Below are 57,671 nucleotides of genomic sequence, written 5' to 3' on the forward strand. Positions count from 1 at the left end.
CCAATCCGAGTGTGTGTCAGAATGGTCCCGTGCTTTCTCAATGTACCAAAAACAAAGACCATAAGAAGCTGGTCTTGCGCCACATTTGGCAGGATGCGTTGGACGAAGCAGAGCACTTGAGACACACCGACATAAATAGAGAGATCTATGCAAGACGGAAAGAAACGATTGAACGAGTCTTTGCCGATCTTAAACAAAAGCATGGACTGCGTTGGACGAACCTGAAGGGGCTCGAAAAAAATTCAATGCAGGCGATGCTTGTTTTTGCTGCTATGAACCTGAAAAAACTGGCGACATGGCACTGGAGGAACACCAAACCGACAGTGCCATCGCCGAAAAACCATACGAAAAATACAAAAACGGCTTTGAGAGTCATATCTCAAAGCCGTTTTGTCTACGGTCTGAGACGACTAATCTTTTATCAGTCGTCTTTTTTACTCTATCTTATTGTTCAGGATTACCGTAAATTTCTTCTAATGGTTCTGTAATAATTTTATTAACGTCTCCAATGATAGTACTTAAGTTTTGTTCTGCTTCCATTAATTTTGAAATTAATTCATGCTGCTGAACAAGTTCAAATTGCTTCTGTGCTTGCTCCGCTTCTTCTTGTGTAATTTGAACACCTTGCATTTGCTTTTGTTGTAGCTCAAGTTGCAATTTACGGAAATTGTCTAACATTCTTTTTGCCACTTCATCCGCATTAATTTGCCCATGTAATGAACGTAAAGTTGCAAACTCTTCACTATCAGCTAATGTTTGCTTTAATTCTTGAGCTTTTTCAATAATTGTAGACATGTTACGTCCTCCTAATAAAAGTATCTCTACGACTATAACAGTCCGTCGAAGAAGCGTCAAATATGATTCCTATCATTTTATCGTACAAAAAATAAAAGGAACCCTTGCAACAAACCGATAAATCCTCCAAGAAATGCACCTAAATATGTAATCATCTTAAATTCACGGCGTGATATTGATAAAACAAGATCTTCGAGACGCTCAACAGAAAAGGCCTCTACCTGTTCCTTCACGATGTCGTCTAAATGAACCTGCTCTAATAATATTTCTAAGCGAGAAGCAATTAAACCAATTAATACAGTGACTGCTCTTGGAATAACTACATCCATAACAGTGGATTCATATTGATTAGACCATTCCTTTATTGGTGATTTCATCCAATGAAAAATCGGAAGATTTTTTTCGATTGCTTGCTGTACATACGAAACAATTTCTTCTTCATTTAAATAAGACTCAAGCTCGTGTAATTCTTTTTGCTTCCACTTATTCCATTCTTGATGAAGTAATCGTTGTATAACTTTTTTGGTCTCATCATCTTGTAAGCCTTTTACAAGCGCAGGTTGGATTTTATCAACTAATCGATCATTGCCAAGAAACATCGAAATCATATTTCCAATTTTTCCTTTTTGTACAAGGAAACGGTCGATCATCACACTAAGCTGATCCTTCCCTTCTGAGCTTTGTAAATACATTTCACCACGTTCAAGTAAATAGTCAGTGACAGTAGGTATGTTCGTTTCAATCTTTTCCATCATTGAGAGCGGCAAAAGCTCGTCCAATTTCTGATATCTATTATTAGCAAAATAACTACGATAACTACCCTCAACTAACTTTCCAACTTGCGTATTGAGCCTTTGAGAAGCTGAGGCTAGTCCCAATTGGTGCTTGAGAAAATGTTCACCTGTTTGTTCACTATTCATGAACTTCTTCGCTTCTTTTTGCAACCAGTTCGTCAATCCATCTGTAAACGTCGTGCTCATGAGACGTTTTGATATACCTTCCGCTGTAATTAAATAATGAACAACCATCTTACCGAGCTGTGAGGCTAACTCATGTCGCCTTTTTGGAATGACTCCAGGAGTAAACGGAACACGAAACCGTCCAATCCATTTCTCTGTATATGGTCGAAACAGCATTTTGATTGCTAATGAATTCGTTAAACCTCCAATAATAGCTCCTATTATCACCATGAATACGATTAATCCAAAAACACCCAAACTAATACTCCACTCCTTCTCTTCAATTCACCAAGTAGGCATGTAACACATAGTATACGATACGTACACTCTCCTATCTAGTACTTGTTTACACTCACCATTAAGACAATTATAGATGTAGGAGGATCATAATGAAACTAATTACTATAACCTCTAACTTATGGGAACAATACCGTTGGCCTTTATTGCTATTTGTTCGTCGTTATGAGAACTGTCACAACTATTCACTTTACCGCCGGTTATTCCATCTTAAAAAGAATGATTTACAAAAGCCTGGAACATGTATTTTAGTTGCGTTTTGGGAAGGACAATTAATAGCTACTGCCGTCATTAATCATTATGGCACCAAACATTCAGAAATTGTTATTTCACCTACATTCGATCGACCCAAAATCCATAAACGACTCATTCATTCTATCATCGACCAGCTTGGTGTCTTTTACACAAAAGTAAAGTACGATGATGAAAGAAAATTTAAAACCGCTCTCGAATCTGGGCTTGTTTGCTTCTCCTACAGTCAAGAACAAGAGACTAATTACCTTTGGCTAGGTGGAGGTCATTGGAATACAAATGACGTCGTCTCATGAATAAGTTTAGGCCTCCTTTCAAAAACTAAAGAGTATCCTATATCATTGAATATTAGAAGGACGTGACATCAATGAAGAAAAAACAAAAGCATTCGTTCATCCCAGATCAAAATGCAAGGGAGCAGGCCTTTCTCGATGTTGACCGCATGATCAATGAAGGTTTAGGTGGTGGCACTGTACACGGTCATGATTCCGGCTTAATTGAAGAAACAAGAGGAAGTCTTGAACAGGAAGACCCTCCAAACTCCACAGATCATTAAGAAAAACCGTAATGCGCTCTTTTCTTAATTGCGTAAAGCGGAACGTGTAACGAGAGAAGTTCTCGCCTCACGTGAATCAACTACGTCCTCCTTGATTAAACTTCTGAAAAAAGAACGTATCATTAGGTTTTACCTAACAGATACGTTCTTTTTTGTTATACTTATAGTAATTAGACAAGCAATAAGGAGACGGCAACATTGAATGAAAAACTAATCAAACAATTCAAGCATGCTATTGTAACAAATAAGACTGAAGAACATGAATCGATTATATGGCTTGAGGATGAAACAAGACAACCTGTTGGCTTTTTAACAGACCAGTTAACAGAAAGTGAACTGCTGCTACTAACGATGCTCTTTCAACCAGTTGTTTCTACTCCAAAACCTCAAGGTTCAAATGAAGAACATTGGGCTCATTTTTTATTGGCAAAAGGTGATCAACCTCGCGATCCTAAAATAATAAGAATGATTCATTTTACACTCGACAAGCGTATAGATGACCTCGATTCATTTCGTGATGTTTGGAATAATATTTTAGATGGACCAGTCATTATCGTATGGACATCATCCACACGTGGACTGATTATCCTTGATACGACAATGGAAGAGGAGCTTCCCGACTTCATTAGTATCAATCAAGCTATCGCTTCTGACTTTTACATCGATATGACATTACTAGTTGGTTCTAGCCACGAAATTGAACACGCTAAAGAGCAATTTCGTTGGGAGTCAGCTTGCTTAGATGCACTTATTAAAGCAAAAGTCATACATCGAGTGTTTTATGAGTATGAAGCGATTCCTTATTTATTACTAGAACCAATCACATTTGAGTTACGTGAACAATTTATTAATCGACTTTTAGATGAAGAACTGCGGTCCGACAAAGACTTCCTAAAGAGCATGAAAGTTTACTTTGAACATAATTTAAACATTTCAGCAGCAGCAAAGGCTCTGCATCTTCATCGCAATAGCTTACAATACCGCATTGATAAATTTACTGAACGAACGAATTTCGACCTTAGGCAATTTACTCACGCCTCCCTACTCTATCTAGCGTTATTACTTTTAGATACTCGTTCATAATCGGCAACATGCACAAAAACGCTTACATTTTTTTGTGCAAGCTTGCTATAGTGTTTTAAAAAGAAAAGGGTTACAATTTCATTAGTTCATTAATAGGAGGCGTTATACATGGCAGATATCGCATTAAAAAATGTATATAAAATTTATGATGGTGATGTAACAGCGGTTACAGATTTCAACCTTGATATTGAAGACAAGGAATTTATCGTATTCGTTGGTCCATCTGGTTGTGGTAAATCAACAACATTACGTATGATTGCAGGACTTGAGGATATTTCTAAAGGGGATTTATACATTGGCGACAAGCGTATGAACGAAGTAGCGCCAAAAGATCGTGATATCGCGATGGTATTCCAAAACTATGCCCTATATCCACATATGAATGTATATGATAACATGGCGTTTGGTCTTAAGCTTCGTAAGTTTAAGAAGGATGAAATTAAACGTCGTGTAACAGATGCAGCTAAAATTCTAGGTCTAGAAGAAATGCTTGATCGTAAGCCTAAAGCAATGTCTGGTGGTCAGCGTCAACGTGTTGCACTTGGACGTGCGATCGTTCGTGACCCACAAGTATTCTTAATGGATGAACCACTTTCTAACTTAGATGCGAAGCTTCGTGTACAAATGCGTGCAGAAATCATCAAGCTTCACAAACGTTTACAAGCAACGACAATCTACGTAACACATGACCAAACGGAAGCTATGACGATGGCAACACGAATCGTTATAATGAAATTAGGGGTTATCCAGCAAGTTGGTACTCCGAAAGATGTATATGATAACCCATCAAACGTATTCGTCGGTGGTTTCATCGGTTCACCATCTATGAACTTCTTACACGGTACATTAGAAGGTGAGTACTTCAAAGTGAATGACATTAACTTAAAAGTACCTGCCGGAAAGCTTTCATTCCTTAAAGAAAAAGGCTATGACGGTAAAGAGTTAATCCTCGGAATTCGTCCAGAAGCTGTACATGATGAGCTCGTATTCTTAGAAGGCTCTCCTGATACAAAGATTCAAGCAAAAATTGATGTTGCAGAGTTAATGGGTGCTGAAACGATCCTTTACTCAACAGTCGGTGGCCAAGACTTAGTAGCTCGTATTGATTCTCGTACAGATATTGCAAGTGGTCAAACGGTAGAGCTTGCATTAGACATGAACAAAGCTCACTTCTTTGATAAAGATTCAGAGGAAGTTATTAAAAAATAATAAAAACAAAAGAAGGTGTGTATCCTCCAAAAGGATCGCACCTTTTTCTACTATAATAATCACCACTCTTGAATGAGTACCAATGAAGCCTTATTACATGTTGGACAAGCCACGATATGGGCACATTTTTCCTCCTTTTGGTCATCCTTAATTCCATTATCTAATTTCTTCATTTCAATCGGTAAATAAGCATCGTATTTCTCACCAAAATCCATCATTCTACCATGATCAACAAGGATGGTATGACAATGCTTACACGTTTCATTTAATTCATTTAAGCCATTACAAACCGGACACATACTCATTTACATCCACATCCCTCACTTTATAACAATCAGCCAGAAAGGGTGCCCTTCTAAAATAAGGACACCCATGCCATTTTGTATTCATTTCATTATTAAGATTGACCACCCATTTGCTGTTCAGCCATTTGTACTAAACGCTTTGTAATCTCTCCCCCAACTGATCCGTTTGAACGAGAAGTTGCATCAGGTCCAAGCTGTACACCAAATTCTGAAGCAATTTCAAATTTCATTTGATCTAATGCTTGTTGTACTCCAGGTACGACAAGTTGGTTTGAACTATTATTATTTGCCATGTTGTCTCACCTCCTTGTGTACCTATAGTTTGATTCTTTTCTTCTCGATTATGTAAATGAATTTCTGATAATTTATGGCAGAATCTTATAGAAAGTATGATTTAATAATCATGATTTTTTATCTATATTTTCCTTTTTTAGAATTGTAAGAAAAATATAAAAATTGTACTATTCACGAATACATTTGTGTGATATATTATATCCTGATATTAATTATATTTATAAAGGAGGACAAACAATATGGCCTTAAATCAAGAACCTGGTCGCGAGCAATGGGCAACAAGATTAGGGTTTATCTTAGCAGCAATGGGGTCAGCCGTTGGATTAGGAAACATTTGGCGTTTTTCATATGTTGCAGGGGAAAATGGAGGAGCTGCCTTTCTTCTCATTTACTTAGTCATGATCCTTCTAATCGGCTTGCCTATTGTTATGGCAGAATTTACAATTGGACGAAAAGCACAAAGTGATGCGGTCGGTTCATTTGAGAAGCTTTCACCAGGAGGAGAACGATTAGCCGCCGGTGAACCTTGGAAAATAGCAGGTATTATGGGAGTCTCCGCTGCTTTTATGATTCTATCGTTTTACGGAGTCATTGCAGGATGGTTATTCTATTACTTGCTTAATTACTTGACAGGTAACCTTTGGACAGCTCCTGAAGGTGGCTATGGTGATTTCTTTGGTACTTTTATTGCAAGCTCAAGTCAACCAATTATATGGCAATTCATTTTTATGATTGTAACAGTCGGAATTGTGTATGTCGGTGTTAAAAAAGGAATTGAACGTGCAAATAAGATCTTAATGCCATTATTAGGTGTTTTATTAATTGTCTTATCAATTTACGGTCTTTCACTCGGTGGTGCTAAAGAAGGATTAGCATTCTTATTTTCACCAGATTGGTCAGCACTTTCTGATCCTTCCATTTACTTAGCTGCTTTAGGGCAGGCTTTCTTCTCACTAAGCTTAGGGATGGGAGCATTAATTACGTATGGTGGTTATCTTTCTAAGAAGGAAAGATTACCTGGTGCAGCAGCAAGCGTTGTTTCGCTCGATACATTGTTTGCTATTATTGCTGGTTTAATGATTTTCCCTGCTGTATTCGCTTTTAATATTAATCCTGCAGAAGGACCAGGTCTTGTCTTTGTTGTCATGCCAGATGTTTTTAATAGCTTTACGTTAGGTGGGGTGTTTGGAATCCTCTTCTTCTTCCTCCTTTCTGCTGCTGCATTGACATCTGGAGTTTCATTATTAGAGGTAGCCGTTGCTTATTTCATTCGTAAGTTTAGCTGGAACCGTAAGAAGGCAACGTTAATCGTTGGATTTATTATTTTCTTAGTTGGTATTCCATCGGCACTTTCACAAGGTGTATTAGCTGGATACGGTTTAGGTGGCCTCGATATTATCGATTCTGTAGACTTTATCGCTTCCAATATCTTTCTACCACTTGGTGGTTTAACTATTGCCATCTTTATGGGCTGGGGATGGAAGAAATCAGATGCATTACGCGACTCTGATTTTGGGGATACTCGACTCGGTCGAACATGGATCTTCTTATTACGATATATTGCACCTATTGCCATCTTGCTTGTATTCCTTGGTTCAGTCGGTGCTTTTAACTAATACCATTTCAAAAAAAATCACCAGATGTGAAAGGAACACGTCTGGTGATTTTTTATATTTTAAGGGATAATTGACAAAGCGCTCGCTCAGTTTATAGGTGCGGCTTGCACTTCCATTTCCTCTTTTATTAATTCTAATAAGAGCGTTAATCCTTTTTCAATCTTTTCCGGAGTCGCATGAGTGAAATTTAACCTCATCGTATTTTTCTTTGGTTCACCAGCATAGAACGGTTCCCCTGGAACATAAGCTACTCCTCTATCAACTGCTTTACTTAATAAATCCGTCATATTCAAACAAGGATCAACCTCAATCCAAATAAACATTCCACCCTTAGGCTTAACAAAGCTCAATCCAGGTACATTCGCTTGCTTTAAAAAGGCGACCATTGCCTCCATACGCGCTTGATACGTATCACTAATCTTCTGAATATGAGCATCCAAATCAAAGTGGCAGCATAATTGATATAGTGCATGCTGAGAAAGTGAATTCGAATGGAGATCATTCGCTTGCTTCGCTTGGGCCATCATCCGAATCACTTGATATGGACCAACAATCCAGCCTGTTCTTAGTGCAGGTACTGCTGTTTTTGAAAAAGTACTCGTATATAATACATGTGTACCATCATCCAATGCCGCAAGAGGTGTATACGTTTCACTTCGATCAAACTGAATTTCACCATACGGATCATCTTCAAACACAACAACTTTATGTTTATGGACAAGATTGACGAGTTGCTTTCGACGTTCAAGTGACCATACACGACCTGCTGGATTTGAAAATGTTGGGACGACATAGACACATTTAGGACGATACTCCTTTAATTTTCTCTCAAGATCTTCTGGAATCATTCCATCATCATCAGAATCAACTGCGACCACGTTCGCTTCATAGGAATGAAATACTTGTAAAGCTGCTAAATAGGTAGGATCTTCTGTTAATACAATATCTCCTGCACTTAACATTATTCTTGCAAATAAATCAATCGCTTGCTGAGAACCAGTCGTAACGAGAACATTATCTGGTGAATAGTTGACAATATCTTTCTTCGCCATCCGATCAATAATCACTTCACGTAACGGACGTAACCCCTCTGTTTCCGCATATTGCATCGACTGCTTTCCTGACTTAAACGTCCGATCAAACGCATCTTTAATACCTTCAATTGGAAACAAATCATCATCAGGTAATCCACCTGCAAACGAGATAATGTCTCCCTTACCAACAACCTTTAAAATATCACGAACAGCTGATGATTGGAGGTGTTTCACTCGATCTGAAAATGCATACTTCATCTAACGCACCTCTATTGTAATAAAATTTTGAATATTATATATATATACTACCTTATTCCGATAGAATGTCAACGTGAGATAAAAGAAGAGAATAGCTCAGAAACTACTCTCTTCAACAAACTCCTTATTTTTTCATCATCGCCGCATATTGCGATTTTACTAATTGGTAATATGCGCCATGATTATTCATTAATTGCTCATGTGTTCCCTCTTCCAAAATTTGACCATGCTCTAATACAACTATTTTATCTGCATCGCGAATCGTCGATAAACGATGAGCAATCATAATCGCCGTTCGACCTGCTAAGAGCTTCTTTAACCCTTCTTGTATTTTCAATTCTGTTTCGGTATCGATACTAGCTGTTGCTTCATCGAGAATAAGAATACGCGGATCTGCAAGTAATGCACGAGCAAAGGATAACAGTTGACGTTCACCAACCGACAGAACACTTCCTTTCTCTTCTACTTCCGTATTATAGCCATCCTCAAGCTTCAGAATAAACTCATGTGCTCCAATTGCACGTGCGGCATTTTTAACTTCCTCATCCGTTGCATTAGGACGCCCAAATCGAATGTTATCCATAATTGTTCCAGCAAAAATAAATGTATCTTGTAAAACGTAGCTAACATGCTTTCGCAAATCATCTAGCTTCAAGTCTCGTAAATCAACTCCATCTAGCAAAACCTTTCCGTTAGTCGGGTCATAGAAACGGCTGATTAAATTGACAATCGTTGATTTACCAGAGCCAGTATGTCCGACAAGTGCAATCGTTTCACCAGCTTCAAATGTTAAGTCTATGCAATGCAATGCTTTTCTCTTCTCATCATATGAGAACTCAACGCCTTCAAACGTAACCTCACCTTTTACATCTGCTAACACTTTTGCTTCTTCTTTTTCAGGTACAGATGGCTTCTCATCTAAAAATTCAAAGATTCGCTCCGATGAGGCCATACCTACTAATAATTGATTGTACACTTGACCTAGGCGGGAGATCGGCTCCCAAAACATTCCTAAATAGAAGGCAAAGGAAACAAATACACCGAGTGTTAATGTACTCGTATCTGATTGAAGCAAATACGCCCCATACCAAATTAAAACAACTGTACCGATAGCACCAGACATCTCTACAATTGGACGGAAAATCGCATTTTTCTTTGTTGCATCTCTCCAGCTTTCATAGTTATCTGTATTCACGCCATCGAAGAATTCCATATTTTCATGTTCTTGTGCATACGCTTGAGTGACACGAATGCCTTGAATACTTTCGTTCAAATGCGAATTTAATTTCGATTGTCGAATCCTAACTTTCTGCCATGAACGTCGTATGTTCTTTCTTAGCTTTGTTGAGATAAAGAACATGATCGGTACGACGATTAAAACCAAAATAGCTAATTCAGGACTTAATGTGAATAAAATAATGACAATCCCTAGTAACATCGCAATGTCCATTATTAAATTGACGACACCATTAGTAAATAAATCTTGCATCGAATTCACATCATTAATAACCCTTACCAAAATAGACCCAGCCGATCGTTGGTCGAAAAAACGGTGTGATAAACGTTGAATGTGATTAAATAATGCTGTACGTATGTCATAGATCATATGTTGCCCAAGCTCATTCATCCAGCGAATACGCAAAATATTAGCAAGCCACGATGCTAAATACATAAATAGGACTGTCAAAGCAATTGTCGTCATAAGCGACATATCACCAGGAGCAATCGCATAATCAATTGACCACCCAATAAAAATCGGAGCAGCTAATCGTACTGCACTTACAACGAGCATCGCTAAGATCGTTTTAGGTAAATAGCTTTTTGCATACGGCTTCATAAAGCCTAGTAAACGGCTCATTTGTTTCCAGTTAAAAGGCTTATCAATAATTTGTTCCACTGTATAATGAAATCGAGACCTTTTCTGCTCTTGTGTACGTTGTACGTCTGTATGTGTTTGACTCATTTTCACTCCTCCTTTCTCTATACTTGCTGCAGGACATATTCCTGATCCTGGTTTTGAATGTCATAAATACGGCGGTATTGGCCTTTTGAGTTTCTCAATAGTTCTTCATGTGTCCCACGTTCAATAACTTCACCTTGATCCAATACGAGTATTTCATCGGCATGCTTTACAGATGAAATACGATGAGCAATCACAAACGTTGTTCTTCCTTTCATCACTTCTTGAAACGCACGTTGTATTTTCGTTTCCGTTTGCATATCAACGGCGCTTGTAGCATCATCAAGAATTAAAATACGTGGATCCATAATAATCGATCGTGCAATAGCAATACGTTGCTTCTGACCACCAGATAATCCTAGACCACGTTCACCTAACACCGTGTCATAGCCATCAGGTAATTCTGCAATAAACTCATGCGCATCAGCACGCTTGGCTGCATCAATGATGTCCGCAATCGACGCATCAGGTCGACCATAGGCAATATTATCACGAATCGTTGATGAGAAAAGAAAGGTTTCTTGTAATACAGCACCAATCTGTTCGCGTAGTTCCTTCAACGTGTAATCATCAATCGAACGACCATCTATCAAAATATCGCCAGATGAACGTTCATAGAAGCGAGTAATCAATTGAATAATACTTGATTTTCCTGAACCCGTTGCACCAACTAATCCAATTGTCTTACCCTTCGTTGCTTCAAAGGAGATGTTCCTTAATGCTTGTTGCTGCTTGGACCCATACGTTAATGAAACGTTGTTAAAAATCACTTCTCCAACAAAATCATCTTTCTTTTGCAAGACAGGTTCCTTCGCATCATCACGACGTACAGACTCATCTAATACCTCGATTAATCGCTCTCCTGACGCTTTTGATTGTGAAAACATATTCACAATAAACCCTAGTTGCATAATCGGACCTATAATAAACCATACTAAGCTAAAGAAGGCGATAAGTTGGCCAACTTGCAAACTACCTTGAATCGTTAAATAACCACCATAAGCTAATAAAATAACAGCAGATACATGTCCTAGAAACTCCATTAAAGGAAAATATCTTCCCCATATTTTAGCAAGGTCAATATGTTTCTTACGGTAATCTTCATTCGATTGAGAAAATCGCGTAATTTCCTCATCTTCCTGTGATAACGCTTTAACCGTATTCATACCACTAACGTTTTCCTGGACTTTTGTGTTTAAACGAGCTAATGATTTTCGAATACCACGAAATCCTGGATGTACTCGCTTATCAAATTTTGCTACACTAATGGCTAAAAATGGGATCGTTATCATTGAGACGAGAGTAAGTGGTACGGAGTAATAGAACATTACTGACATACTAAAACCAATGAGTAATATAATATTTAAGAGTTGAGCACAGCCGAACGATAGGAAGAAGCGAAAGGCTTCGACATCTGCGGTTAATCGAGACATTAAATCGCCTGTCTTGGCATTATCATAATAGCGGAATGGTAAAAACTGAAGCTTTTCATATAACGTATCTCGTAATTTACGTACCGCCTTTATCCCGAATAAATCTCCTAAATATTGATGAACGTATACTGCACCACCTTTTATAATCATCGTTCCCATTATCGTTAAAGCTAAATAAGGAATTAATTCAAATCGACCATTTTCAATTGCTTCATCAATTGTAAATGCTAGAATCATTGGATAAAGAACCGTCATACCCGTTACGACAACGAGTGCAAGTAACGACCAAACGAACAATGATTTAAATGGCCAATAAAACTCTTTCAAACGTTTAAATGTATCCATCTCCATCACCTCATAATATGTACACTCTTAAACTCTATAAATTTATTTAGAGTCTCGAATGATTTTATGAAACTAAACACTATATTAAACCTAATACAAACTAGAAGTCAATAACGTTTTAAAACGTTTTCAAAATTTTATTAAAAAAGCTGTACAGCAATCTTTTCTTAGTTGAGTCGTGCGTGTAGCCGTTACAAAGAAATTATCGTTTGTAAGTAGGTTTCTCCTGTAGCGTATGGAGCCGACGTCACCTGCGAAGCCACGTTACACCTTCCACCATTAGACTTTCAAACGATTTATATAGTATGGATTATCTTAAAAAGATATCCCACTGCTTTACTTATTAGCAGTGGGATTTGGTTCATAAATATTTACGATGTACTTTATGACCATCGAACACAAAGGTGATCGCTTTATCATTTACCTTCGTTTCAATATGAACGGTTCTTCCCCATAATTGGTATATATAAGGAAGCACTTTTTCTAAATACCCAACGTCAAGCTCTGTTCCTTCATAGGAGTGAGTAATATATAATTCACCGTTTTTCATATAATCACCGTTTGTCACAAGTAAATACGGAAAACCACCATTCACTCGAGACAAAACGAGCTGATCGCGAATATGCTCCCACTCTTTATCAACAATTTTATACTCACTTCCTTGCTTTTGGAACAAATACATGTCTTCGTTCATAACGAGATCTTTCGTTAGATAGTTACGAATAAATGAAATATCTGATTCAATCTCACGAACTTCAAAGATCTTATCTCTTCCACTACCCTCTTTAATACCTTGCCTTTCCTTCATATCATCAGTTGGGTGATTAAAACGTTCTTCAATATCCTCAAATATTTTCAACCCTAAATAGTAAGGGTTAATCGTCGTCTTTGATGGCTGAACAACTCCAGCATTTAATTTAGCAAATTCAATCGTTTCTTCGCTCGTTAAATCCATTTCCCTCAAAATACGTGCATGCCAAAATGATGCCCAGCCTTCATTCATAATTTTCGTCTCAAGCTGAGGCCAAAAGTATAGCATTTCTTCACGCATCATCGTTAAGACATCGCGCTGCCAAGGATCTAACTCTCGACTATACTCCTCTATAAATAACAATAAATCCTTTTCAGGCTTAGGTGGAAACTTCTTCTTCTTTTTTTGCTTTTCCTTGTCACCCTTCTGGTCCATATTCCATAAATCATCATACTCTGATTTTTTTCGTTTTACATTGGTGTCATCATCTTCATCTGTCATAGACCAATTTAATTTAGGTCTTACTAGACTAGGATCTATATGTTCTTGAATCGCCAAAACAGCATCTAAGAAACTTTCTACCTCTTCCTTCCCATATTGATGTTCATAATGCGCAATTCGTTCGGCAGTCGCACTCATACTCTCAACCATGTCACGGCGTGTATTCGAAAATCGAACATTGTTTTTAAAGAAGTCACAATGCGCAAGGACATGAGCAACAATGAGCTTATTTTGTATTAATGAATTACTATCTAACAAAAAGGCATAGCATGGGTCAGAATTAATAACAAGCTCATAAATTTTACTTAAGCCAAAATCATATTGTAGCTTCATTTTATGATATTGCTTTCCAAACGACCAATGGCTATACCTTGTTGGCATTCCATATGCACCAAACGTATAAATAATATCAGCCGGACATATTTCATATCTCATTTCATAAAAATCAAGTCCAAATCCATCGGCAATTTCAGTGATTTCTGAAATGGCATATTCCAGCTCTTTCTCTATTAGAGACATTGTATTTCCCTCCCTCGTTTCAACCTCTCTTATTTGTATATGATTGAAGAAGGAAAATCATGTATCCGTATCTAGTTATGAACTCTCTTCGTTCCAAGTGTAGATACAAAGCGAACAAATGCTGAACGACCACTATCATCACGCTTAAACACTCCAGCATGGTGCAATATTTCTAAAAAGACTTGTCCAAGCTCTTGACGTAATAGTTGCTCAAAAGAAGCCTCATTGTCAAAGCCAAATTGATGTTTTATTTTATCTACCCATTTTAAATGCTTTGTAATCTCACCAGTTGCATTAACTGTTTCACCACGTTCTTTAGCACCTATATATGTGACAACTTGTTGCAGTTCATCCTTCAATCGTCCCGGTAATACCGCTAACCCCATCACTTCAATGAGCCCGATATTTTCTTTCTTAATATGATGAACATGCTGGTGAGGATGGAATAAGCCATCAGGATGTTCATCTGTTGTTCGATTGTTTCTTAAAACTAGATCTAATTCAAACTTTCCCCCTCGCATCCGGGAGATTGGAGTAATCGTATTATGTGGTGTACCATCTGTTTGTGCAACTATGTTAGCCTTACGATCCTCATATACACGCCAAGCTTCTAAAATATCATAGGCAACGTTTGCTAACTCTTCCTTATTCGTTGCCTGTAACCGTAGCACAGACATCGGCCATTTCACGATCCCTGCTTGTACTGATGGGAAACGTTCAAAAGAAAACATTTCTTCCATTTCCGCCTTAGCCATTGGAAAATCATGAGCTCCCCCTTGGAAATGATCATGGCTTAATATCGAGCCTCCGACAATAGGCAAATCTGCATTAGAGCCTAAGAAATAATGTGGAAACTGATCAACAAAATCAAGAAGACGTTTAAACGTTAAATGAGTAATTTTCATTGGCTCATGCTTTTCCTTTAAGACAATAGCATGCTCATTATAATAAACATACGGCGAGAATTGAATGTGCCATCTCTCGTCATTTAGCGTAACAGGGATTGTTCGTAAATTTTGCCTTGCCGGATGGTTGATACGACCTTTATAGCCTACGTTTTCTACACAAAGTAAACATTTAGGATAGTTAACACTTTCCAACCCTTTCGCAGCAGCAATCGCCTTAGGGTCCTTTTCCGGTTTGGATAAATTAATTGTAATTTCAAGCTGTCCATAGTCCGTATCAGCATACCAATGCTCATTCTTTGCAATGCGGTCCGTTCGAATATAATGGACATCCTTAGATAACTGATATAAATAACGCGTTGCCGCTTCAGAACTTTCCTTCTTATATTTCCCCAAAAACGTATCAATCACTTCAGAAGGTCGCTTCGTTAACATACCCATTAGTTGTGTATCGAGTAAATCACGATATACAACTGAATTAGATTCGAGTACACCCTCTTTTGCAGACCAATCTAATATACTTGTGAGAATGGTCACTGGTGTATCTAGCTCCTCTTCATCAACCTTTACTTCTTCAACCGTATCTAAAGACAAAACCGCTAACAGTTGGTTACGTGTCCAAATGACGTCCTCTTTCTCTATTAATTTTTTTTTCAATCCGTATTGAACTAATCGTTCAATATCATGATAAATACTCATCGCTCACGCATCCTTTCATAGTCTTAGTATCGGATACTCACCCTCAGTTTACACTAAACGAGAAAGTTAGTAAATTTATTTAATAAAGTTTTTATAAATTCATATCATATTATCTTCATCGATGATTTATGATCCATACAAGCAAACATAAAGTATAGATTCATGACACAACTGTATGAGCTTTCCACTAAGTAAAAAAAGCCTGCAAAGAAACACTCTCTGCAAGCACGCCATGTTAAACAAGTGATTGGACTTTAGCCATCACATCTGCTTTTAACGTTTTTAACGCCTGTTGACTTTCATCCAACGAACTCTTGTTTACACCAAAATAAAATTTCACTTTTGGCTCCGTACCAGAAGGACGAATACAGAACCATGATCCATCCGCAAGTTTATATTTTAATACATTTGACTTAGGCAACGTAATAGCCGCCTTTTCATTTGTCTCTAGTTCCATCACAATACTCGCTTCGTAATCTTCAACTGATACTACCGCATGACCGCCCATCATCTTTGGTGGTTCATGACGGAACTTCGCTAATATATGTTGAATCTTTTCAACTCCGGCTTTCCCTTTAAGTGTTAAAGACTCTAACCCTTCCTGATAGAATCCATATTTAGAGAAAATTTCTAACAACCCATCATATAATGTCATTTGACGTGTTTTATAATAGGTAGCTAACTCTGCTGCAAATAAACAAGCCTGAACAGCATCTTTGTCACGTACAAAATCTCCAATTAGATACCCGTAACTTTCTTCATAACCAAACAAAAATTGATGTTGCCCCGTTTCTTGATACTGTTTAATTTTTTCACCAATAAACTTAAAGCCTGTTAACGTATCAATCGTTGTTAAATTAAAACGATCTGCAATGGCTCGACCAATTTCAGAAGTTACAATGGTTTTTAACACCGCACCATTTTCAGGAAGTATATGCTGATGTTCCTTTTGTGTTAGCAAATAATCAAGCATTAGAGCGCCTGTTTGATTTCCAGTTAAAACAACATATTGATCTTCACTGTTTTTAACAGCCACACCAACACGATCTCCGTCTGGGTCTGTCGCTAATAGTACATCAGCCTGTTCTTTTTCACCTAACTCCATTGCTAGCTTAAATGCCGCATGCTCCTCAGGATTAGGCGAGCTCACCGTTGAAAAGTCAGGATCAGGGAGTTCTTGCTCAGGAACAACTGTAAGGTTCGTAAATCCGTTACTTTCCAACGCACGGCGAACTGGGATGTTGGCAGCCCCATGTAATGGTGTGAAAATAATTTTCACATTTTGGCCTTCTTCTTCAACCATTTCTTTTTGGACTAGAATCGACGCTAACGCTTCGTTGTAAGCTTCATCAATTTCCTCAGAAACTATTTTCAACAGCTGATTACCCTTTAGTTCCATTTCGTCAGCAACAGGAATCTCTAATTCATTTTCAACAGAATTTACGTATTGTACAAGCTCTTCAGCTGGTCCAGGAGGAAGCTGTCCTCCATCGTCTCCATACACTTTAAAGCCATTATATTCAGGAGGGTTATGACTTGCTGTTATCACAACACCACCAGCTGCCTTTAAATATCTCACAGCAAATGAGAGCTCCGGGGTCGGGCGTAATTCATGAAATAAATAGGATTGAATTCCATGGTTTCCTAACGTCAATGCCGTTTCTAATGCAAATTCCTTCGATTTATGTCTAGAATCAAATGCAATCGCTACACCACGTTCTTTTGCTTCCTGTCCTTGATTTTCTATGTAACGAGCCAGTCCCTCTGCCGCTCGACGAATCGTATAAGTATTCATGCGGTTAGTACCTGGGCCAATTTCTCCACGCATGCCGCCTGTTCCAAACTCTAAATTCTTATAAAAGCTGTCTTCAAGAACTTCTTCATTGCCGCTTAACTGTTCAAGTAATTGTTTAAGTTCTTCCTCTAATGCTGAATGCTTTGCCCATTTCTCATATTGTGTTCGCCAATTCATCTTCATTCCCCCTCAACAATTTCATTTCCGTTATCCATCGCTTATTATACCATTATCTTACTGACTACAAATACTTGCACTTAAAAAACTATCTATGTTTTTTATTAGTGTAAGGTACCTCCTAAAATGTCGCAATATACTCACTCATTATATAGAAAAGAGTTACCTCAGTAATACTTCTTTCTGAGGCAACTCTTACAATCATTATGATTTAAATCCATTTGGATGGGCTTGATGCCAGCTCCACGCATGTGAAATGATTTCCTTTAATGCAGGGTACGTTGGCCGCCACCCTAATTCTTCCTTCGCCAATTCAGATGAAGCAATTAAGGTCGCTGGATCACCAGCGCGTCTCGGAGCTACTTGTGCCGGAATGTCATGACCTGTTACATCTCGGCAAGTGTCAATGACTTCTTTCACGGTAAAGCCTGCACCGTTCCCTAAATTATAAATCGCACTTTCATCCTTTTTACGTAATGATTGTACAGCCAAATAATGAGCTTGAGCAAGGTCGAGCACATGAATATAATCACGTACACAGCTTCCATCCTTCGTGTCATAATCCTCACCAAAGATTTGTACATGCTCCCGCTGATTCAGCGCAACCTGTAGCACAATTGGTATAAGATGAGACTCAGGAGTATGATCCTCACCAATTTGACCTTTCGGATCAGCTCCAGCCGCATTAAAATAGCGTAAGCAAACCGATTTTAAACCATATGCTTGATCACACCACTTTAGCATTCGTTCAATTGCTAGCTTCGTTTCTCCATATGGATTTGTCGGGACCGTCGGATCTGATTCTTTTATCGGAATCGAGACAGGTTCTCCGTAAGTTGCCGCAGTTGAAGAGAATACGATTCGAGAAACATCATGCTCCTGCATTTTCTTCACTAGCTTATACGTGCCTAGTACGTTATTCTCATAGTACTTTAATGGATTACCGACACTTTCTCCAACTAATGAATATGCCGCAAAATGAATAACAGAATCAATCGTATGTTTTGAGAAGATGTCATCTAAGATCCGTTCGTCCTCGATTGAGCCCTCATAAAAAGTAGCACCTAATGTCGCTTCCTCGTGTCCTGTTTCTAAACTATCTAGAATCACGACTTCTTCCCCTTGGTCGCGTAAATATAAGACCGTATGACTGCCTATATATCCAGCTCCACCAACAACTAAAATAGCCATAGCACTTTCCCCCCTTCTTTTGCTTAAACCTCTGTCACTCCATTACCTGCTTCGCAAATGTAAAATGATGGTTCTAACCCCGTTTTTGCATGATACGTTTTTGCCACTTGCTCTTTAAACGATTCAACTTGTTCAGCGGCTACAATACTAACAGAGCATCCACCAAAACCAGCACCTGTCATTCTCGTCCCAATACAACCTTCAACAACATGTTGTGAATCATAAAGGGCATCTAACGCTTCTCCTGTCACTTCATAATCATCCCGTAATGAAACATGAGATTCTAACATACGCTTTCCAAACCGATTCAAATCGCCTGACTCGAGCGCTGCCTTAGCATCTTCTGTACGAGCATTTTCTGTTACGACATGCTTCACCCGACGATAAAGCAAATCATTTTCTAAAAACGTCTCAATTGAAGCTAGGTCACCGACATGGGCATCACTTAACGTTTTCCATTCCGGTCGATGCTGTTGAATGATCGCAAGAGCCTCTTCACACTCTGCTCGTCGCTCATTGTATTTCGAATCAGCTAATCCTCTTCGTTTATTCGTATTCGTAATGACAATTTTATTTTCACCTAGCTCAAGAGGTACGTCATGTGCCTCCATCGTATTCGTATTTAAATAAATCGCGTGTTTTTCCTTACATAAACCAACCGCATATTGATCCATTATGCCACTGTTAACACCAATATAATGATTTTCCATCCTTTGACACAATTTAGCAAGCTCGACTCTTGATAACGAAACATGAAATAATTCGCTCAAGCCGTAAGCTGTTACCATACCGATAGACGCTGAAGATGATAATCCTGCTCCATTTGGAATTGTACCGTGATACACGACATCAATCCCTTTTAAGGAATCACTTAATTTCACTAATTCATTTATAATCCCTTTAGGGTAATTCCCCCAATCATCCTCATCCTTATAGGCAAGATCATCTAATGAGAATGTAATCTTTTGATCGAAGTTTGTACTTACTAATGTACACATTCGATCTGTGCGGGGACGAATCGTCATAAATGTCCCAATTGTTAATGCTGTCGGGAATACAAAACCTCCATTGTAATCCGTATGTTCACCGATTAAATTCACTCTTCCAGGAGCAAAGAATGTGCGTGCGTGCTGTGACTTATTTGAGAACTCATGAAAAAAGCGATCTTTTACTAATTGAATGTCCATCGTTTACCTCCATTAACCTATTTTCAAAGTTAATTAATTAAATTTATTAAGTATTATATCATAGGTTTGGTTAAGAAACAGCACTATTTCTTGAGAAAATTTGTTTTAATACGATCGTAACAGCTCCAATAACTGTTCCATTATCTCCTAAATGGGATAATACAATTTCAGTATTTCGAGCTTGCTCAGTTAATGCCTTCGTTTGAACGACTTTTTTTAATGGTTCAAGTATAAAATCACCCGCCTTCGAAACACCACCACCAATAATCACTTTTTCAGGATTCATAAAATGAATACTATTAATGATGCCGATACCTAAGTAAGTCCCTGTCTCTTCTAAAAGCTCAATCGCCAATTCATCTCCAGCCATTGCGCATTCATGAATCACTTTTCCACTTAAGTTATTTTTCATTAGAATCGACGTTCGTCCACTCTCGAGTGCTTCTAATGCTCGTTGCTGTAGCGCTTCACTACTTGCTATTGTTTGTAAGCAGCCGTCACTTCCGCATTGACACCTCTTCCCATACATATCAACAACAGTATGACCAATTTCCCCCGCAGTACCATGGTGTCCATAAAATAACTCGTTATTTAAAATAATCCCTGCACCTATCCCTGTTCCGACATTCATACATAGAACATGATCAATATCTTTCCCATTTCCGAACCAGGATTCTCCTAAAGCGAGTGCTCTTGCGTCATTTTCAACATAGGTCGTTATTTCAAAATGCCCCTCTAGCTCCTGTTTAATGGGGATATTCGCTAAATTGAAATTAGGAGCGTACAGAGCTATTCCGTTTGTATGGTCCACAATTCCATGCATACCTACACCTATTCCGATAATTTTCTCTTCCGGGCATGAGGAGTGTGATAGAACATCAGTAATTACTTCTTTTAGTACCTTAAGAAATGTTTGTTCATTCATTCCCTTTGGTAATGCATGTGTTACTTGATGCTCGATTGTGGCATCCAAATCAGTGAGTACAGCTCTAATTGAACGACCGCCTACATCTATTCCAATAATGTAAGAATGCTTTGCTTCTATTGTAAGAAGAATTGGTTTTCTCCCACCTTTTGACTTACCAATCGCGCTCTCCTTCACGATCCCTGACTCCAATAGTTCAGATACGATGTTCGTGACTGTTGGAGGAGTTAACTTTGTTTGTTTTGCAATATCTGCACGTGAGATTGGACCATATTCACGAATAATCGTTAAAATAACCGATCGATTCAAGGACTTCATTAATTGAAAGCTACCTGTTATATGCGTACGAGTCATATTCATCCCTCATTTCTATTCCTAACTAGTACTATGAAAAGTATATCGTCTCTTATAGAAAGTGACAATCGGTTATTCGATAGCTCTTCTGTACAAGCTCATAAAAAATATAGAAGATTCAACTGAACTTGAGTATCCATATATGTTAGAGTGGAGGTAATTCAGTGAAAAATTGAAACCAATGTCTTTTACTGGGCGTATATTCTACTAACAAAGAAAAGGAGTTGTTAAGATGACTGAAATATTATGGTTAAGCATTATTGGTATTATTCTGTCTATCCTATTAATTATAGGGATTGTTGTATTTATTATTTTTAAGCTGCGATATAAGACGGCAAGTACAAACCAAGCTCTCATCATTACAGGGCCAAACCTCGGAAATCCAGATGAGGATTCACGAATTTTCGTTGATGAAAATGGTAGAAGTATGAAGATTATTCGTGGTGGAGGTGTGAGACTTAAACTCTTTCAAACTTGTACACCGGTTGATTTAAATTCCTTTCAAATTAAATTAACAACACCGAAAGTCTATACCTCCCAAGGAGTGCCTGTCATTGCTGATGCGGTCACTTCTGTAAAAATTGCCGATTCCCTTATCGGAGTAGCCAATTACGCAGAGCAATTTCTCGGAAAGAAGCAAAAAGAAATTGAAGATGAGGTTTCGAAAGTATTAGGTACCAACCTTCGTGCGATATTATCAAAATTGAGTGTCACAGAAATTAATAATGATCGGGAATCATTTAATCATCAAGTTCAAGATATTGCTCAAGAAGAGCTCGACAATATGGGCTTTAAAATCACTTCATTTGGTTTAGATGATTTAAGAGATACAGATGAAGAAAATGGATACTTAGAAAACCTCGGACGCCCACGAATAGCTGAAATACGCAAAAAAGCGGAAATGGCAGAATCTGATGCTGAAAAGGAAACAAGAATTTACCGAGCGAAAAATGATCAAGAGGCACAAGATGAAGAAAACCGCCGTCAAACAGCTATTGCCGAATCTCGTAAAGAAAAAGATGTAAAGGAAGCACAAATTAAAGAAGAAACAGAGCGTGCCCGAGCAAAGTCAGAGCAATCCTACGAGTTAGAGAAAGCTAAGCTTGCTCAACAAGTGAAAGAAGAAGAAATGCAAATTCAATACATCGAACGACAGCGCCAAGTTCAATTGCAAGTTGAGGAACAAAAACGCCGTAAAGCTCTCGCTGATGCAGATGCTTATGATATTAAAGCAAAAGCAGAAGCAGAAGCAGAGAAAGCTAGAATTGATGGGGAAACAAAAGCGACCATTGAAAAACAAAAGGGGCTTGCAGAGGCTGAAGTTATTCGTGAGCGAGGTCGTGCGGAAGCAGAAGCTAAAGAACTTATGGCTCAAGCAATGGAGAAGTTTGGAGAAGCGGCAATTCTCGAAATGTTTATCCAAGTCCTTCCGAAATATGCACATGAAATTGCCAAACCTTTATCACAAATTGACGAAATGAAAGTATTTGATTTTGGTGGATCAGATTCAAATGGCGGAGCATCAAAAATTACTAATAATGTAACGAAAACAATGCTAGGTCTACAAGAAAGCTTAAAAGAAACGACTGGAATGGACCTTAAAGAAATGTTAGAAACTTACGTCTCAAGAGGTCGAAATCAGTTATTTGAAGAGATCAAAGAAACTGCTAGTACAACTGAACATTCTAATCTCGATCAAACTGCTGACTACGAGGAAAAGGAAATGTCCAATCTAGAAAAACAGCGAGAAGAAAACGTAGATTCCTAACATATAAATGGAGCGTTATGTTAGCTATTACAGGAATTTTAAGCAATTTTAAGCAACTTTAAGCAACTTCATGAAAATGAAGTACCGATACCACCTGTAATGAGCTTTACATAGCGCTCTTTTAAGTCCGATTTGATCGCATCTCCGCTATTGACTTCTAATGATTTCTAGTTTTAAATCAGGTGGTAATGGCTGCCCTAGATGAAATAAGTCAGCTGGATCACGACGATTACGTGCCGCTATCTCGCCTTCAACTGAAAGAAACACTTGATTTTGATAAACATCCCTACCCTTTTTTGCATGGACAAGAGCAACCCACTGACCTGGAACCGAAAAGATCACGTCAGCTTCATATAATCCTTCACCTATTGAATGGAACGTCCTCTCAATTTGATGAACAGTATCTGGTCGATCAAAAACGACCGAAACCTCAGCACCTTCAATTGGTTCATTTCGCTCATCAACAATATAAAGGTGAATCGTTGATATGTTACCTGTATAATAGACATCCTCACTAATCGTCGTTACATTCCAATGGTCAATAAGCTTTTCATTAGGAAAAAGAACGATCAGAAATATAGCAAACCCAATTAAACAAACGATCCCAGCTACGACCACTGGCCATTCAAAGGACGTTTTTGTCGCAATTCTCATCTCTAACCTCCTTGCTGTCATATTCATCATTTCCAGCAAGAAGAAAACTTAAACAAAAAGAATATAGAAATGCGCCTTTTAAAAACACTTTATACTTTTCCCTTTTTATTAATCTGCTTTTTTATCGGTATAAGAAATTAATTAAATCGTTATTTCTGACGGTATTCAATCGAAAATATATCATGTCTACGATCTTTCAATTGTCTCACACTACCGGCTCGGCGATTTCTTCTTAATATTTCTAAATCAACATCACCTACAACAACCGTTTCAATATTCGGCTGGCACTCCCCGACAATTCCGTCACGAGCAAATGCAAAATCAGATGGGCTAAAGATCCCTGATTGTGCATATTGAATATCCATATTTTCTACATCAGTTAAGTTGCCCACTGTCCCGGACAAAACGGTATATACTTGATTTTCAATCGCACGCGCTTGTGAACAGTACCGAACGCGTAAGTACCCTTGACGATCATCCGTACAAAATGGTGTGAAAATGATGTTTGCTCCTCGATCTACTGCAATACGCCCAAGTTCCGGAAACTCAATATCATAACAAATTTGTATCGCTATTTTTCCACAATCTGTATCAAAGACATTTACCTTGTCTCCACCTGAAATACCCCAAAAACGCTTTTCGTTCGGAGTAATGTGAAGCTTGTATTGCTTTTCAATCGTCCCATCTCTTCTAAACAGATATGAAATATTGAAGATTTTCCCTTCTTCTTCAACAAAGTGTGAACCACCAATAATATTTACATTGTATTTAACAGCTAAATTCGTAAACAAGTCTAAATAATCTTCAGTAAATTCAGTTAAGCGACGAATTGCCAAGCTCGGACTTTTTTCAGGTAGAAAGGACAATAGCTGTAATGTGAAAATTTCAGGAAATACAGCAAAATCAGACTGAAAGCTTGCCGCAACATCTGTATAGTACTCACATTGAATAGCGAAGTCTTCAAATGATGATATTTTTTTCATTTCATATTGAATCGTTGTAATTCGTACTGGAAAGGATGTCTTAAATTGACGTTTAAGCATCGTCGCACGATAATCAATATTATTCCATTCCATTAATGTCGCATAACGAAGGGATGCTTTATCGTCATGTAAATAATTTGGATTTACCCGCTTTAACGTAAAACCGTTCATCACCTGGAACGTCAAAACAGGGTCATAAATGTTATGCATCATCACTTCTTCCACATACTGTCTAGGCGTTAATTCTTTAGCGTACTTGTAATAATTCGGTATACGCCCCCCAATAATGATACTTTTTAAATTTAATTCTCTCGCCAAATCTTTTCGAGCCTCGTACAACCTCCTACCTATTTTCATTCGACGGTAATCAGGATGGACCATTACTTCAATACCATATAAATTATAGCCTTCAGGATCATGATTTGTAATGTATCCTTTGTCAGTAATCTCATTCCACGTGTGTTGGTCATCATACTCATCAAAGTTAATAATTAAGCTTGAGCATGAACCAATAATAATGCCATCATATTCAACACAAAATTGCCCTTCAGGAAAGTGCTCTAAATGGCTCTGCAAATGTTCTATTTTCCATGGCTCCATATTACGAAAGCACAATTTTTGCATTTCGATTATTTCTAAAAAATCACCTTCACGTATATTACGAAGAATCATTTTCTTTTCATATTTAGATACATCAATTTTGGACACGATGTCACTCCCTTATTACAACATTCATCAACTACCTATTTATTATAAGAAATATTCCTCATAATAACATACATATTGTACATTTACTTCTGCGATAAATTCTGATTTATAAAAAAAACCACCTTATAGGCGGTTTTATTACTCTTCCTTAACAGCGATATGCACTTTAATTGCTCCAATACTAGTAGTGAATGGAATTGTAACAAATGGTAATTTAGAATGAAATCTAGAATCTCCTTCATTGACTATCGGCGTTGTTACATCAATTGTACAGGCTTCCTTTGAAAGTTCGGTAGCAGTTGTCCCTGCTACCCAATTACCAAATTCTTGAACAGCACTCCAACCCATGTCATCAAGTTCTTGGATTTCCATACCACCCATCATCGTACCTACTATTTTCTTTGCTGTTTCTCCTGAAAACGTTACAATAATTTGACCTGTAAGTTCCCCTTTTATTCCTAGTATTACAGCCACATTGTTTGATGGAATTGATCCAGTACCTGCACTTGGTCTTTCTTGATTAATCTCTAAGCCAAAGTGATTTGTTAATATCTCTTTCGTCGCTCTACTTATTGCATTAACATGATTAACATTCACGTAACATTCCCCCAAAAGCACCACGACAACACACATGTCGAATAGTGACAGATAATTATTATGAAAGTTGTCGTTCCTTGTCGTTTTCACGAATAGCATACCATTGTTCACGTGCCATTTCTACTATTTTTTTCTCTTCGTGTTTATTTTTATGTTCAACAACCTTTGCTAAATATTTCAATGCATCTTCTGTATGTTCAACTCTTCTAGCAATTTCTCCAATCATGTATAACATCTTAATATCTGTCATCGTTGTACCATCGTAATCAGCTTCCAAATAAGACGCTTTGTACTTTTCTAACGCCTTCAACAAAAAACGCCTTTCTTCTTGTTCATCTTTTCTCATTCGACAAAGCCACCCTAATCTTAAACATAAACTTGCCATAACAATTGTTTTTTCCTTCTTTACCATCCCACTAATAACTGCCAATTTTGTAGCTTTAATAGCATCTACCACATGTCGTTCTTGTCCAAAATCTTGTACTGACCAACCTCTTAACTGTTCTTTAATGACATTTAGAGAATCACTATTAATGCTAGAAGAAAATGTATCCATAAAGGCAAATCCACAATTAGGACATACGATAGCCTCATATAGTAAAGGATGAATACTAGAGTCTTTATACTCAGTAAAAAAATCAGTATGAATGTTTTCTACTTTCAAAAAACGAGTGCGCACTCGTTTAGTCGAGTGTTTATGAGCACATATTTGACAAACACTCTCTTTATCATATAACGGTGTCAGCATTTCATTCAATTTTATCACCTAGTCTATTTGTCTTTCTTTTATTTTAGTTCAAAAGTACCTATTATACTAGAGGGAAATGGAATTTTTCTTATACCTAAATAATCTGTCCTTCGTAAACTCTCATCTTATGTATTCTAGCACCACATTCCAAGAAAAAATTATGCAATAAATTCTTCAGCAGTAATACTAGCAACTAAATCATAAAACGGCTTAAACTTTTTCTTATTTCGAAAATTAAATGTTTGATACATGTAATTTTTTATGTCGACAGCTCCCAAATTTCCCGCCATTAACGTCTGGATGATCTGGCTTAGGAACTCAATAAGCAAAATTAAACTATCCCTATCCATCTATACAAAGTCACTTACTGTATGACGTATGATTGACGAAGTTTGTCTAATAACTCTATATTTGACCAATAATGATTATTTTTGATTTTGTTGATCAATGTCGGAATAATTGGAATAAAAATACTCTAAATGACATTCGAATTATGATATTATAATAGTACGATCAATTACCGTTCATTTCTTGAATTCATGCCCCTTTAAAAAAACAGAAATTAAGAAAAGGCAAACTTGTTGAAAGGCAAGGACGCAAAGCCACAGGTCTACGGAACCAAACTATGACGGCTGGGCTACCGATAAAGATGGAGGAATCTTGATGTTTGTATTACCCCTGGAGAATATTAAGGAAATTGATCAAGAGTGGGAACAATTAATGAAAGAGGCAAAGGAAATAGGGTTATCCCCCGAAGAAGTTCGCTTATTTCTTAAACAAGGCAGCAAACATTCTCTAACCGTACAAATGATACAACAATCAAACTCATTAGCTTAACTCGCTAGAGACAAAGTCTCCTCCGGAGGCTTTGTCAAACTCACCGCTGTTTTACTTCCTCCATCCATTCATATTTTTTCACTATGAGCCTTTTCTACTTCAATACAAAAAAGCCCGAACGGAGGACGCCCTCCATCCGAACTATGAGGTCATTTAAAAAGTTTGGTTTCTAACTTTTCCTGTCCCCTTTAAGCAATGTGCAAAACCATTGTCTGTTTTGAATAGATTGATATGAGTGAAGCCATTGCTAGTCAATTCAAAGGTACTGAAAATGTTGATTTGTACTTTTAAAGTGGCCTCAACTATATTATTAAGGAATCGCTTGCTTTTGGTTTTGTAATAGATGTCTAAATACTCCTTTTTCTTCTTCTGCCAATTTAGCATACTCACCTGACTGTATGATATGGCCATGTTCTAGTACAATCACTTGATCCGCATCACGTATCGTTGATAAACGATGAGCAATAACAATAATCGTCATACTTCCTTGTAAATGACGTAATGCCTCTTGAATCTTCTTCTCATTCTCTGAATCTAAGGCACTTGTTGCTTCATCCAAAATGAGAATAGTAGGCTTTCTTAAAATCGCGCGAGCTAAGACTAAACGTTGCCTTTCCCCTCCTGATAGCTTCATCCCACGATCACCAATTATCGTATCTAATTGGTTTGGTAACATTTTGACGAAATCAGCTGCCATTGAAAACTCTAACGCTTCCCACATCTCTTGTTCAGTAGCATGTGGAGCTACTAGCATTAAATTCTCCCGGATCGTTTCATTAAACAAAAAAGGTTCTTGTGGTACATAACTAATCGATTGTCGTAAATCCATTAATCGTTTTTCCGTTAATGGTAATCCATCTACCAAAACCTGCCCCTTTTGTGGTTTATTTAAGCCCATAAACAGATCAATCAAGGTGCTTTTACCTGCTCCAGAACGACCAACGACAGCTGTCATTTTGTTAGCGGGTATTACTACAGAAATGTTATGAAGTGCGTATGTATTCGATTCACTTTCTCCTTCATCATTATATGAAAAATACACATTTTTACACTCAATATGATTATGAACATTAAGCCGAGTTCCTTTATCAAACTTGTGAAACTCCTTCAATTCTTCACACTCATGTTGAATGGCTTTCACGACTTCAAACGCAGGTACCGTATTAGCAATTTGCTCCAGAGATGCTTGAATATCTGTAACACGAGGCCACAGTCTAGAGAAAATCACAATAACAAGTAATAATTGTCCTCCTTGTGAATGAAACAAGTTAATCGAAAAAAAAATAAACACAGCCATTAAGCAGGCAGATGCGATTTTATAATACATTTGAGATGTAGCTTGTAATTTCGTATAGTTAACCTGCTCTTCTTTCATCTTCTTTGTAACCGAATCATACCAACTTAATCGATTTAGCTCTAGTGTGTTACTTTTAATATCTTTAATTCCATTTATTTGATCTGTTACACCAGCTAAATACGCCTTACTTAATTCATGATTACGACTTCCTAATCTCATTGAATTCGATAAAAACTTACGAGAAAAAAACAACAGTAGTAATCCACTTAAGAGTACAAACCCCGTAATAGTAGGTGATAACCAAAAAGCAATACTAATTTGAATCAGCGTAAAAATAAAAGACGAGACAAATTGTAAAAAGGTAAATGTTCCTGCTCCAACTTTCGTAATTTCATTTGTAAGTATATTTATTAAATCAGATTTTCTTTTTTTTACAAAAAATGCCCATTTCGCTTGAAGAATTAAACGATACGTTTCAAATCGTAAATATCGATAAAAACCGTTTGTGATTTCAGTATTCTTAACCGTTATGTAACGTTGTAAAACATTTTGAGCTATGACAATCATAACAAAAAGAAGTAAAATGATTGGAAGTCCGATCGATGACGGTATTTGTTCAAATGGTTCAAATAAAAAAGCAATTCTTGCAATCTCGCCTTGTAAAGGTAAAATTCCACTCATACTAATCATTGGAATTAATAATAGAATGCCAATACCCTCTAATAGGCTTATACATGACATCGCCATTAAGTTGACATAGAGCCCTTTACCACTATAAGAATGGATCTGTTTCACAAAATATATGATGGAGTTCATTTTTTCCCCCTTAAATACTCGCTACTCTTCGTGTTTTCCTCCATACCCATAGAAATGGACGCAATAGAAAATATAAATAATGTAATTTCCTTGGAAGCTTTAACGTTCGAGCATCTTCTGGGTAAGGGTATAGATAACCCATCATTACGACACACTTTTTCTTAAACGACATTAAGGAAAATAAGTAACGACGATTGTATACAGAGATATCGCGTGGTAGCGGTTCACTATGGGGATCAACTAAATCCTCTAAATAGTAGAGAGCTGTCCTTGAAAGTCTTTCTGCTTTTCTATTCATCAAATGAGTGAGCTTCTCAGGAATCTTTGTACGAAACATTTCAGAAGTTAAAAATAGTGCCTGACCTGCAACTGCAGGATGATAGTATTGCTTAATATGAGCACACACTAACTCCCAATTAAGATCCATATGTAACATGTGATGAATATCTAACAACCAGCGTAGCCGAAACCAGCCATGTCTTGCACCATGTATAATAAGAAACACAAATAAATCTTCATACCCTAAACAATATACATGCCCATTTAACTGGCTATGTAGCCTTTTATTTGCCCAAAGTGTATTGAAGCTTATTTCCGTTCCAGGACCGGGATGTAACCTCCAATGAACTTCAAATTTCATACCACTTTCCTCATGCTTGTATACAGTGTGGTGCTGTCGCCATTTCCAATCATTTAAAATGGTCGGCAGTGGTTCCTCCCTAATAAATCCCTCCTCTTTAAGAAGCTGATCCATTTTAGATAATTCATTAATTGGTACTAATGCATCTAGATCTGAAGATGTCCTAAGAGATAGATCACCATATAATTCGGCTAGTATAGGGCCTTTTAAAAAAAGAACATGTAACTTTTGCTCAAAAAATCGAACACTCAATCTTTCCATTTCTGATGTGAAGTACAACATTTTAAACGTATTCGCTTGATACCTTTCTTCTAAAGCTGCCATAATTGTTTTCGGAAAATCGACATTACTACGCTTAATAATAGGATATAGCACGGGGTATAAACGATGATGAATCGCATAGTTCAAAAACCGATCCCAATTCCATTGTTTTTTTTTCGTATGTACCATATCAATATCCATTTGATTCCTCACACATTTCAACAAATACCTACATTCTAACGATAATTTTTCTTCTAACCGATACTCGCTTCTCATACTCCTCTCCTACTCTCTTTTGCTATTATTTGCTTAGAAAAGGTTTGAACAACTGTATATCTCTCCATTTCATCAGCTCCAGATACATAGTAAGAGCCACTACGAAGCCATGCATGTGCAGCCATTTGCCCTTGTTTTTCTTTCATAACTCCTAAATACAGAGTACTCGAAACACGACGCCGCTCTAACATTTTCATCGCTGCTATCGCTTGAACGAGACATTTACTTTCCCAAAATGTATAACGACTCATCACTTCAATAGCTAATGCGATATCATCAACTAATTGATTCGTCTCTTTAGAGTGACAAAAGGCAGACTCAGCATGTTGTTCTCCTAACCATTTAGAAACCGTCGCAAAGGGAAAGAGCTTTAAGGTACGTGCAATAGCTAAGAAGGTAAAAGCTTCAATGAATAGCAGCTTCCTATGAAAGTCCAGTTTCATAAAGGTGTTTAATGCCTGGAACAATTTACTCTCCCCTTTCTTTCTTACACCCCTTTAGAATGAAGGACAATTAAATCTTCTTTCAATAGTTTTTCAATAAACTGAATGACGTGCCTTTCACATAGTTCTTCTGTTACGTCATATTGTTCATGTAGCTTCATGACGACCTGTCCAATAGTCGTTGGTGATTCAATTAATTCCCATATATCTCCACCAACTGATCCTAAATTATAATACTTCCCCTTAGCTATATTTAACATCACCTTTTCACCATCCATATCACTTACGACGTTTCCTTTTGCTTGCACAACCTGATCTTCATTAGACAAAACGCTTTTCGCTTTCATAGCAATCCTCCTTCACTATCATACGTTCCATTTCTTTCATTATTATAGGTGCAGTGAACTCATTTTCTGGTCTCTCTATTCGAAATACACGAGCATTCCTTAGAAGTCTACTTATCATCGTAAAATGCCACTCTAATAACCCTAATGGTTCAAGTAAATATTGACGGTACGTATGTTCCCCTAATAGACGAAAGCGGTCTAAGCTTTCTACTTCAGAAAGCCTCACTTTACCATTCTTTTTCAGTGTTAATTCAAATACACCTGCAAGGCTTTGTGGTTCTGTATGGAAATATTCATGTACAGGGACAGCATATTTTGTCTCTTTTGCAAAAATAGAAGAATAACGGTCTGATTTCTCACCAAAATAATCAAGGCTTTTCTGCCAAAGCTTCTGTTGTGGGTATGCTGGTGATACAATTGGGACATTGTCTTCATCCAAAGAAACAGCTATGACATCATCACTTAATAACCGGTAGCCTTGTTTAATGAGTGCCGATGCCAAAGTCGACTTCCCAGCTCCCGAATCACCCACAATTGCGTAAACCTGACCATTTATCAAAATAGCACTACCATGTAGTGGGAGGATATTTCTTTGCATCAAGATAATTCCCATACATGTCCCCAAAAGAAACAAACGCACTTTACGTTCATCAGCCATAACTTCTGGAGACACGACAATTGTATGCCCTCCTTTAACTAAATACGTGGCTGTATGATCAATCTTAAACATAACAATTCCTTTTGTAATGACGAGATTACATTCCTTTTCATGTCTCTCCCACTCATTTGTTAAATCACTGACTTTAATTGTTACATCAGCTTTTTTGGCCTCCTCGGCATGAATAAGCTCAGGCAACGGCCACTCACTTTCTATTTGTAAACCAAATGCAAATGCATAGTAATTCTCTTTTGGTTGATTGTACATAATACCTCCTATAATTTGATGGTGGAGGTCAACGAGTTGCTGACCTCCATTAAGTATAAAATTATGAGCAGTCCTCTACACCATCATTTTTCTTACCTGGTCTTTTCCCTTTTCCACTCATTGTCATTGCTACTTCTAGCACTTCCAATGTAGGCTCTTGCCATACCTTTTTCATATTCTCACCTCCTTTCAAGTCGTTTTACATATAAATCGATAAACAATATATGCTTTCATTAGTAAGTCGTATTCATCTGTAATTATGTTATTGTCATTATTTTCAAGCTTTTTAATCGCTTCTTTTAAAGCAGGAATATGAAAGACAGATTGTGAAATAGAATCATTGACCATTGCTTTTAAATCAGCTATAAATGCTTGCCAATGCCGTCTTAAACGAAAAACGCTATCATTCCCTTGAACACCTCTAATCGTTTGATTTAAACGGATTGATTCAGGTAAATATCCTTTTGTTGCTCTTCTTACTAATGCTCTGTCTACCCCCTTCTGAATAAACTGATCATATGGAAGAGAGAGACAAAAGCGAACAACTCTTAAATCATTCGTAGGATCACGATCTGCTATCTGATACCGTAGCGATACTTTAGCTGAAAATGTGTTCGTTCGATTCCAGAATGAAAGCTGATCAAAATGAAATTGTCGAAGCTGCTCTGCTGTACGGTTTCTATTAAATTGCTTTTGGAAATGCGTTAGCTTTTCAAACACATTTGTCTCTTTGGCCAACTGTGGATGAACAAGATTTTCATCTATTAATGACGTGGTTCGCCCTCTAGATTGCCATTTGTGCTTTAATTCTCCTAAAGTTGCTAGACGCCGAATACCTACCCTTCGACTATATTGGTGAATTTCCCTCATCATCAAGAGCCATTTTAAGTTTTTGAAAAGAGCCATTTGATATTCTAATGCATCCCCAAATGAAATCGTCCAATTCCCACGTAATCCATTTAACATGACATTAACATTTTGCGAGCTTGCTATTTTATAAATACCGTGTAACCAATGGGCATTTAAATGATATTTATAAGGCATTTCTAGTGTCTCTAAGCAGTCATCTAATTCAGTGTACGAATTCATCCATTCATCTCTTAAAAAATTCGGCTTCATATTCCCAGAAAACCGAACAATGTCATAAACCATTTTCGTTTCATCAGCTACTAGACTCTCAGGAAGGTCAGGTTGGTAGTTAGGAGCAGGTGCATAACTATAAGTATGTAGCAGTTGATTTTTATTTTTTAAGTTTTTAGCAGCAAAGCTGGCAACCGCACTTGAATCTAACCCCCCACTTAAATGCGCACCTACTTGTTTGGTTGTTCTAAGGCGTGACTTAATCGCTTGATCAAAAACATCTTGAAACGCTTCTATATATTCTTCATTTGATTGTAGCTTCAACTTTCCCTCGTTTGGTAATACAGAAAAACGTGTAAATGAAACGCCTGCTTCATTAACAGTAATCGTATGCGATGGTGGTACTTGCATAATTCCGTTATAAACCGTTTCATGTAGATCAGTTGAATCCAGTGTCGTAGATAGTGCAAGGAATTCTGCTAGCCACTTATCATTTAAGCGTTTCTTAGTAGATTGTTGTGTAATGAGAGGCTTCAATGCTGAACAAAAGGTAATTTTGTTTCCTTCACGGTAATAATAAAGCGTTCGTGCCCCGGAAAAATCCCTTGCACCAAACAACTCGTTTTTTCGACCATCCCATATAAGGAAAGCAAAATCACCAACAATCTGTGATACAACCTTTTCTCCCCATTTCTCATAAGCCAATAGGATTAAAATAGAATCGCTTAGATGATCTCGATCTTTATTGGCAATGGCTAACTTATCACACAATTCATCACGATTATCAACGATCGCATCTGCCGTAATCGCTAATTGACGATCAGTATCAAAGTAAGGTATTACGTTGTCAACTGATTCTTGAGTGATCCATTGATTGTGACAGCTAAGAAAAATTCCTTGTTTTGACCAAACATGAACGGTATCGGCACGATAGGGTATTTTATGAAGCAACTGATGCTGTTCCTCATCACTTATAGGATCTTGATAACAATCAAATATAGCTGCAATAGCACTCATATTACCCCCTTACCTTTCACCCTTCTGTTCTAAATAAAGAACGAATTTCCCTAAAAAATTTATACCTAAACGTTCTTTTTACAGGTATAAATTTATTTCTTTTGTTCTTTATAAAGAATTTATCATTCTTTCTATTTGCTGTCAATAGTCTTTTCTATTATTTCTTACTTTTTCTGTCTAAGTTAATCTTCTTATATACGAAAGGCCAAATTCCATTAAAAATTCATTCGTGACTCTCTCTAATATACAAATACGTATTTGTATATTGATTATTAGAAATCTCAACCGACTGGCCTTTAAACGCTTGCCTACTTATATCAATTCCTGGAGTATTCATATTTGAAATCAATTGATTTCCTATTAAAAGCACATCTGTTTCACTCACATCACTTGGTGGAAGAATTTCAATTAAACTGACCTCTCTCGTTAACGCGTTAGCCTCTATTTGATTATTTTGTACTGATATTTTATTAGTAGCGTGTACCTTAATGGCTTCACCATTCCCTTTGATGAATAGATCCGTATTGTGAATCCTCACCTCAGACTGAGGATGGTCAATTACAATCGCTCTACCATTCGTTGTTATGGAGCAATGTTCAAAATGATAGTATCCATTAAGGTTAATATGAATTTCACCATCTCCACTAGTCCCTGCTTCTAATTGACAGTCTACATACTTCCCACGTGGTAAATCAATCCCATAATACCCATTGTAACCAATGACTGATAACCGTTCGAATATACTACCATCACGGACATTTCCACTCATATTCCTTAATTCACCTTCACCTATTATTGTCACATCTTGTAAATGGATCGGTTCTCCATTTATAACTAACCCTTGTCCATCTTGCTCATGTTTCATTTTAATATTCTTTCCCTTAATCCCATAAGGAGTATAACTATTAAACACAAGCTGAGAATTCTCTAATTCAAAACCATCAATCAAAATCTCTGGCCCCGTGAAAAGTGCCATTGAATTGTACATTCGATTTTGATAAAAATCGGCATAATGACTGGCATGAAGACTTGATCCATCAAACACATTCTTTTGTATCACTGCCTCTGAAAAAGGCGGTGAAATAGCCAGACCAATTGCCCCAGTCGAACCAAAATAATTATGTTCAACGACAGCGTTACGGCCATCAAACAAAATTAAATCATAACCAGCATTACTATGAAAGTCATTCTCCCTTATAACGACATCATGATTTGGAAAGAAACCTGCTTCCACGTCTATACCAGATTGCGGAGCTATTCCGTTCATATTGTGAAGAATATTTTGATAAATCTCGATCCCATCAACACCTCCAACTGTAATCCCTTGGCGACGATTATAAGCAAATTCGGAATCATAAATTCGAATATTTTCTGAAATGGTTTTCACATACAGCTCTACACTAAATGTTGACAACTCCTCTTGTTCAAAGACAATATGAACATAATTGGCTTCCTCTGGTACTTTTGTTAAGCTCCAATTAAGTTCATGGTTGCGTTCCTTGTATAGAAACACACCTTCTTGATCGTAAAAATAAAGGTGTGCTACCTCATCATTTAATAGACCTACGGGACGTGCAAGCTGGATTGTTCTTTCCGAGTCTAGAATTTCATGATCTAAATTAAACCAATTCTTCGTTCTAATTTCAGCCTCACCTTTTACCTTTTCTCCCTGCTCATTGAACGCACCGAATTCAAAATCACTTTCTTTAAAGTGTCCGATCATAGTTGCTTTACCGCCAACAGCAAGACCGTCTCCCGTGAATTGCTCTGCCTTCACGTTGGCAACTGTGACATTCTTTGCACCTTCCATTAAAATCCCGTATCCACTCTCATGTGTACCTGCAGAATGCTCATGATCTTTACTTGAATAGTCATGCTTATCACGTTCACCGACAAAGGTACCACCTTTAATGGTGACATTTTCAACTAATGGACCAATATATAACAGTTCATATCTTTCAAATCCATTTTCTTCTTTCTGAATAATAACTTCATCCTCCAACAATAGTGTCATATGACTGACCATATTAATTCTGCCTGCTGGATCGTAGGGCTCTTTTGCCTGAATGGTATAAACACCGTTTGGTACTTTTACTGTTGAATAACCTTGTTCTTGAGCCCACTTAAGAGCTTCATTTATTCCAACAGTCGTTGCTTCTGGGTTTGATCCATCATCATAAATATTCCAAACATCTAATTCTAGTACGTATATATCTTCATGGTTCTCTTCAATCGTCTCCTCTTTTATACAGCCACAACTAATAAGTACCACTATGAACATAACAGCGACAAGAATCGGCTTTACATTGATTTGGATTGATTGAATAAGGCTTTTCCCCCTCTTATTTTTTTCGAAAGTTGAATCAGCATGGCCATTTCCGGTGTACGAATAAATAATAGACCATACATGAAAACAGAAAGCGTCAGACAGATCAAAGCCCTACTTATTAGGGACATAAGATCATATCCTACAATGAAATATTGACAAACGAAGTTCGTTAGACTACACATAAATACCGTCAATAAACCAAACCAGCTATACCGTATAAAATAAGAAAGCACTGAACGTTTGAACACATGTTTATAGACGATAACGGGTTGTGTCCAAAATACGGTTAAAAGGGTTGCAAATGTCGTTCCAATAAAAATCCCCATCAACCCAATGTATTGCACCAATATGAGTGAAATGATTACATTAATCCCTCCTTCTATAATCGGAGCATATTGATCTTGAACAAATAACCCCGCTGTTTTTTTAAAAATCGCGATCGCTGCTTTCATTCCAGTTAAATAAAAATTAAGTAAAATAACAATTAAAACGGTCGTTTCTAATAAATATTCTTCTCCTACCCACCAGCTAATAAAAGGCTCGATTATATTAAATAACAAAACAGCTGAAATCGAATAAATAAAGAAAAGAATTAGAAATATCGTTTTAAAAATCACATAATTTTTTTCTGAATTCTCTGTCGCGACTAAATTACCAATACTCGCACTCACACTATGAATAATATTGTTAGCAAGTCCAGTCACTTGCTGAATAATTAATGTATAAATCGAATACAATCCAACCGTTGCTACACTAATAAAGGAAGAAATCAGAATATGATCGGTTCCAAAAACGAGAAACCCTCCAATATTATGAAGCAGCAATGCCTTAACATTTCGAATAAGATTTGTTTTTGTTTCAGAGTCTAGTGGATACTTTTCCTTAGTATGAATGTAAGGATACCTTTTTCCCACAATAGAACCATTTACAAGTTGCTGAATGATAAGCATTATAAGTTCTACGACTATATACAAAATGAAATTCGCCGTCCAAATAAGAATAAATACCTTTATAACAGTCGTGATAATTTGAAAGATTAGATCAATTCTCAATAACACATAGCCACGTTGATCTGCTTGAATGAGAGACCATTTATGGGCATTTAAATAGGACACCATATTTTTAGATACAAATAGTAGAAAGATTACAGTTAAATAGGGAACCGGTTCGGTGTCATTCATCAACATCGGTAAAAACGGTAGTAAAGCTAAGCTTAAAAGTAGGACGAGAATAGCAAGTAGAAGATACGCCTTTTTATACAATTGGATTAACGCAATCACTTTACGATGATCCCCAACAGCCAATGGCTTATATAATTGATAGATAATACTCATACCTATTCCACTTTCAGCTAAAGCGAGCATCGCAAGAACATTCGTTAACAGACTACTTAATCCTAAATACTCAATTCCTAATGTATCGAGAAATACTTTCCTTGAGAAGAAACCCAGTAGAGCAAGGATGATTTGTGAAACAAGCATGATCGTTAGATTCCTTATTGAATATGTCGTTCTCATCGACAAGCCCTTCTTATTTCTCCTTGCTTTATTTGTATTTGTTTAAGCTTTAATTGAACCTTCACATTTCCCATCCTCACTTCTTTTGAGGCTACTGAAATAGGGAAAATCATTTTTTCAGTACCCTTGATTGGACTAGCAACGGCTTTTTCCATTATCTCTCTTCATTAGGAATATAGTTTTTTTCCTTAACAGAATGAAAAATTTTTAAACTTTCCGGTACTCGGATAATACGCAAGGTTCGAAGTCCTTTTTTACATAATAAATAAGCAAACAATAAAAATGGGTGTACACAAAACAAATGGAAAGAAATGAGTAAATCCCGGTTTCCCCCCACTGCATTCGCTATCTCCCGTTTTGATTGTTTAACAAATGTATAGAGCTTTTTTCGTTCTACCCCATTCGGATCGAGACTTCTTCGATGAATATACAACAGCCTGTAGTGACTAAATATCGTTGTAAGCATCAACTTATATGATTCAGGTAAAAGAGTAGGGTAATACCTTTCTAACAAAGCTTGTCTTTCCTTTAAGCCATTAATCATATTCAGATTTTCCAACGTATACGCATGGACTAAACTATCCTCACGTTGATAATAATAATAAAGTGGCTTAGAGCTAAGAACAAAACGATCGACGTGTTTCATGAGCTGATGTGCCCAAAAGACATCTTCAAACTTCACTCCTTCTTTAAAAGGCACCTTTTTAGCGAGTGATGTTTTTAATAATTTTCCCCATGTGAAATTTTTGACCCGTTCATTTACGACAAGCTCCTTCATAGCTTCTACATTAGATAGGATCATAACCTCTTGCTTATTTATATACCGTTGATCAAGGGTAAGTCTCTCATCATCTGCATAATAAAAATGGGATTGGACGATATCAGCCTGATGCTCCTTCATCAGACTAATAAGTTCCTCAATCATCGTTTCTTCAATCCAATCGTCACTATCAATAAACATAACGAAAGGGGAACGCACCAACTGCAACCCTTTATTTCTCGCAGCATATGCACCTACGTTGTCTTGTTCTATAACGACAATTCGATCATCTTTTTTCCTCCATTCGTTCATGATTCTACTACTGCCATCCGTCGACCCATCGTTAACGAGCAGAAGCTCAAAATTGGAAAAGGTTTGATTCACAACACTTGTCAAACATCTATGCAAATAACGCTCTGATTGATAAATTGGTATAATAATACTAACTTCCATTTCTTGCAAAGCCTACACCTCCACTCCAAGGAGTTTATACAATTTGTCCATTTCATCTGAATAATCATAACGATTTTGCAAACATGCTTCTGAGAGTGAGTGCATCAATCGTCTATTTTCATATAGCTTAATAATTTCAAACGTTATTCCTTCAACCGATTGGTTACAGATTATACCATCTACTCCTTCATTTACTTGACTTCTAGCTGTACGGTAATTTGTAATAAGAACAGGCTTACCGAGAATCTGTGCTTCCGTTACCGTAACAGCTTTCCCTTCGTATCGTGATGGCTGTACATACAGATCAGCTGCCTTTATATAAGGATACGGATTTAGTTTCTTTCCAATGAGAAAGAAGGAATCCTCCATACGATATTGCTGAATTAGCTCATGTAATTGAACTTCATCACCGCCGTAGCCCACAACATACCAAGCAAAATCATACCCTTTATGACGAAGCTCACTTAACACCTTAATAGCGCGATCGATTCCCTTTGCATGTGACAGTCTTGCTACTGTGACCATTTTAAAGCGAGAGTCCCTTATCATATCACCGCTTATAGCTTCCTTCGCTAACTCAGTAATTACTTTTTTTGATACGATATTTTCACATACATGGACCTTTGTAGCCAAAGTTGGATACTTTGATATAAATGCAGAGCGGCAATCTTCGGACACCGCTATAATGAAATCAAATCTTTTCCACACATTTAAATCACATGAAACATCTGTATCAACGGTTTCAAAATCTGTATGAACCCAAGCGACCTTCTTATCCGCCTGCACTTTGAATGCAACAAAATCATGCGGCCATAAATAACTAACCGCTACATCATAGGACTCCTTACATTTTGGCAATAATACTCGCGCATTTCGCCACATATATTGCATTTGTTTATAACCACTTTCAACAGATCGATAAGTAGACGCCTCTACCTTTGCTAATATTCTTGTTAATGCGAATAACCAATGACCACTTTTTAACAATTCCCCGATCGATTGACGAAAGGAACGATACTCATATCGTTCTGGTAATAAACGAGGAGAAGCAGGTAATAAATGAAAGAAGTCACCCTGATGACGGTAGAGCATTAGGTCTATTTGAAGCTTTTCATAATTCAATTCATGTAGTAAATTAATTAAACTTCTTTCAACCCCACCAATTTCTAGATCAAAGGAAGAAATAAGGACTTTCTTCACACGGTCACCTTCTTTTGGTTTTCCTGTATATAAAGCTTCTTCAATCGGTCAACACCAGTGTCTAGTGTATACTCTTTTTCAATAAAAGCTTGTTCAATTCTACTTAAGTCAAGCGTTTTCGTCTTTTTCATTTCCATTATCTTTTCTGCCCATACTTCGGCCCCAGATTCTAATGAACATCTTTCCATTTGGCCAATCTGTAGATCGGCCTCCGGTTGTATAGCTTCTGAAACAAGACACTTCTTTCCAGCGGCTTGTGCCTCTAATAGCACTATTCCGAGCCCTTCATACGTGGACGGAAACACAAATAGATCCATACTATGAAGCATTGTTGGAATATCTTCGCGTATTCCAGTAAAATGAACATATTCTTCCAATCCGATCCTTTGTGCCTTATCCTCAATTTCCTCTTTTAATACCCCATCACCAACTAGTAACAACACCACATCCATATTTCGCTGTCGTAAAATGGCTAATATATCAAGCAAAAAGGAATGATTTTTCGGTTCAATAAATCGGCCTATATGTCCAATGACAAATCGCTGTTCAATTCTAAGTTGCTTTTTAAATACTTGCACTTCCTCTACCGGCTCTTCCATAAAATCTTGGTAATGAATAACGTTAGGGAAAATCTGATAGTTACTCCTTTTTCCTAACCTGCGTTCACCAAATAAAAAACGCCCTGCTTGTTTACTACAAGCGAGCGTATATGTGGAAAACAATTGAATCGTCGGCTTCATAACAGCTGTATACAACCTTCGCATAAATGACTCCTGATCATCATCAGTTGTATGAGCATGTGAGATTCTCACCTTAACCCCTGCGAGTCGAGCAGCTATTTGTACTAAGCCACAATGAAATAATGTATGGGCATGAACAATATCATACGGCCCATATATTTCCATAATATGCTTCATCTCGATAATTGACAGATGATTGACAACACGAATAACACGACCTCCTAGCTGTCTAATTTCATCATCAAAGTATGCTTTATCACCACTAAATGTAATAAAGTCAAACTGAATATGTTGAAGGTCCATATTTCGATATAAATCAATGAGCATCTTCTCCGTCCCACCATGATTCATCGCTCCAACTACATGTAGAACGGAAAGCTTATCTGACTGTCCCATTTTCTTCTCCTTTCAATTTAGAAAGCTATTTTCTCAAATGAAATCGTCTCTTTAATGCATTGAATGATACGCATTTGATCCTTACGTCTTAAGTTCGAGCCAGATGGTAAACAAATACCTGTATGGAACAAATGCTGTGCAACATCCATCCCTTTCTCGTGAGGATAATACTTCACACCGTTAAACATTGGCTGTAGATGGAGTGGCTTCCATACAGGACGTGCTTCGATATTATGTGCTACTAGCGTTCGTCTAATATCATCAACCCGATAAGCAATCTTCGAATTATCAACTCTTAACGTCGTTAGCCATCTATTCGAGCGAGTATTTTCGAGCTCTTTCGTAAAAATGAATCCAGGTATATCACCAAGCTGTTCAACATAACGCAAAAAAACTGCTCTTCTTGCATGAACACGTTCTTTTAACACTTTAAGCTGTGACCTTCCGACCGCAGCTAACAAATTACTCATTCGATAATTGTAACCAAGCTCTCGATGCTGATAATACTCTGTTGGATCTTTTGCTTGTGTTGCTAGGTATAGAGCTTTTTCTAGTGCCTTCTGATCATTCGAAACGAGCATCCCACCACCAGATGTTGTAATAATTTTATTACCGTTAAATGAGTAAACACCAAATAACCCCATCGAGCCACTATGCCTTTGTTCGTAAGTTGATCCTAATGACTCTGCAGCGTCCTCTATGACTGGAACTCCATACTGATCACATAGAGAACAAATTTCACTCATGTTCGCCACTTGTCCATATAAATGAACGACAATAACTGCCCTCGGTAAACGTCCTACTTGAGCAGCTTCAGCCAATGCAGCTTCTAGCGCACTCGTTGACATATTCCATGTATCGGGATCTGCATCAATAAAGACGGGTTCCGCCCCCCGATACAAAATAGGATTAGCGCTCGCCACAAACGTTAAGCTTGAACAAAAGACTCGATCTCCTTCCGTAACATTTAAGACATGAAGAGCTAAATGAATAGCTGCCGTCCCTGAACTAACTGCAACTGCTCCCTTTACACCTACATATTCGGCAATTTCCTTTTCGAAATGATTAACATGAGGGCCTAATGGAGCAATCCAGTTGGACTGCAGAGCATCTTGAACGTATGCTAATTCCTCACCAGACATATGAGGAGGAGATAGATAAATTCTATGATCTTTTGACAATCGAATCGCCTTCCTTTTGCTTAATTTTCGCAGGAACACCTATAGCTGTACAGTACATCGGAATATCGTGTATAACAGTTGCACTAGCTCCAACGATGGCCCACTCTCCGATCGTCTTTCCAGGTAGTACCGTTGCACTTGCCCCTAGTTGTACTCCTGTTCGTATCGTGGTCATTCCTGTTAATGTTGCACTAGGAGCAATATGAACAAAATCACCTATTGCGCTATCATGTTCTACAACTGCATTCGTATTAATAATCACATGATCACCAATAATAGATCCCGCTTGAATAACCGCATTCGCCATGACCACACTTCCATGTCCCACTTCACTTTGTGGACTAATCCAAGAATTCGAATGTATTAATGTAGCATATCGACTTTTATCCAACGCTAATGTTTCCATCATTACTTGCCTTTGCGCATTATGACCAATTGCAATGACCACCTTTGTGTCCTTTTCAGTCTTAAGATACTTATGTAGAGAAGCAATTGGACCAAGAATAAGCCCATTTTCTATTGTTTCTATTTCGTACTTATCGTCTACGTAACCTACGATCTCATAACCATTTTGAATGGCCACATCGGCAATAACTTTACTATGTCCACCATGTCCGACAATGAACAACTTCATCCAACATCACCACTTGACGATTTCACTCCTTGAAATCTCTCCATTGGTAAATTCGAAGCTTGATTAATCCCATCACACTTGACCACTTTCAGTAAAGTCATGCCTATTATTTTCAAGTCTAACCAGAAAGAAGCGTGATCTACATACCAAAGATCGAAATCAAACTTTTTCTCCCATGATAGTTGATTACGTCCGTTAACTTGTGCCCAACCTGTAATTCCTGGCTTTACATCATGCCTTCTCATTTGTTCAGCTGAATACAATGGCAAATACTCCATTAATAATGGTCTCGGTCCAACAAGGCTCAATTCACCTTTTACTACATTCCAAAGCTGAGGTAGTTCATCTAAGCTCGTTTTTCTTAATATATTTCCAAATGTCGTTAATCGCTTTTCATCCTCCAAAAGCTCACCACCTGAATCCGTTCCTTCACTCATCGTGCGAAATTTATACAAATAAAACGGCTCTCCTTTTAAGCCGGGACGCTTCTGAATAAAAAAAATAGGGTTACCTAATTGCCATTTAATGAGACAAGCTATGATCACACCCATTGGGAAAAGCGCGATTACTAACGTGATTGCTACTACCAAATCTAACATTCTCTTAATCATTATTCTTTCTCCTCTCCAGAGATCAACCTAACGTGACCCAGCTCACCAGTGGTCTTCATTACTTCCTTTACTTTCACATTTTGTCGTTCACCATATCATAAATTTTCATTAACAATTCTTCTAATTGTTTACTATTCATACGATCCCCTAATTTCATTAAAATGGTAAATACGGACTATGGTAAATGATATCCAACGTAACAACATGCTCATAAATAAAGTAAATAAAATAGCAAATGACAATACCAAAATAAATAAAACGCTGATCCTTTTCGGCGAATAATTTAACTACCCATGAAACAAGGATGAGCTGATACAAACCAAAATAAATTGAAAATCGAGCAAAAATCCAATTCTGTGTCGAAATTAGCATAAACAATAAACTAATGAGCGCCATATTAACGATCACATCACTTTTCGGAAACAGTTCTTGTAGTCGTTCACGTCCAATGTACGCTAATAAAATGGGGACAGCTGCAACAAGAACTCGTAAACTATTCGCTCCTCCTTCTTGGAAATCCTCATACCCACCATATTGCGTATCTTCAATCACACGGAAAAGAATATCCATAAAATGATTAAAGCCAATGACTAACGCAACGGAGCCGAAGATCAACACAATCGTCATTTTTGACCATGCTGGACTTCGTACAATAAAATAAACGGGTATCATAATAATTGCTGTTTGATGAAAAGTAGAAGCAACAAGCACAATTGCAAAATATCTCTTCCATGCTCCTTGGATGATAAAGGTTGTCGCAGCAAACAAAATAGCAGCAGCCAGGTATTGTCTAACCCCGTTCATTGAAACGAGGAAAAAACCTAATGTTATATAGACATACATACTAATTTCAAATAAACGTGAGTAGTGATATAAAGTCATTGTAATAAGAACATTCGTCAAAAAAGCTGTAATGAATAAGAGCAACTGTGGATCTCGAGAAATTTGCTGCAATACCATTTGCAATAGGTTAAAACCGAAATCACCAGTAAAGTCCATTTCTTCCCATGTGTATTCATTTGTGACATACGAATGAATATAGTAATAGGTATCTCCAATGTTGCTTCTTAAGCCAGCAACGAGCACAAGTGATGATGCCGCTAATCCAGCAAAGTATTTATTCGGCTTAACTGTTGCAGGTGACAATGAATCATGCCGAGCCAAATAACGTGCCAATAAGGAGAATACAAATACGAATAACACATTCGCATATAAAACCGTCACATCATCATTTCCTTTCGTGTCTAATTACTTCATTACGGTTTGCCTCCGAGTGAACCGAATGTATAAATGAAGCATAAAACCAAATGGTATCGCAAATAACGTCGTCCATTTGCATGGCGATTCAATTAAAAAGCGATGATTTCGAATAAAGAGATTACTAGACACATAGTGAATTGCTTCCCTTAAGCATTCATCCCATGTTGGTGCATATTTCATCGCTACTTTCCGAAAAAAAGAAAACCCTCTTGGATTCTTTCGGTATTGTTGCACCATATTTAAGCTAGAACCATCATTCAAATATTCAACATAACAAACGACTTCATCCATAATGAGTAATGGGCAAATTTGGTCAATTAAAATATATTTATAACTAAGCGGACAATATGTTTCCCCTTCATAAATTGGATACGGCGGTGTCTTACTCGTAAATTCTGTACGGTAAATAAGCTTCTTATCACCTTTCACGTTGTACCTCATGTATAAATCGGATAGCGTTGCTGCTTTCATTGAGTGAGGGAGAGCTGTGCCAACAATTTCTCCTGATGGATAAGCATCTAATGCAACGATTCCTGCATAATGTCCATGTCCGAATTGTCTCCAAAATGAAGTGATTTTTTCTACAGCATCATCAGCAAAATAGTCATCAGAATCTAAACAAACATTTAACTCCGTTTGAATAAGCTTATATGCTGTATTATGAGCTCCATGCATGCCTTGGTTTTCTTGATAATGATAGCAAATAGTCATGGCTTCTTCCTGAATCCACTCCCTCACTAACTCAGCTGTTTCATCAGTGGAACCATCATCAATAATCAACCAAACAAACTCACCTGAGGTCTGTCTTTTTAAGCTTTCATAACATTCGTGCAGGATATAAGCACGGTTGTATGTTGGAGTAAAAACCGTTAATAAAGCATCCATATGAATCTCCTTCCTTCATTGCTACACAGACTGCCGTTTAGCCTCCGCTAAATAATATCCCGTTAACCAATCAACCATTGAACACGTATCATAATTGTTCTCTCTTAATTGCTCACTCATATCCTTATGACCGCCTGTTACCGAAAGTACGTATTCGCTCCATTCAGACGGAGAACGAGATAGTGGAAAAAAATCAATTCTATTCGTCACATCTACCTCTTTTGTAATCGCATCAGAAACGATACAACGCAATCCAGCTGCCTGCGCTTCAATTAACACAACCGGTAATCCCTCAAATAAAGATGGAAACAAAAAGAGGTCAAAAGCTAACATTAGATCTGGAATATCTTCTCTGACGCCTAAAAAAAAGACAGCTTCTTCTATTCCAGCTCTCCTTACTTTCTCGATTATATTGCTTTTTTGTGAACCGTCGCCGACAAGTACAAGCACTGCATGTTGATTGCATCGATATACCTTTTTAAAAATCTCAATTAGAAATTTGTGATTTTTTTGTCTATTAAAACGACCAATATGGCCAATGACAAATTTTCCTTGAATCCCTAGCTCTTCTCTTTTTTTCTTTCTTTTTATCGGATCATAAGCAAATTTATTTACATCGACAGCATTATGAAGAACCTTTATATCCTTTGTCGCTATCTCCTTACCGAAAAGCCATTCTCCAGCTCGTTTCGAACAGGCAAAATACGTTGTAGGTTGATTCTTTAACACCCTTCGTGCATATATTCGAAACGGAAGCTTATAATCAATGGCTAAATCGCTTAAATGGCTATGGGCAATACGGCAAGGTACTCCTGCTTCTTTAGCTATCTTCAAAATAAATGCGCTATTCTCATTAATATGTGAATGAACAATAACATATCGATGTTCATGAAAAAATAACTCTAGCATAGTGAAATACGTACGATACTGACCAGGTCGTATTGGTGGCATTCGATAAATACAGCCACCTAAATCTAGAATTTCTTGATCATAATGACCTTCTTCCTCACGATGAACGATAAAATCGAATTGAATACGTTCACGATCAATTCGGCGATAGTAATTCATAAGCATTGTTTCAAGTCCACCGCGATTCATAATCGTAACGACTTGTAGAACTCGTATTGGCTTCAAGCTCGTCCCTCCTTCCTTTTCTTTTTCTCATCATTTCAACACCGTGTAACATCATATAGAAAACGGTGCTGAACTTGTATTTCGCACAGAAAAAAAAGGGCTTCCATATCCATGTAAAATGGCGAAAATTTAACGTTTTCAAGGCTCGTTGCATTTGCTCGTCATGTAATATACGCTTTACTTTTTTTATTCTTTTATAATGCGAACGATTCTTCGCATAAATTTCATTTAACCCTAGTCCTAATACACTCATACTGATTCGATTTTGCAGTGCGTATCGATAGACGGCCTCCTGCCGACTTCTATCATTTGCAATACGTTCTATATGTTGAAATAAACACTTCCACTTTATTAATAAATTTGATTTATGAGTAGCTGTAACAGATTTATCATTTCCTCTCCAATAATGGTAAAAAGGTTGATTATAGAAAACAAATCTTTTGACGTGAGTAAGAACTTGTATATTAAATAAAGTATCCTCATTCGTTCCAATATCGTTTAAATCAACAAAGGTTGCTTGACTTATTCGTAGAGTCTCTTGTCGATAAAGCTTTGACCAAACCGTTCCCCATGCGTCAAGCATTTCAGGTTGTCCTAATTCATGACGAATGGGGCCAATCAAGCGTCTTAGTAAATGAGTCTGTACTTGCTTTCCTTCTAAATGAATCATTGACTGATCAGTGAGTAGCTTCTCTTTTGAACCACCTAGAAACTCTCGCACATATGAACACATGACAACGTCCGCATCCTTTTCCTCTGCTATTTGAAGTAAACGTTCATACATCGTAAGATCTACCCAATCGTCTGAATCAACAAAACCTATATATTTTCCTTTCGCCAATAATAAACCTTGATTTCGAGCAATCGAAACCCCTTTATTATTTTGATTAATGACGACAATCCGCTCATCTTTCTCTGCATAATAATGGATCAGCTCTAAGCTACTATCTGTTGATCCGTCATTGATAAGAATAATCTCAATCTCTTTAATCGTTTGTTTCAGTAATGATTGTAAGCAACGAGCTAACTCTTTTTCGCGATTATAAATAGGCACGATAATACTGATTTTCGGTTGCATGTATATCCTCCATCATAAAATGTAAGTAAACCCCATCCATTTCTCGCCGCACGTTTTCAAGTGAAAAAGGTTGGACATACTCTAAACTGCGTTCGGAAAATCGTTCTCTTAACTCCACTGAGCCGTAAAGAGTAACAAGTTTCTTTGCAAACACATCAACTTGTGAAACACCTATTAAAAAACCATTTTCATTCGCAGTTATGAGTTCTCGATGCCCTCTGTTATTTGTAGCTATTATAGGCAACCCACAAGCCATCGCTTCTAAAATATTGACCGGAAGCCCTTCACGTAAGCTTGCAGATAAAGCAATATCACATATTGGAAGTAGTTGATCAATATCATTTCGGAATCCTAAAAAGTCGATTCGATCCTTGACTTTTAGCTGTTCCGCTAACTTTTTACACTTCTCTAACAACGGTCCTTCCCCAGCAAACAAAAGACGTGCTCCACTAAGCTCGTCTTTCACATGTGCAAATGCTTGAATTAAAAGCTGATGATTCTTATTTCGATTGAATTCAGCTACATAAATCATTAAGAATTGCTCTTCAGTATAATGATAGGATAAACGCTTCAACCATTTCTCCTTCTCAGCGAGAGGACGAAATTTCTTCATATTAACACCGACTCCACGTACATGCTTTAATGTTCTTGCCTGTGCAAGGTATTTCGATGCAAATTCGTAATCCTCTTGATTAATCGTAATTAAACAATCCGTTTGTGAAGACAAAACTCTTTCAATTGGATAGTACAACCAGTTAATTAATGGTGCCCCCTTAAAAAAATGAAAGCCATGAGCGGTATAAAGAACTCTTGCTCCAGATTTCCGAATCCCCTTTGCTGCTATACGAGAAAGAACCCCACCTAATGGAGTGTGACAATGAATGATTTGATACTGTTCTTGTTCGATAATGTTCTTTAGCTGTTTACACGCCCGGAAATTGGATAGACGAAAGGGTGAACGTTGAATCGGGATTGAAAACTTCTTATTCGTATACGGTAAAGTCATTGACCCTGCTGCTGCAACATGAACTTCCCATCCTTGGTCTTGAAACCATTTCAAATAAGGCAAATGAAAAGCTTTAAAATGATAATCAACCGTTGCACAAAATAATACTTTTTTGTTATTCAAACCAATTCACCTCTTTCGATTACTTTTCCATTTAGTTCACCTTCTCTTTTCAGTAATGACTTTTTATGTAAGTCCTTACTGAAAAGAGAAGGTTTTAACATTGTATAGGGCATTGAACCCTCCCTCACACCACACCACTGATGACAAGCATCTAAGGTTTCCACCCACAGCATAGTCGAGTATCTCCATTTGATAGAGGTTAGGAGATATCACCTGTCAAACAACGTGCAATGACATTTTATATGAAAGTAGATAAATCATACTGTTAATACTATAATGATGAATATTTTCGTTCTTTATAAAGAACAAACAAACCAAAAAACATCGTTTTATTAAGACGCTGTAGAATTTTTCCCATTTAAGATCGCCCCTAATATGTTGGCTTTGACGATGGATAATGTTTTCTTAGCTTCAACAGCAGCACTATCTTCTGTATGATTATTTTTTAAAACAAGAATAACTCCATCGCATTTCATTGCTAACATTTTTGTATCGGGGGTCTCAAGCACTGGTGGACCATCCACGATGACAAAGTCATAAAGCTTGTAAACTTGTTCCATAAAACGATCCATCTCTACTGACCTAAATAATTCTTCTGTATTATAAGGAATCGCACCAGCAGTAATGACATGTAATCCCTCGATGCTTGTACGGTTAGTCGTTTCCTCCACTTTTCGTTGACCAGTTAAGATGTGGCTTAAGCCTACACAATTTTTAAATTGAAAAAGTAAGTGAACAGTTGGATTTCTCACATGGCCGTCGATTAACAATATTTTTTTTCCTTGTTTTGCAAAAGAAACAGCTATATTAGCTGCAGTCACAGATTTACCTTCTCCTTTTTGAGGAGAACTAATGACAACAGACCGTGTATTATGCTCAAATGAGGAAAATTCTATATTCGTACGAATCACATCATATTCCTCAGCTATGATAGATTGTGCATGGTGAAAAATTGTTCGTTTCTTTTTCTTTCTGCGAATTCCCATCTCTGTTCATCCTTTCAAAACAAAGGTTTCTTTTTTCCTTCTGGACTTTCGTTTCATTAATTTTCGTTTATTCATCTTTGAAACTGTTCCAAATACCGGAACACCTAATAATTGTTCAACTTCCTTCTCAGTACGCACTTTATTATCTAAGCTTTCCATTAGAAATGCTAATCCAACACCAAGTACGAGTCCAGCTATCAATCCTATACTCGTCAAATTATTGTTAGGGGGATTGATTGGCTGAGGATAAGAATCGAGTACGGCCTCAGATAATAAATCAATGTCGTTAAAATCTAAAATATTTGCTACTTCACGTTGATAAACTTCTGTTAATGTATTAACAATTTCAACTGCACTTGCAGGATCAGAGTGAACAACCGAAACCTTTACAATACGAGAATCGTCAATACTCTGTGCGGTTATTTGACTACTTAACCACTCGGTTGTATATGGTAGCTGCAATTCATCTATTACAGCTTCTAAAACTGGTGGTTCTCTTAAAACAGCTAGTAATGTAATTCGGAAATCAGAATCTTCATGAATAATCATTCGAGCAGATGCTTCATAGACTGGAACTGGCTTAACCAAATGATGATACAAAGTACCAATTGTCGTTGTCATTACCGTGAATAGAACAATCACCCACAACCTTTTTTTTAATACTCCAACCATTCTCTTCAATTCAATTTCTCTGCTTTCCTTTTCCAAGTAGCTCACCTACTATATATGTATTCATTCTTTATTAAGAACAAATTACGAATAAAAAAACCTTTGATCAAGTTCACACTATATTAGTAAACATCTCTTAATAATCGATTAGTTTTATTTTAGTTCTTTATAAAGAACATGTCAACAATTAAAATTAATTTTTCTAAATCTGGTTTTAAAGTACTAAGAAATAGGACATTTCTCCTTATTCAAATTTCAATCATATAGTCCATACCATTCATTATTAAGAATTAATATCAAAATATTGTTTACTATAACGAACATTAGATGTAGAATGTTCTTTAAAGAGAACGATAAAGAAAGGTGGATTGCATGCACATAGCTGATTTTTATGAAGATCCGTTATACGGGCAATTAAACATTCATCAAGTGAACGAGCAACTTATTGAATCCAACAAATCGAATGTACAAGTATTAACATTTTCTAGTAACTCCTTGATTTTTGCCAGCGATTTAAAATTTCCCATTACTGAATCAGTCGTTTATCGTATTTGTCTACAAATCAATCAAGCAAAGCTTGAATTATTTGGTTACATCACAGCTATTATTCAGTCAGATTATGGTTCTTCACATTTATATGAATACACGTATATCGTAAATAAATCAAAGCACTCAAGCAATAGTCATTTACTAGCCTACCGTCAAATGTACTTAGAAAAATATCAATTAAGTCTAGAAATGAATCATACTGTAAAGGAGTTAGACACATGAATGGGGGGAATATAAGAGACCTTCGTAAAAGTAAAGGAATGTCATTAAATGAGTTAGCTGATGTATCAGGAGTATCAAAATCATATATTAGCTATATTGAACGTGGACTACAAAGAAATCCGAGTATCATTGTCCTAAAGAAAATTTCAGATGCGCTTGATGTCGAGTTTATGACATTAATTGAAAAAATGAATCAAACAGAAGAGAATAAGCACAGCGGCTCATAAATATTTAGGTGCAACTCGTATGAAAGGCACAAAAAAATTCGTTTGTACTTTTTCAATGTCTTCATTAATAAAGGAGGTGTCAATCGTGACACCCCCTTTAAATGTTATGAATCAGTATTGTTTTTTCGCCATTTATTAAATTCGAGAAACTCACGAAATTGGTCTTTGCTAACGCCCGAATCCATAGCTTCTCGTACAAGACCGATCCATGCATCGTCTAATTGCTCATCTTTACTATCGTTTCTTTCATTTAGTAACGTTTCAACTGATACACCTAAAACGGTTGAAACCTTCTCCAAGAATTGAATTGATGGGTTTGACTGTATGTTACGTTCTATTGAACTTAAGTAAGATTTGGCCACACCTGCTCTTTCCGCTAACTCGGATAGCGATAAATCTTTCTCAAGTCTGTATTTTTTCACTCGCTCTCCTATCATGTCTATACCTTATCCTCTCTGACATATTAACGTCATTATAGCAAGAATCCCATCGTTCTGTAAATAGAACCGAATCCCTAATATAAAAAAACTTTACTACGTATCCTCTTCTTTGTCTTCTTTTAAAAAGTGCTGGATTTCTTCAACTGTTAATCCGTTTTGCTTTGCTTCCAAAAGTAGCTCAAACCATTCTAGATCAATGAATTCCTGCTTTTCAGACATTCCATTTCCTCCTTATTATAACCAATAGTGACAGGATAAACATAGAAAAGTTCGGTTTCATTCACTTACTTCCTATGTATATGCTCCTAAAGCTGGTTCATATAACTGTTCTTTTTAGAGAACTGTATTATTAGTATAATATGGAATGTTTGAAATGGAAACTAATTTATATTCGAAAAAAGGAAGGATTTAACCTTAAATCCTTTTCTTTTTGCTTTTATACTCTTACATTCTCCGTTTTTTATAAAGAACAAAATGAAGAGACTAGCACAAAAATGTTTTAATAACTGAGAAACCGAAAAAATAAACATTGGTTCTAATAAACCGTTCCTGAAATATACTTCGCTACATTCACACAGTGTTCGGATTCTCAGCAGTTAAACACTTTTGTTAAGATCTAGCCTCTTCATTTATTAAGAAAATAAATTCATTTCACCAATACGTTGCATCGCTTCTTCTAGTTGCTCCTCGCCACATAATAAACCAATTCTTACGTAGCCTTCACCATGCTCCCCAAATCCGATACCAGGAGCCACGACTACTCTTGCCTCTTCTAACAATATATCTGCAAAAGATTCTGACGTATGCCCTTGTGGAACGGGAAACCAAGCAAAAAATGAGCCTTTCGGTGCTTGAACCTTCCAACCAATTTGATGTGCAGCCTCAACTAATATTTGACGTCTCTTCTCATATACATTGACTAAATTCTCTACTTCAGATTGATCAGAAGTTAGAGCATAGGCTGCTGCCTCTTGCATACCTCCAAATAGGCTGCAATAATAATGATCTTGAATAAGCTCTAATGCTTGGATAACACTTCGATTACCGACTGCAAAACCAATACGCCAACCAGCCATATTATACGTTTTTGACATCGTCAGCATTTCGATCCCGATTTCTTTTGCACCAGGCATTTGCATAAAGCTTATTGGCTTTTGACCATCATATCCAATAGCACCATATGCGAAGTCGTGAACGATACACGTATCATATGTATTTGCAAAAGAAATAACGTCATTAAACAGCTCTTTCGTTGCAACAGCTCCGGTCGGATTATTCGGATAATTTAAGAACATTAACTTCGCTTGTTCTTTTATCTCATGTGGAATATCCTCCAAATTCGGATGGAAGTCACGTTCTTCTATTAAAGGCATTGGATGCATTTTCGCCCCTACTAATGCTAATCCTGACCAATAATCCGGATATCCCGGATCAGGAACAAGCGCCACATCTCCTTCATTCAATAAACATTGACTAATCTCAACAAGACCAGTCTTAGTTCCAGCCAATATAGCAATTTCTGTTTCAGCATCTAACTCTACATCAAACTGTTTTTTATAATATTCTTTTACGGCATCCTTTAAAAAAGGAAAACCTTTAAAAGGGGGATATTTATGATAGACAGGGTTCTCAGTAGCAGCTTGCATTCTTTCCACTATTGCTTTTGGTGTTGGTTGATCCGGGTTTCCTTGACCTAAATTAATGACATCATCATGATGCTTCTTTACCTCAACAACTTTATTAACAAGCTTTGCAAAAAATTGCTCAGGAAGTCGTTCCAAAGCATTTGAATAACGATAAGATTTCATTTCTCTCACTCCAATTAATAAGTGCCTTTTTAAAGATCCATTAGCAGTAGTACACGCGTTACGCATATACGATAATTATTCATCAGAATAGTGTAAAGCGACTGAAAAAGTTTGATTTTTAACTTTTTGGTGACCTCCTGCTTTCTTGTTTATTTTCATTAGATTAGTTGATCCTTGTTCAACTGTCAAGGTACGATCACTCTTGCAAAAACCCTTGTTTTTTCAAAAAATCTCCAACCCCCTCACGGGATTTAGTAGAAAAATGTTTAGCCATTAACTCCGTCCACGTATCCTTTCGCTTCCCTTGTGTGCGAGACTTATAATAATGTGACATCACCTGATCGTATTCGTTTATCTCCTTCAAGCTATTCGATTGATCATATTCATCATAATGAACGACAACACTTTGAGGAAGTCTTGGCTTTTGTCGAGGTTGTTGATCTGGATAACCAATACATAGACCCATAACAGGGAATGTATATTGGGGGAGGTTGAGCAATATCGATACTGATTCAAGATCATTGCGAATCCCACCGATCATCACACCGCCAAGTTGATAGCTCCTAGCTGCTAGAAGCATGTTTTCTGCTACTAACGCAGCATCAACAGCACCAACGATGACTTGCTCTGCCTCTCCTACTTCAAATGGCTGTCCATGCTTCTTACTTGATTCATACAGTCTAGAGAAATCAGCACAAATAACAAAGAAAACCGGACAGCTCTCAACATAAGCTTGTCCCCCTGCTAACTGTGCTAACTGCTTCCTCTTTTTTAAATCCTTTACGACAATTATACTATATGCCTGAATATGATGTGATGTTGGAGCCCATTGCCCAGCTTCAATGATTTTTGTAACGGTTTCAGGTGTTACTTCCTGTTTCGTAAACTTTCGAATTGAACGATGGCTTTTTATCAGATTAATCATGTAAAAACTCCTTTTTTTCTTTTATTCTTGTTAACTCTTTAACAATAACTTACAATAATGACAGACTACTTAAAAAGGAGACCGACAATGGATAAGACAACAACTTCACCCTTATTAACCAACGACCGTATCGAATCTCTTGATATGATACGTGGACTTGCTTTACTTGGTATTTTACTAGCAAATAGCATGCATTTCCAATATGGATTATTTCTCATCCCTGATATCCATAACTATTACCCAAATGGTATAATCGATCGCATCACAGAAGGGTTCATTTTACTTTTTATACAAGCAAGCTTTTACACTCTTTTTTCCTTTTTATTTGGGTATGGAATGGCCTTCTTGAAAGAGCGTCTACTTACGCGAGGACAGCCTTTTGCTCGTGTTTATTGGCGAAGAATGCTTATTTTACTCCTCATAGGTTACTTTCACGGTGTTTATATTTGGGATGGTGATATCCTCTTTATTTATGCCCTAACAGGATTTATTCTATTTTTCTTTTTAAAATTGAAAGTACGTGGATTATTGATATGGTCAATCATTCTATTATCCATAATGGCGTTATCGATTACGGTACCCGGAGAAGATGAAACGATGATAATTATTAATGAGCAGCTATATCATTACTCTTTGGAGGAACGTGAAGTCTTATCATCAGCAAGCTATTCAGATGTTGTCACATTCCGTCAAGAAGCAGACCCTCTTGGCTTCGGTTGGATGAGTGACATCCTTATACAAGGCTCCGCTATTTTTAGCGTATTAGGAATGTTCCTATTAGGGGCTTTTGTTGCTCGTAAAAAATGGCTGGAACAACCTGAGAATTATCAGCGCCTCTTTAAACGTGTTTGGTGGATTACTTTATGCGTCGGCTTTCCTAGTAAGCTTGCCTACGTCTTAAATGAAAATACCCAAACCGAGGCACTACATACGTTTGTTGGTGGACCAATGGTTGCGATGTTTTATGCGAGTAGTATCGCTTTACTTGCTACTAACAAAAAAGCATATACGTGGCTTAAACCGCTAACGTTTGTAGGCCGACTCTCTCTTACAAACTATTTAATGCAATCAATCGTCTTTACTACTCTCTTCTATGGATATGGTATTGGCATATTTGGTAGGGTTGGTTTCTTTATTGGGGTCCTCATTTCCTTAGGATTTTTCTTTATTCAAATCTTACTAAGTAAATGGTGGCTCAAGCGATTTAAAATTGGACCAATTGAATGGCTTTGGAGATTAGGAACATACTGGAGAAGGCCACGCTTTAAAAAAGAAATCCATTCCTAAGCTAATGTGCAAAAGAAAAAAGCGGCAAGCACCGCTTTTTTCTTCATTATCTAATACTTATTGAATCGCTGCATCTACTTCAGCAATCATTCCTTCTGTTGCTGTAATGCCACCAGTCGTGATATACCAAAATACTGGATCTAAATAAATAATCTTGTCTTCTTGATAGGCAGTTGTGTTTTCTGTAACGTCATTTTCAACTATTTGTTGTGCTGATGATTCTCCGCTAACAATAGCTCCACGGTCAACAACAAATAAATATTCTGGATCCGTTTCAACAATGTATTCAAAAGAAATACTTTGTCCATGATTTGACACTTCAATATTTTCGTCTGTCGGCTCTATACCAAACTCTCCATGAAGGAATCCAAAGCGTGAACCTGGACCAAATGCACTTAATGAACCATCATTTGCTAAAACGATTAAACCATTTACATTACTTGTCTTTTCAACT

54 protein-coding genes, 2 pseudogenes and 1 riboswitch (1 of these 57 running past the window's edge) are annotated in these 57,671 nt (G+C 37.2%); of the genes and pseudogenes, 11 read left to right on the forward strand and 45 right to left on the reverse strand.

Annotated features, from left to right (window positions below; all coding sequences use genetic code 11):
* Positions 1-466, forward strand: a pseudogene (locus MW695_RS02840) (transposase); the annotation flags it as partial.
* Here MW695_RS02840 and MW695_RS02845 read toward each other — a convergent pair.
* Together MW695_RS02845 and MW695_RS02850 are read right to left on the reverse strand one after the other, a co-directional pair.
* The gene (locus MW695_RS02845) at positions 445-795 is read right to left on the reverse strand and encodes a YlbF/YmcA family competence regulator (protein WP_247103124.1); all 351 of its coding nucleotides are present in this window, start codon (positions 793-795) and stop codon (positions 445-447) included. The pseudogene MW695_RS02840 and the gene MW695_RS02845 overlap by 22 nt on opposite strands.
* 77 nt (positions 796-872) lie before the next feature.
* Positions 873-2,012, reverse strand: coding sequence for a DUF445 domain-containing protein (locus MW695_RS02850; protein WP_247103125.1), 1,140 nt, complete (start codon positions 2,010-2,012; stop codon positions 873-875).
* Between the two features lie 131 nt (positions 2,013-2,143).
* Between MW695_RS02850 and MW695_RS02855 the strand changes: the two genes are divergently transcribed.
* From MW695_RS02855 to MW695_RS02870, 4 genes are all read left to right on the forward strand, one after another.
* Positions 2,144-2,599 (forward strand): hypothetical protein, encoded by a 456-nt coding sequence (locus MW695_RS02855; RefSeq protein WP_247103128.1) that lies wholly within the window; start codon positions 2,144-2,146, stop codon positions 2,597-2,599.
* 71 nt (positions 2,600-2,670) lie between these two features.
* Positions 2,671-2,859: a hypothetical protein gene (locus MW695_RS02860; protein WP_247103130.1), complete on the forward strand. Its 189-nt coding sequence runs from the start codon at positions 2,671-2,673 to the stop codon at positions 2,857-2,859.
* Between the two features lie 198 nt (positions 2,860-3,057).
* Positions 3,058-3,942, forward strand: a complete 885-nt coding sequence (locus MW695_RS02865) for a PucR family transcriptional regulator (RefSeq protein ID WP_247103132.1) — start codon at positions 3,058-3,060, stop codon at positions 3,940-3,942.
* 108 nt (positions 3,943-4,050) lie between these two features.
* The gene (locus MW695_RS02870) at positions 4,051-5,151 is read left to right on the forward strand and encodes an ABC transporter ATP-binding protein (protein ID WP_247103147.1); all 1,101 of its coding nucleotides are present in this window, start codon (positions 4,051-4,053) and stop codon (positions 5,149-5,151) included.
* A 59-nt stretch (positions 5,152-5,210) separates the two neighbouring features.
* On the opposite strand, the gene MW695_RS02875 is transcribed toward MW695_RS02870, so the two are convergent.
* On the reverse strand, positions 5,211-5,456 hold the full coding sequence (locus tag MW695_RS02875; RefSeq protein ID WP_247103151.1) for a hypothetical protein: 246 nt from the start codon (positions 5,454-5,456) through the stop codon (positions 5,211-5,213).
* Positions 5,457-5,548: 92 nt separating this feature from the next.
* Complete coding sequence (locus MW695_RS02880) at positions 5,549-5,749, reverse strand: alpha/beta-type small acid-soluble spore protein (protein ID WP_247103152.1); 201 nt, start codon at positions 5,747-5,749, stop codon at positions 5,549-5,551.
* Positions 5,750-5,989: 240 nt separating this feature from the next.
* Between MW695_RS02880 and MW695_RS02885 the strand changes: the two genes are divergently transcribed.
* Positions 5,990-7,366 (forward strand): sodium-dependent transporter, encoded by a 1,377-nt coding sequence (locus MW695_RS02885; RefSeq protein WP_247103154.1) that lies wholly within the window; start codon positions 5,990-5,992, stop codon positions 7,364-7,366.
* An 86-nt stretch (positions 7,367-7,452) separates the two neighbouring features.
* On the opposite strand, the gene MW695_RS02890 is transcribed toward MW695_RS02885, so the two are convergent.
* The 9 genes from MW695_RS02890 to MW695_RS02930 all read right to left on the reverse strand — a co-directional run bounded on the left by MW695_RS02890 (position 7,453) and on the right by MW695_RS02930 (position 21,400).
* Positions 7,453-8,658, reverse strand: a complete 1,206-nt coding sequence (locus MW695_RS02890; RefSeq protein WP_247103156.1) for an aminotransferase-like domain-containing protein — start codon at positions 8,656-8,658, stop codon at positions 7,453-7,455.
* Positions 8,659-8,782: 124 nt separating this feature from the next.
* A complete protein-coding gene (locus MW695_RS02895) occupies positions 8,783-10,621 on the reverse strand; it encodes an ABC transporter ATP-binding protein (RefSeq protein ID WP_247103158.1) in 1,839 nt (612 codons plus the stop codon).
* A 17-nt stretch (positions 10,622-10,638) separates the two neighbouring features.
* A complete protein-coding gene (locus MW695_RS02900; protein WP_247103160.1) occupies positions 10,639-12,396 on the reverse strand; it encodes an ABC transporter ATP-binding protein in 1,758 nt (585 codons plus the stop codon).
* Between the two features lie 361 nt (positions 12,397-12,757).
* Complete coding sequence (locus MW695_RS02905) at positions 12,758-14,167, reverse strand: SpoVR family protein (protein WP_247103162.1); 1,410 nt, start codon at positions 14,165-14,167, stop codon at positions 12,758-12,760.
* Between the two features lie 71 nt (positions 14,168-14,238).
* On the reverse strand, positions 14,239-15,771 hold the full coding sequence (galT, locus tag MW695_RS02910; protein WP_247103163.1) for a UDP-glucose--hexose-1-phosphate uridylyltransferase: 1,533 nt from the start codon (positions 15,769-15,771) through the stop codon (positions 14,239-14,241).
* Between the two features lie 235 nt (positions 15,772-16,006).
* Complete coding sequence (locus MW695_RS02915; protein WP_247103169.1) at positions 16,007-17,743, reverse strand: phospho-sugar mutase; 1,737 nt, start codon at positions 17,741-17,743, stop codon at positions 16,007-16,009.
* 204 nt (positions 17,744-17,947) lie between these two features.
* On the reverse strand, positions 17,948-18,934 hold the full coding sequence (galE, locus tag MW695_RS02920; protein ID WP_247103171.1) for a UDP-glucose 4-epimerase GalE: 987 nt from the start codon (positions 18,932-18,934) through the stop codon (positions 17,948-17,950).
* 23 nt (positions 18,935-18,957) lie between these two features.
* Positions 18,958-20,121, reverse strand: a complete 1,164-nt coding sequence (locus tag MW695_RS02925) for a galactokinase (RefSeq protein ID WP_247103173.1) — start codon at positions 20,119-20,121, stop codon at positions 18,958-18,960.
* A 70-nt stretch (positions 20,122-20,191) separates the two neighbouring features.
* Complete coding sequence (locus MW695_RS02930) at positions 20,192-21,400, reverse strand: ROK family transcriptional regulator (RefSeq protein ID WP_247103176.1); 1,209 nt, start codon at positions 21,398-21,400, stop codon at positions 20,192-20,194.
* A 232-nt stretch (positions 21,401-21,632) separates the two neighbouring features.
* Here MW695_RS02930 and MW695_RS02935 point away from each other — a divergent pair, with 232 nt between their 5' ends.
* Positions 21,633-23,168, forward strand: coding sequence for a flotillin family protein (locus tag MW695_RS02935; RefSeq protein ID WP_247103194.1), 1,536 nt, complete (start codon positions 21,633-21,635; stop codon positions 23,166-23,168).
* Between the two features lie 147 nt (positions 23,169-23,315).
* Here the strand turns inward: MW695_RS02935 and MW695_RS02940 are convergent, their stop codons facing one another.
* The 5 genes and pseudogenes from MW695_RS02940 to MW695_RS23130 form a co-directional block, all read right to left on the reverse strand.
* Positions 23,316-23,822 carry a FixH family protein gene (locus tag MW695_RS02940; protein WP_247103196.1) on the reverse strand — a complete coding sequence of 169 codons (507 nt, stop codon included), beginning with the start codon at positions 23,820-23,822 and terminating at the stop codon, positions 23,316-23,318.
* A gap of 149 nt (positions 23,823-23,971) precedes the next feature.
* Complete coding sequence (locus MW695_RS02945; protein WP_252120640.1) at positions 23,972-25,477, reverse strand: carbon-nitrogen hydrolase family protein; 1,506 nt, start codon at positions 25,475-25,477, stop codon at positions 23,972-23,974.
* A 174-nt stretch (positions 25,478-25,651) separates the two neighbouring features.
* A complete protein-coding gene (locus MW695_RS02950) occupies positions 25,652-26,110 on the reverse strand; it encodes a chemotaxis protein CheX (RefSeq protein WP_247103201.1) in 459 nt (152 codons plus the stop codon).
* 58 nt (positions 26,111-26,168) lie between these two features.
* Positions 26,169-26,858: a DUF2225 domain-containing protein gene (locus tag MW695_RS02955; protein WP_247103704.1), complete on the reverse strand. Its 690-nt coding sequence runs from the start codon at positions 26,856-26,858 to the stop codon at positions 26,169-26,171.
* 167 nt (positions 26,859-27,025) lie between these two features.
* Positions 27,026-27,118 (reverse strand): annotated as a pseudogene (locus tag MW695_RS23130) (manganese catalase family protein); the annotation flags it as partial.
* 301 nt (positions 27,119-27,419) lie between these two features.
* Positions 27,420-27,503, forward strand: a riboswitch (cyclic di-GMP riboswitch).
* A gap of 18 nt (positions 27,504-27,521) precedes the next feature.
* Here MW695_RS23130 and MW695_RS02965 point away from each other — a divergent pair.
* The gene (locus MW695_RS02965; protein ID WP_247103203.1) at positions 27,522-27,695 is read left to right on the forward strand and encodes an anti-repressor SinI family protein; all 174 of its coding nucleotides are present in this window, start codon (positions 27,522-27,524) and stop codon (positions 27,693-27,695) included.
* A 310-nt stretch (positions 27,696-28,005) separates the two neighbouring features.
* On the opposite strand, the gene MW695_RS02970 is transcribed toward MW695_RS02965, so the two are convergent.
* The 22 genes from MW695_RS02970 to MW695_RS03075 all read right to left on the reverse strand — a co-directional run bounded on the left by MW695_RS02970 (position 28,006) and on the right by MW695_RS03075 (position 51,798).
* Positions 28,006-29,808, reverse strand: a complete 1,803-nt coding sequence (locus MW695_RS02970) for an ABC transporter ATP-binding protein (RefSeq protein ID WP_247103209.1) — start codon at positions 29,806-29,808, stop codon at positions 28,006-28,008.
* 10 nt (positions 29,809-29,818) lie between these two features.
* A complete protein-coding gene (locus tag MW695_RS02975; protein WP_247103212.1) occupies positions 29,819-30,985 on the reverse strand; it encodes a nucleotidyltransferase domain-containing protein in 1,167 nt (388 codons plus the stop codon).
* Positions 30,982-31,452, reverse strand: a complete 471-nt coding sequence (locus MW695_RS02980) for a lasso peptide biosynthesis B2 protein (RefSeq protein WP_483299840.1) — start codon at positions 31,450-31,452, stop codon at positions 30,982-30,984. Before MW695_RS02980 ends, MW695_RS02975 begins: the two co-directional genes overlap by 4 nt.
* A gap of 20 nt (positions 31,453-31,472) precedes the next feature.
* A complete protein-coding gene (locus tag MW695_RS02985; protein WP_252120636.1) occupies positions 31,473-31,775 on the reverse strand; it encodes a lasso peptide biosynthesis PqqD family chaperone in 303 nt (100 codons plus the stop codon).
* A complete protein-coding gene (locus MW695_RS02990) occupies positions 31,750-32,700 on the reverse strand; it encodes an HPr kinase/phosphorylase (RefSeq protein WP_247103216.1) in 951 nt (316 codons plus the stop codon). The genes MW695_RS02985 and MW695_RS02990 overlap by 26 nt, the downstream gene beginning before the upstream one ends.
* Positions 32,701-32,761: 61 nt before the next feature.
* Positions 32,762-32,875 (reverse strand): paeninodin family lasso peptide, encoded by a 114-nt coding sequence (locus tag MW695_RS02995; RefSeq protein WP_247103220.1) that lies wholly within the window; start codon positions 32,873-32,875, stop codon positions 32,762-32,764.
* Positions 32,876-32,889: 14 nt separating this feature from the next.
* Positions 32,890-34,797 (reverse strand): asparagine synthase-related protein, encoded by a 1,908-nt coding sequence (locus MW695_RS03000; RefSeq protein ID WP_247103221.1) that lies wholly within the window; start codon positions 34,795-34,797, stop codon positions 32,890-32,892.
* A 223-nt stretch (positions 34,798-35,020) separates the two neighbouring features.
* Positions 35,021-37,078 carry a right-handed parallel beta-helix repeat-containing protein gene (locus MW695_RS03005; RefSeq protein ID WP_247103222.1) on the reverse strand — a complete coding sequence of 686 codons (2,058 nt, stop codon included), beginning with the start codon at positions 37,076-37,078 and terminating at the stop codon, positions 35,021-35,023.
* Positions 37,079-37,098: 20 nt separating this feature from the next.
* Positions 37,099-38,643, reverse strand: coding sequence for a lipopolysaccharide biosynthesis protein (locus MW695_RS03010; RefSeq protein ID WP_247103223.1), 1,545 nt, complete (start codon positions 38,641-38,643; stop codon positions 37,099-37,101).
* Between the two features lie 154 nt (positions 38,644-38,797).
* Positions 38,798-39,856: a glycosyltransferase family 2 protein gene (locus MW695_RS03015; protein WP_247103714.1), complete on the reverse strand. Its 1,059-nt coding sequence runs from the start codon at positions 39,854-39,856 to the stop codon at positions 38,798-38,800.
* Positions 39,857-39,868: 12 nt separating this feature from the next.
* Complete coding sequence (locus MW695_RS22865) at positions 39,869-41,056, reverse strand: glycosyltransferase (RefSeq protein WP_247103226.1); 1,188 nt, start codon at positions 41,054-41,056, stop codon at positions 39,869-39,871.
* Positions 41,053-42,192, reverse strand: coding sequence for a glycosyltransferase family 1 protein (locus tag MW695_RS03025; protein ID WP_247103229.1), 1,140 nt, complete (start codon positions 42,190-42,192; stop codon positions 41,053-41,055). The genes MW695_RS22865 and MW695_RS03025 overlap by 4 nt, the downstream gene beginning before the upstream one ends.
* 17 nt (positions 42,193-42,209) lie before the next feature.
* Positions 42,210-43,334, reverse strand: a complete 1,125-nt coding sequence (locus tag MW695_RS03030) for an aminotransferase class I/II-fold pyridoxal phosphate-dependent enzyme (RefSeq protein ID WP_247103720.1) — start codon at positions 43,332-43,334, stop codon at positions 42,210-42,212.
* Between the two features lie 22 nt (positions 43,335-43,356).
* A complete protein-coding gene (locus MW695_RS03035) occupies positions 43,357-44,007 on the reverse strand; it encodes an acetyltransferase (RefSeq protein WP_247103232.1) in 651 nt (216 codons plus the stop codon).
* Positions 44,004-44,615, reverse strand: a complete 612-nt coding sequence (locus tag MW695_RS03040) for a sugar transferase (RefSeq protein WP_308446067.1) — start codon at positions 44,613-44,615, stop codon at positions 44,004-44,006. Before MW695_RS03040 ends, MW695_RS03035 begins: the two co-directional genes overlap by 4 nt.
* A gap of 159 nt (positions 44,616-44,774) precedes the next feature.
* Complete coding sequence (locus tag MW695_RS03045; protein WP_247103234.1) at positions 44,775-45,842, reverse strand: EpsG family protein; 1,068 nt, start codon at positions 45,840-45,842, stop codon at positions 44,775-44,777.
* A 24-nt stretch (positions 45,843-45,866) separates the two neighbouring features.
* The gene (locus MW695_RS03050) at positions 45,867-46,763 is read right to left on the reverse strand and encodes a glycosyltransferase family 2 protein (RefSeq protein WP_247103235.1); all 897 of its coding nucleotides are present in this window, start codon (positions 46,761-46,763) and stop codon (positions 45,867-45,869) included.
* A gap of 21 nt (positions 46,764-46,784) precedes the next feature.
* Positions 46,785-47,897: a glycosyltransferase family 1 protein gene (locus MW695_RS03055; protein ID WP_247103236.1), complete on the reverse strand. Its 1,113-nt coding sequence runs from the start codon at positions 47,895-47,897 to the stop codon at positions 46,785-46,787.
* Complete coding sequence (locus MW695_RS03060; RefSeq protein ID WP_247103237.1) at positions 47,842-48,975, reverse strand: glycosyltransferase; 1,134 nt, start codon at positions 48,973-48,975, stop codon at positions 47,842-47,844. Before MW695_RS03060 ends, MW695_RS03055 begins: the two co-directional genes overlap by 56 nt.
* Positions 48,938-50,104 (reverse strand): glycosyltransferase family 4 protein, encoded by a 1,167-nt coding sequence (locus MW695_RS03065; protein WP_247103238.1) that lies wholly within the window; start codon positions 50,102-50,104, stop codon positions 48,938-48,940. The genes MW695_RS03060 and MW695_RS03065 overlap by 38 nt, the downstream gene beginning before the upstream one ends.
* A 332-nt stretch (positions 50,105-50,436) precedes the next feature.
* Positions 50,437-51,090: a CpsD/CapB family tyrosine-protein kinase gene (locus tag MW695_RS03070; RefSeq protein ID WP_247103239.1), complete on the reverse strand. Its 654-nt coding sequence runs from the start codon at positions 51,088-51,090 to the stop codon at positions 50,437-50,439.
* Between the two features lie 6 nt (positions 51,091-51,096).
* Positions 51,097-51,798 (reverse strand): YveK family protein, encoded by a 702-nt coding sequence (locus tag MW695_RS03075; protein ID WP_247103242.1) that lies wholly within the window; start codon positions 51,796-51,798, stop codon positions 51,097-51,099.
* A 333-nt stretch (positions 51,799-52,131) separates the two neighbouring features.
* Between MW695_RS03075 and MW695_RS03080 the strand changes: the two genes are divergently transcribed.
* Both MW695_RS03080 and MW695_RS03085 read left to right on the forward strand, forming a co-directional pair.
* Positions 52,132-52,530 (forward strand): hypothetical protein, encoded by a 399-nt coding sequence (locus tag MW695_RS03080; RefSeq protein WP_247103244.1) that lies wholly within the window; start codon positions 52,132-52,134, stop codon positions 52,528-52,530.
* Complete coding sequence (locus MW695_RS03085; protein WP_247103246.1) at positions 52,527-52,757, forward strand: helix-turn-helix domain-containing protein; 231 nt, start codon at positions 52,527-52,529, stop codon at positions 52,755-52,757. The genes MW695_RS03080 and MW695_RS03085 overlap by 4 nt, the downstream gene beginning before the upstream one ends.
* Before the next feature lie 104 nt (positions 52,758-52,861).
* Here the strand turns inward: MW695_RS03085 and MW695_RS03090 are convergent, their stop codons facing one another.
* From MW695_RS03090 to nfsA, 4 genes are all read right to left on the reverse strand, one after another.
* Entirely contained in the window at positions 52,862-53,194 is a 333-nt protein-coding gene (locus MW695_RS03090; protein WP_247103257.1) for a helix-turn-helix domain-containing protein, read from the reverse strand.
* Positions 53,195-53,290: 96 nt separating this feature from the next.
* Positions 53,291-53,416 (reverse strand): DNA-binding anti-repressor SinI, encoded by a 126-nt coding sequence (sinI, locus tag MW695_RS03095; RefSeq protein ID WP_247103259.1) that lies wholly within the window; start codon positions 53,414-53,416, stop codon positions 53,291-53,293.
* A 413-nt stretch (positions 53,417-53,829) separates the two neighbouring features.
* On the reverse strand, positions 53,830-55,005 hold the full coding sequence (locus MW695_RS03100; protein ID WP_247103261.1) for a pyridoxal phosphate-dependent aminotransferase: 1,176 nt from the start codon (positions 55,003-55,005) through the stop codon (positions 53,830-53,832).
* Positions 55,006-55,201: 196 nt separating this feature from the next.
* Positions 55,202-55,930 carry an oxygen-insensitive NADPH nitroreductase gene (nfsA, locus tag MW695_RS03105; RefSeq protein WP_247103263.1) on the reverse strand — a complete coding sequence of 243 codons (729 nt, stop codon included), beginning with the start codon at positions 55,928-55,930 and terminating at the stop codon, positions 55,202-55,204.
* An 87-nt stretch (positions 55,931-56,017) separates the two neighbouring features.
* Here nfsA and MW695_RS03110 point away from each other — a divergent pair, with 87 nt between their 5' ends.
* Entirely contained in the window at positions 56,018-57,217 is a 1,200-nt protein-coding gene (locus tag MW695_RS03110; protein WP_247103264.1) for a DUF418 domain-containing protein, read from the forward strand.
* Positions 57,218-57,274: 57 nt separating this feature from the next.
* Here MW695_RS03110 and MW695_RS03115 read toward each other — a convergent pair whose 3' ends face one another.
* On the reverse strand, positions 57,275-57,671 hold the final stretch of the coding sequence (locus MW695_RS03115) for a siderophore ABC transporter substrate-binding protein (RefSeq protein ID WP_247103265.1). The gene runs 599 nt beyond the window's last position; 397 of the gene's 996 nt are visible here — the last part of the coding sequence; the start codon falls outside the window, past its right edge — the gene reads right to left on this strand; its stop codon occupies positions 57,275-57,277.

The sequence above is a fragment of the Halalkalibacter sp. APA_J-10(15) genome (assembly GCF_023017105.1).
GTDB lineage: Bacteria > Bacillota > Bacilli > Bacillales > Bacillaceae_D > Halalkalibacter.

What these genes read in the sequence shown, in the direction of transcription:
- MW695_RS03000 (WP_247103221.1), bottom strand. Translation starts at nt 34,797, where the DNA reads ATGAGTGCTATTGCAGCTATATTTGATTGTTATCAAGATCCTATAAGT.
- MW695_RS02985 (WP_252120636.1), bottom strand. Translation starts at nt 31,775, where the DNA reads ATGAAAGCGAAAAGCGTTTTGTCTAATGAAGATCAGGTTGTGCAAGCA.
- sinI (WP_247103259.1), bottom strand. Translation starts at nt 53,416, where the DNA reads ATGTCTGAAAAGCAGGAATTCATTGATCTAGAATGGTTTGAGCTACTT.
- galT (WP_247103163.1), bottom strand. Translation starts at nt 15,771, where the DNA reads ATGAGTATTTATCATGATATTGAACGATTAGTTCAATACGGATTGAAA.
- MW695_RS02990 (WP_247103216.1), bottom strand. Translation starts at nt 32,700, where the DNA reads ATGTACAATCAACCAAAAGAGAATTACTATGCATTTGCATTTGGTTTA.
- MW695_RS02930 (WP_247103176.1), bottom strand. Translation starts at nt 21,400, where the DNA reads ATGACTCGTACGCATATAACAGGTAGCTTTCAATTAATGAAGTCCTTG.
- MW695_RS02965 (WP_247103203.1), top strand. Translation starts at nt 27,522, where the DNA reads ATGTTTGTATTACCCCTGGAGAATATTAAGGAAATTGATCAAGAGTGG.
- MW695_RS02915 (WP_247103169.1), bottom strand. Translation starts at nt 17,743, where the DNA reads ATGAATTGGCGAACACAATATGAGAAATGGGCAAAGCATTCAGCATTA.
- MW695_RS03060 (WP_247103237.1), bottom strand. Translation starts at nt 48,975, where the DNA reads ATGCAACCGAAAATCAGTATTATCGTGCCTATTTATAATCGCGAAAAA.
- MW695_RS03080 (WP_247103244.1), top strand. Translation starts at nt 52,132, where the DNA reads ATGCACATAGCTGATTTTTATGAAGATCCGTTATACGGGCAATTAAAC.
- MW695_RS03030 (WP_247103720.1), bottom strand. Translation starts at nt 43,334, where the DNA reads ATGTCTGGTGAGGAATTAGCATACGTTCAAGATGCTCTGCAGTCCAAC.
- MW695_RS03090 (WP_247103257.1), bottom strand. Translation starts at nt 53,194, where the DNA reads ATGATAGGAGAGCGAGTGAAAAAATACAGACTTGAGAAAGATTTATCG.
- MW695_RS02935 (WP_247103194.1), top strand. Translation starts at nt 21,633, where the DNA reads ATGACTGAAATATTATGGTTAAGCATTATTGGTATTATTCTGTCTATC.
- MW695_RS03035 (WP_247103232.1), bottom strand. Translation starts at nt 44,007, where the DNA reads ATGAAGTTGTTCATTGTCGGACATGGTGGACATAGTAAAGTTATTGCC.
- MW695_RS03085 (WP_247103246.1), top strand. Translation starts at nt 52,527, where the DNA reads ATGAATGGGGGGAATATAAGAGACCTTCGTAAAAGTAAAGGAATGTCA.
- MW695_RS02875 (WP_247103151.1), bottom strand. Translation starts at nt 5,456, where the DNA reads ATGAGTATGTGTCCGGTTTGTAATGGCTTAAATGAATTAAATGAAACG.
- MW695_RS02970 (WP_247103209.1), bottom strand. Translation starts at nt 29,808, where the DNA reads ATGAACTCCATCATATATTTTGTGAAACAGATCCATTCTTATAGTGGT.
- MW695_RS02940 (WP_247103196.1), bottom strand. Translation starts at nt 23,822, where the DNA reads ATGAGAATTGCGACAAAAACGTCCTTTGAATGGCCAGTGGTCGTAGCT.
- MW695_RS02900 (WP_247103160.1), bottom strand. Translation starts at nt 12,396, where the DNA reads ATGGATACATTTAAACGTTTGAAAGAGTTTTATTGGCCATTTAAATCA.
- MW695_RS02870 (WP_247103147.1), top strand. Translation starts at nt 4,051, where the DNA reads ATGGCAGATATCGCATTAAAAAATGTATATAAAATTTATGATGGTGAT.
- MW695_RS02855 (WP_247103128.1), top strand. Translation starts at nt 2,144, where the DNA reads ATGAAACTAATTACTATAACCTCTAACTTATGGGAACAATACCGTTGG.
- MW695_RS03050 (WP_247103235.1), bottom strand. Translation starts at nt 46,763, where the DNA reads ATGGATGCTTTATTAACGGTTTTTACTCCAACATACAACCGTGCTTAT.
- MW695_RS02905 (WP_247103162.1), bottom strand. Translation starts at nt 14,167, where the DNA reads ATGTCTCTAATAGAGAAAGAGCTGGAATATGCCATTTCAGAAATCACT.
- MW695_RS02845 (WP_247103124.1), bottom strand. Translation starts at nt 795, where the DNA reads ATGTCTACAATTATTGAAAAAGCTCAAGAATTAAAGCAAACATTAGCT.
- MW695_RS03005 (WP_247103222.1), bottom strand. Translation starts at nt 37,078, where the DNA reads ATGTTCATAGTGGTACTTATTAGTTGTGGCTGTATAAAAGAGGAGACG.
- MW695_RS02975 (WP_247103212.1), bottom strand. Translation starts at nt 30,985, where the DNA reads ATGAGAAGCGAGTATCGGTTAGAAGAAAAATTATCGTTAGAATGTAGG.
- MW695_RS03025 (WP_247103229.1), bottom strand. Translation starts at nt 42,192, where the DNA reads ATGGGACAGTCAGATAAGCTTTCCGTTCTACATGTAGTTGGAGCGATG.
- galE (WP_247103171.1), bottom strand. Translation starts at nt 18,934, where the DNA reads ATGGCTATTTTAGTTGTTGGTGGAGCTGGATATATAGGCAGTCATACG.
- MW695_RS02880 (WP_247103152.1), bottom strand. Translation starts at nt 5,749, where the DNA reads ATGGCAAATAATAATAGTTCAAACCAACTTGTCGTACCTGGAGTACAA.
- MW695_RS02890 (WP_247103156.1), bottom strand. Translation starts at nt 8,658, where the DNA reads ATGAAGTATGCATTTTCAGATCGAGTGAAACACCTCCAATCATCAGCT.
- MW695_RS02955 (WP_247103704.1), bottom strand. Translation starts at nt 26,858, where the DNA reads ATGCTGACACCGTTATATGATAAAGAGAGTGTTTGTCAAATATGTGCT.
- MW695_RS02945 (WP_252120640.1), bottom strand. Translation starts at nt 25,477, where the DNA reads ATGATTCTTCGTAATATACGTGAAGGTGATTTTTTAGAAATAATCGAA.
- MW695_RS03015 (WP_247103714.1), bottom strand. Translation starts at nt 39,856, where the DNA reads ATGGAAGTTAGTATTATTATACCAATTTATCAATCAGAGCGTTATTTG.
- MW695_RS03100 (WP_247103261.1), bottom strand. Translation starts at nt 55,005, where the DNA reads ATGAAATCTTATCGTTATTCAAATGCTTTGGAACGACTTCCTGAGCAA.
- MW695_RS03010 (WP_247103223.1), bottom strand. Translation starts at nt 38,643, where the DNA reads ATGAGAACGACATATTCAATAAGGAATCTAACGATCATGCTTGTTTCA.
- MW695_RS02995 (WP_247103220.1), bottom strand. Translation starts at nt 32,875, where the DNA reads ATGAAAAAGGTATGGCAAGAGCCTACATTGGAAGTGCTAGAAGTAGCA.
- MW695_RS02885 (WP_247103154.1), top strand. Translation starts at nt 5,990, where the DNA reads ATGGCCTTAAATCAAGAACCTGGTCGCGAGCAATGGGCAACAAGATTA.
- MW695_RS03070 (WP_247103239.1), bottom strand. Translation starts at nt 51,090, where the DNA reads ATGGGAATTCGCAGAAAGAAAAAGAAACGAACAATTTTTCACCATGCA.
- MW695_RS02895 (WP_247103158.1), bottom strand. Translation starts at nt 10,621, where the DNA reads ATGAGTCAAACACATACAGACGTACAACGTACACAAGAGCAGAAAAGG.
- nfsA (WP_247103263.1), bottom strand. Translation starts at nt 55,930, where the DNA reads ATGATTAATCTGATAAAAAGCCATCGTTCAATTCGAAAGTTTACGAAA.
- MW695_RS03110 (WP_247103264.1), top strand. Translation starts at nt 56,018, where the DNA reads ATGGATAAGACAACAACTTCACCCTTATTAACCAACGACCGTATCGAA.
- MW695_RS02925 (WP_247103173.1), bottom strand. Translation starts at nt 20,121, where the DNA reads ATGGACATTCAATTAGTAAAAGATCGCTTTTTTCATGAGTTCTCAAAT.
- MW695_RS02860 (WP_247103130.1), top strand. Translation starts at nt 2,671, where the DNA reads ATGAAGAAAAAACAAAAGCATTCGTTCATCCCAGATCAAAATGCAAGG.